A 56729-nucleotide genomic window follows, 5' to 3' on the forward strand; every position below is an offset into this window, starting at 1 on the left:
TTCCTGAATGAGCGCAACCGCGAACTCGTGCCCCGGGTGGAGGCCGTCATTCGGGATATGCGGGCAAGCGGGGAGTTGCAGGCGCTTCGATCGCAGATTACTCAACGCATGCTGAATGGAGCGCTTCAAGGTGCGCCTTCGGTAGATCGGTGATCAGCTGCGTTTCCAGATGAGTCATTGCCCGCTAGAGGCTTTGCTAGCCTGCTCCGAGCATCCACTCAATCAGTTGCATCCGGTTATTGACCCGTTGCACCTCAGGCTGAGAACCACCCGGCAGCCGCGCATCGTGGCTGGAGAACTTGCGGTGTCGCTCACGGCTAGTCTCCTGTGATAGCGCTGTCGCGCGGACGGTCGTGACGCTGGGGCGGGACGTTCAGGTATCTGAGACTGAGGAAAGCATAACAAATCACCGCGGCGGTAAGACCGAGCAGGATGTAAGAGGTTCTGGACAATAGCAGGGCAAACCCGGTCAACACGAAGACGATCAGGGTGTTGACGACCAGTTGGCGCCGCAACTCGGGACGCTCCATGAAATAGCCGTACTGCTTGCCAATGAAAAAGCAGACCGCGCCGATGACCGACAGCGCCCGGAAATCGGATACCACCATGTCGTCCAGGGTCGCGTGCCGGATCAGGCTCGCTTCAATCGACAGGCCGATGAAGACGAAAAAGTGCGAGTACAGGACCGAATGGCCGGTCGTGAGCTTCTGTTTGGTCAGCAGGTGAAAACTGTCAAAGTAGACCCACCAGATGCCCGATATCATCACGAAGCCGGTGGCGGCCGTCAGCAGCCTCTCCACAGTCCAGCTGATGTTGGCCAGTCCCGCGGACAGGCTGCTAACGGACTCTCCCAGCATGATGATCGTGAGCAGACCCACACGCTCGATCAGGTGCTCGGTATGCACTGGGATGACCTGGAGACGACGCGGCAAAAAAAAGATGAACACGATCAGATCGAACAGTATTCCAAGGTAAAACACGACATATTGCTGTGGTGCCGGGAACAGGATCGAAGCGAGGCTGATGGTGGTGCCGGCGACGATTACCCAGCCAACTGCCGTTGTGAGTGCCTCGCTTTCCTTATGCCGGTATTTGGACACGAAATACATCAAGGCGACGATGTATTTTGAACCGGCGTAGCAGACGATGATGGCCTCAACGCTGGCCATGAATCGTCGGTCGATCAGGCCTGAGATGATAATCAGCAGGAACATGATGAACAGGGTTGCCAGCCGATGCTTCCGGTCATCGGCATCGAACCGATTGGCATATATGGTGTGGCTGGCCCAAATCCACCACAAAGGTATGAAAATCAGGACGAATTTCCAGAACTGGACTGGGTCAAGATGACCCTCGTGCGTGTGGCTCAAGATATGCGTTACGTCACCGATCGTCACCGCAAAAATCAGGTCGAAGAACGCCTCGAGCCAAGTGGTACGGCGATTGGACTCGAAATACTTTATGTTGTGCATATAGCCTCATTGTCGTGCTTGCGCCGGGGGGGCACGTCCGCGGGTTGTGTCGCGATAAGAATGGCAGGACGAGGCGGCTTATAGATTATCTAGGATTGCTTACATAATGATCGAATAGTGGGCGCCGACGAGGTCATCGACTACCGCCAGGGCGACGTACTTGCCGAGGTCATGCGCCTGGCCAAGGGCCTCGGGGTCGATGAATGCCTGGTTTAGGGAGGACAAAGTTTTCCGAGCGGCGAAGTGACGCTCCTGGCCAGCTTCGTGACGCCTTTCATCGTCCACTATGGACGGCGCTACCCTGCTGTATGGGCGCTTGAGCTTTTGCCGCTCCATGATGGCATTGCTCGCATGAAATCGCACGCCCATTGGCAGACGGACGTTCTCGGTGGTTGGGCGCTCTGCACAGCCGTTGGCCACCTGACGACGACATGGGAGACGCCGGTATCTGTCATGATACTTCCTCACGGTTTGGCCATCGGATTGCGGATGCGGGAGATCTGCGTGTCCGGTTCGCTGAGCGGAATATGGAAACGGGGTTAAGGCGACGGTTACTCGGGCACCGCCAGACTTGGTACGACCCAGCGCGCTAACACGCCTCATGCATGCCCTCCACCGCCTCTATTTATGCAAGGCATGCCGCACCGCGGACACATCGTGGGTCGTGACCGGCTCGGCCGCATTACCCCACGTGTTGCGGATGAAAGTCAGAACGTGCGCGAGTTCACTATCGGTCAGTTTGTCCGCAAAGGCCGGCATCTTGCGCGGTTCAGGGCCGCCGTCCGTGCTCGGACTGCCTCCGCCCTCCACGAGCAGACGAACGAGCGAGGTCGTTTGTGGAGCGAGCACGGCCGGATTGCCCGCAAGGCGCGGATATTTTTGCGGCACGCCCGCGCCATCCGACTGATGGCAGCGCGCGCAATAGGTTGCGTAGATGCCGGCGCCGGGCCGCTCGACATCGCCCGTCTTCAGCGCCTGCGCGCTCAGTAGCGCACCGCGCGAACTTGCGTTGAAGTGCCCGCTCTGAGCGCGCGCTGGCAGGCTCTTCAGATAAGTGGCGATGGCCGCGAGGTCGGCATCGTCGAGATACTGCGTGCTGTCTTCCACCACTTGAACCATGCTGCCGAACGTCACCAGGCCGCCGCCGTGGCCGTGCTTCAGGAAAGCGGCGATGTCCGCTGCGGAGCTTCGGCCCAAGCCCGAACCGGGGTCGGCCGTCAGGTTCGGTGCGAACCAGTGATCGTTGATGCCGCCCGTCAGATACAGCGGACTCGCTTCGGTGTAGCCGCGTTCCTCATAAGCCGGCCCGCGTGGCGTGTGGCACGCGCCACAGTGACCCAGCGATTGCACGAGATACGCACCGCGATTCCATTGCGCGTCGCGCCCGGCTTCCGGCTTGAAGCGCTCGCGCGGCAGGAACGCCCAGTCCCAGAACATGAGCGCCCAGCGCTGGTTGAACGGGAACGGCAATCGGGTTGGCGGAGCGGGTGTGGCCACGGGCTGCACGCCATGCATGAAATACGCGTAGAGCGCGTGCATGTCGTCATCGTCGATCTTCGCGAACGATGGGTACGGCATCGCCGGATAAAGCCGCTTGCCGCCTCGCGCAACGCCGTCGCGCAACGCGCGTGCGAAGTCGTCGTAACTATAGAGACCGATACCTGCCTGCGGGTCCGGCGTGATGTTCGACGAATTGATCGTGCCGAACGGCGAGGCCATGCCGAGACCGCCGGCGAACGGCGTCGCCGGAATCGGCGCGGCGCCGGGCCGCACGACGCGCGGCGCGGCCGTATGACAGCCTGCGCAGTCGGCGGCCTTCGCGAGATACGCACCGCGCGCGATCTGCGCGGCGTCGGCCGGCGTCGCATCGGCGGGTGCGGAGTCGGCTGTGTAGCCGCAGGCAAGCGCGCCGAGCGTCATGGCGAGCATCGCAGCGGCAGCGCGTGGGCCATGCCGAAACCATCGCCCGTGCGGCCCTTTGCGGCTTGGTGAAACAAACGGATTAGGGGCGCGCATTGTCACCACCACTTGCACGGCGACACGAGCGCCAATGCGATATCAGTTGCAATCAACGCGAACAGAAACAGCCCACTGCACATCACCGCGATACGTGTCAGAAAAGCGTCGAGTCCGCTTCGCCTTTGGCCTGTGCCGCCCGGCGCGCCCTCTTTTGCCGCTCTGAAACGACGGACGTTTCGCCAGGCCGTCAGCGCACCGAACGCGCCGGCCGCGAGACATAACACGCTAATGACAACGAGCGCCGATCGCATCCACGGCAATGCCGGCGACGACAATGGCTGATCGAGTGGATAGCAGCTTTGCGCGGCCAGCGTCTCGGTGATCACCGTCTGCGCGAGCCATGCGCACGGCGCGACCAGCAGGCCGACCAACACGCGCCGCATGGGCAGGGTCGGCACGGCAGATGGTTCGGCGCGCAACGCCGGCTTCATGTTCCCGGCCATGACAGATTCCGAAACAGATACGGCGCCAGATAAAGCGTGCTGAAGATGAACAACCACACGACATCCACGAAATGCCAATACAGGCCGCCGATGGTCAGCGCCGCGCAGCGTTTTTCGTCGAAATAGCCTAGCGCGGTCCACAGCAGCAAGAACAGCAACACGATGATGCCCACCACGACGTGTGCCATATGGAACCCTGTGATCGTGAAATACAGCGAGCCATACAGATGCGTCGTCGGGCCGTATGGATGATCGTGCCATTCGAGCAGTTGAATGCCCACGAATACGATTCCGAGCAGGACGCCCACCGTCATCGAGGCCACGGCCCATTTCAAACGCTTGCGCCTCACGCAGCGCTCGCACAACCAGACGAACACGCTGCTCGACAGGAGAATGATCGTGTTTGCAATGCCGAGACCGAGCTTGGGCAAGCCTTCCGGCGGCCACCGCTGCGTACTCTGCGAGGCCAGATAGAGATACGAAAAGATCAGATAGCCGAACAACGCGCCTTCGGTCGCAATCAACGTGACGCAGCCCCACCAGCCGCCCGAGCGCTCGCCCGCACTGCCGATGGGCAAGGGCTCAGCCGGCTGGGCGGCGGTCTGACTCAAGTCCGCGGTATCGCTCACGTTAGCCTCCCGCGTCTTGAACGCTGGCCGGTTCGCGCTGGATCAACGCACGTTCCGGCCACAGCCACACGACGATCGACACCGCGCACCCCAGCAGCATCGCGCCGGCAAATGTCCATGCACTCATCGCGAGTCCCGCGAATACCAGCGTCGCGAACACCGCAAGCCAGAACGGCGCGTATGAATCTCCGGGCATCTTCAGGATCACGTCGGGATTTGCTTCGAGCGCGGTCGTGCCGAGCGCCTCGCGGCCTTGCGCAAGCAGATAGCCTTCACGCAGTCGCGAGCGCGCGTGAAGCGCGACACCCGGCTCTTCGATGCGGCCTTCCCATAACGGATGACGGCTCGCCAGCGTCGGCACCACGGCGAAGTTGTAAGGCGGTGGCGGCGAACTCACCGACCATTCGAGCGTCGGCGCGTCCCACGGGTTGTCGCCGGCCGGCTTGCCGCGCTTCAGGCTGACGAGCAGATCGATCATGAAAATCAGCACGCCCGCGGCGAACAGAAACGACCCCAGCGATGTAACGAGATTCACCGTGTTCCAGCCCATATCGGCTGGATACGTATAGATGCGCCTGGGCATACCGAGCAGACCTGCGATATGCATCGGGAAGAAAGCGATATTGAAGCCGGCGAACAGCACCCAGAAGCCGAACTTGCCGAGCCGTTCGCTCATCATCCGGCCGGTGAATTTCGGAAACCAGAAATAGATGCCGCCGATCACGGGAAACACGTTGATGCCGAGCAGCACGTAATGCAGATGCGCGACGACGAAGTACGTGTCGGTGAGCTGCCAGTCGAACGGCACGGCGGCAGTCATCACGCCGGACACACCGCCCACCACGAACAGAAACACGAAGCCCGCGAAAAACAGAAACGGTACGCGAAACACCGGCCGCCCCGTCCAGATCGTCGCGATCCACGCAAAGGTAGCGACCGCACTTGGAATCGCAATCACCATGCTCGCAGCGCCGAAAAACGATAGCGCGAGCGCCGGAATTCCGGTCGCGAACATATGGTGAATCCACACGACGAAACCGATCACCATCGTCGCGACGGTCGATAGCGCGACGGGCCCATAGCCGACCAAAGGACGCCGGCAAAACACCGGCAACGCATCGGAGACGATACCCATGGCCGGCAGCACGACCGCATAGACCCAGGGATGCGCGAAGATCCAGAACAGGTGTTGCCATAGCAACGGACGTCCGCCATTCAGCACGTCGAAGAAGTGCGTGCCGATACGCCGGTCGAGCCACAACAGAAAGAACGCCAGGCTCACCGACGGCACCGCCAACAGATTCCCGCCGGACGCCGTGAGCGTGCCCCACACCAGTACCGGCATGCGATCTAGCGACATGCCCGGCGCGCGCATCCGTAGCAGCGTGACCACGAAGTTCATCGAGCCGACCGTTGTCGAGATGCCGAGCAGCACCATGCCGAGCGCGTAGACGTCGATGTTCGGTCCGGTGCTGTACTCGAGACCGGAGAGCGGCGCGTAGTTGAACCAGCCGGCATCCGGCGCCTGACCAGTCGGAAAGCTCGCATACAAAAAAATGCCGGCAAACAGAAACACCCAGTACGAAAGCGCATTCAGGCGCGGAAACGCCATGTCGCGAGAACCGAGCACCAGCGGCCACAAATAGTTCGAGAAACCGGACAGCACCGGCAATGCGTACAGGAAGATCATCGTCACGCCGTGCATCGTAAAGAGCTGGTTGTATTGCTCGGGCGTGAGAACCGTCGCATTGGGCCGCGCCAGTTGAATGCGCATGATGAGCGCTTCGATGCCGCCCATCAGCAGGAAAATGAAAGCGGTCACCAGATAGCGCAGACCGATGGTTTTGTGATCGACCGTGGAGAGCCAGCCACGCCATCCCGGCGGCGCTTCCCATATCTCGTGCAGACGTTTTTCTTCGGCACTGCCGGGCATGACGCGGCCGTATTGCGGCGTGCGTTCGAGCGGCAGCGCTTCAGACGCGGCCTGCCGTGTGGGTGGCGTCAGAGCGGGCCTCGCGTTATCGGACATTAAAGGACGCTCCTCTGATTGCTGGCCGGGGTTTCAATGCAGCGTGGCCAGATAGGCCGACAGCGCCGCGGCTTCGCCGGCGTTGAGCGCGATGCTCGGCATCAACGACTCGGGTTTGATCGACTGCGCGTGTTGAATCCAGTCGAGCAGATGATCCGGCGTATTCGTCAGCACGCCCGCCGCGATCAGACGACGCGAGTTCAGATGCGTGAGATCGGGCGCTTGCCGACCGTCCGCGTCCGTGCCGCGAATCGTGTGGCAACCGGCGCAGCGCTCGGCGAATAGATGACGGCCCGCCGTGACGCTGCTGTCAGCCGCGGATACCGCCGTTTTTCCCTGCGCGTCGCGCCATGCGTTGAAATCCGCCGGACTCTGTGCGACCACTTCAAACGCCATGTGCGCATGCTGTGCGCCGCAGAACTGCGAGCATTGCCCGCGATAAATGCCCGCTCGATCGGCCTGGATCCATTGCTCGTTCGTCTGACCGGGGATCGTCTGCGTTTTGCCGGCAAGTCGCGGCACCCAGAAAGCGTGCACGACGTCCGCGCTTTTCAACGCTATCTTTACAGGTTCGCCGACGGGAATGTGGATCTCGTTGGCCGTGCTGAAGTTGCGTGCGGGATCGGGATCGTCGGCGTAGTCGACCTTCCACCACCAGTCGTAAGCAGTCACGCTGATGGTCAACTGAGGATGCGTGGCGGGCGTTGCGACCGCCTGCAGTGTGATGAGGATATAGACCAGCATCGCCAGCAAGGCCACCGACGAAACGCCCGTGCCGATATAAATCCAGCGCATGCCGCCGGATTCGGCGTTAAGCGAATCGCTGGCGGCGGCGGGACGTTTGCGAGCGATCGCGGCGATCAGCAAGCCTGCAATGACCGCTGTCACCGTGACTGAAACACCCGCCATGACCCAGCCTAAACGCATGGTCGGCGCGGCGGCGGGTCCAGCGGCGTGGAGGAAATAGTTGAGCGGCGCGATCGGACTGGCATGAGCTCTCGTGGCCGACAGAGTCAAAGCAACGAAACGAATGCCGACAAAAACGCGTTGGGCAACAGCCGTCGTCAATCGCATGCATGTCTCCTCGTGGCCCCCGCCGACGGATCCGAACTCAAACTGCCACGCGTAAAACGCTGCGCTGGAGTAAGGACGCACCAGCAAATATCGGGCCGCGCGCCGCGACGCGGTCACCTTCAGTTGGCGATGCGAACTGTCTCCAAACCGGTTTGAATGCGCCGTCTGCCATTTGCAAGGAACGTGCGCCGCAGTCTGTTGACGCGCACGAAAGCTCCCTGCTTGCTTGCTCGCTCGTGCAAAACAGCCGATCGAAGCAACGCCTGCCCCGAGCAATGTCTATGACGGCTTCACCGGCTCAGATAATCGGCGCCCCGCCCGTCACCGCGATCGTTGCGCCGGAGATATAGCTGGCTTCATCGGAGGCCAGCATCACATAGGCTGCGGCCAGTTCGGCCGGCTGACCCGGGCGTTTCATCGGCACCTGTTCGCCGAACTTCTGCACTTTCTCGGCCGGCATGGTCGACGGAATCAAAGGTGTCCAGATCGGACCCGGCGCGACACAGTTCGCCCGTATGCCCCTCTCCGCCAGCAATTGAGCCAGGCCGCCAGTGAAATTCTGAATCGCGCCCTTGGTAGTCGCGTAGGCGATCAACCCCGGATTCGGATGATCCGCGTTAATCGACGACGTATTCACGATCGAGGCGCCAGGCTTCATATACTTCAACGCGGCCCGCGTAATTCTGAACATCGCGCCGATGTTGGTATCGAAGGTCTTGTCCCATTCTTCGTCGCTAATATCTTCAAGCGATGGATAGCTCATCTGATAGGCCGCATTGTTGACCAGCACGTCGAGCCGCCCGAATGCCTCAAACGCCCGCTCGACGATCTCCATGCAATGCGCCGGGTTGGTGATGTCACCGCGCAGCAGCAACGCCTTGCGGCCAGCCTCCTCCACCCAGCGCGCGGTTTCACGCGCATCGTCGTCTTCATTGAGGTAGCTGATCAACACGTCCGCGCCCTCGCGCGCGAACGCGATGGCGACAGCGCGGCCAATGCCGCTGTCGCCACCGGTAATGATGGCCGCCTTGCCGGCAAGGCGGCCCGAACCCTTGTACGTCTGTTCACCGTGATCCGGTTGCGGCTTCATCGGCGCGGTTTGTCCGGGTGTCTGATCCTGCTGCTGATCGGGAAAGGGTGGCGTGGGACGATGCGTGTCGGTCATGACAATCTCCAGAAGCAGTAATGACATAAGCGGTGTGCCGTGGCAGGCCGCAGCTAGCTTGCTCACAGCAACGTTCGGGCCCGCGCGGGGGCGCCGAACCGAACCATCGTCAAACACGCGGCTATACGGACTCCGGACGCGATACGCCGGATGTGAATGCAGACGCCCACCGCCTACCGCAAGGAGAAATCGACATTTTCATTTCGCGGTGCGGCGGCGCCCCCCGCTCACGGCACAGGAATTGCGCGGGTGGACACGCGGACGTTGTGCCGATCCCGGCAACTGCTAGATGTTTGAGGAGACTCTTATGAAAGTCACAAAAGGTATTTTCATTTCGGCACTGTTTGTAGCCATCTCAGGAAGCGCCTATGCACAAGGCGCGGGCGGCGGGGCCGCCGCGGGTCAAGGCGGAACTGGCATGAGTAAGCCCAATGCCAACGGTTCAACTGACACGGTTTCGGGCGCCTCCGGGACAAACAGCATGGCAACTTCCGGAACCACCTCGAACAAGAAGACGATGCATAAGAAGCCCAGCGCCGCCACGCCGGCATCGGCTACAAACCCCGGTTCCGGCGGAAACTGATTAACCTACCGCCCGGCATGGCGCTTGGTCGCCTCATTTTTTTGATTCGCGCTAGTTTGATGCCGCCGCGATTGGACGTAAGAGGGCTCCGTCGAGGAGCCCTATTTGCCAGAATTTACCTCTGCTTGTACCGCGGGAATTGTTTTGCCCGCGGTACGCGCCCACGAATTCATCCAATTTAAAGCACTCGTCGTTTTCCTATCTGGAGCATCCGTGAATACACTAACCCCCCTACGTTTGGCCGACACACAAACATCCGCTATTACACGACTATTCGCGTTCTCGAGCAACGCGTTCGATGGCATCGAAAAGCTGACCGCGTTGAATCTGCAGGTGGTCAAAGCAACGCTCGCTGAAAACCAGGCGTTGATGGCCAAGGCGTTGTCCTCGAGGCCCGAAGAACTATTTGCGTTATCGGCAAGCCTCGCGAAGCCCACTGCGGAGAAAATCGCGGCATATAACCGTCACGTCTACGAAATCATGTCAGGCGTTCAGACTGCGTTGTCCGCATCCGCGCCGTCCCAGTACCAGCGATATCAGCGTGACGCACAGGAATTAGCCGAGAACATCGCGAAGAATGCTTCGCCCGGTACGAGCGTTGTAGAAGCGGAATAGATGCAGAGCGGGGAAGATAGAGCTGCGGCGCGGCGCATCAATGCGTTCGCAGCCGCACTAACTCTCACTCTATTGAAGTATCGGCAATTGATAGCGCAGCGCCCGTCGCGCCATGGGCATCGTCCCGAAGCGTGGCTCGCATGCGCCGGCTATCGCGCATCCGGATTTAGGCAGTAAGTGACCTGTCGCCGACCAGCCTGCTACCTGCCGCATCCAGCTTGCTCTGCAACTCCGCCTTACGCTTGGCCATTTTTTCACCCAGTGCGCGGAGATTGCAGCTAGTTTTGCGCAGTTCCGGAAAGAGTTCCTCCTCTTCTTCCTCGACGTGGTGGCCCACCATCTCGCTCATCACTTTGAAGGTCGCATCAAAGCCCTTGTCGCCGGCCTTCATGGTTTCAAATTTGGCGATCAAGCTCTTGACGAGGAAATGTTCGACATACGCTTCTTCGACGTCTATCGCGTCGCTGTCAGGTAACGCTTCCTGTGCGGCCGGATAAAGCAGTTCCTCTTCGAGCATCGTGTGAATGGAAAGCTCTTCGCAGGCACGCTGCGCGAGCGCCGACTTTGCTTCAAGATCGTCGTCGGCCGCTTTCTCGAATGCGTTGAAGAGTTTTTCCACAGCGCGATGTTCGGCCTCGAGAAAGGCCAGTGCGTCGATCGCGCCCGAGCCCGTTTCTGTTTTGTCCTGTTTCGTGGTTTCCATGTCGATCTCCTCGGCCATAGGGTTGACTGCAACGCGGCTGGTTGCAGCGGTTGAGCACGATCTCTCGCAACCCGCGTGCCTACACAGCGTGGGACTTAACGCGACGTGGGAGGTGACATGATGCTCAAGATTCGGTCAGGCGCCGGGCGACGGAGGTGTGGCGAGCGGAAAGGCTTCGGCCGGCTCTCGCCCGATCAATTCATAAAATCAGGTTTTCGGGCCGACCTAATTCCGCAGGCTTGTCACAGACTGCCGCGAATTCCACTTTTGTCATTTCCTGAAGACTTGAACGAATGCGTTCGCGAATGCGCCCGCAACGACCATTCCCGCTCCCTGCTCTGTTCAACCCACCAGAGATCGACGACGACGCGCCTTCATCTTTTGATCATCGGCCGGGATATAAACCGTCGGCGACCATACCGGCAACGACCGCTCAGCGCTCATCCATCTGGCTCGCAAACGACCATAAATCGGATAAGCGACGTCGGTCCGAACGTATTGCTGATCGCGACATCGGCGGCATCCCTGCCGCGTGCCATCAGGATGCGCCCCGTGCGCGGCGCATTATTCCGCGGATCGAAGGTTTCCCAGCTGTTTCCCAGATACGCCTCAAACCAGGCGCAGAAGTCCATGGGTGGATAGGGAGGCGGAAGACCCACATCGCTGATGTAGCCGGTGCAATAGCGCGCAGGAATGTTCATCGCACGGCACAGCGCGACCGCCAGATGCGCGTAGTCGCGGCAGACGCCGACACCGTCCTGCCACGTTTGCCATGCTGTTTTGGTGGGCCGCGCGCAGTTGTAGTCGAAGCGGATATGGCTGTGTACGAAGTCGCAAATCGCCTGGACGCGAGTTCCGCCGAGCGGCGTGTGGCCGAACATTTGCCACGCAACCTCCGAAAGCAAATCAGTCTCACAGTAACGGCTGCCGAGCAGAAACATCAAGCATTCGTCGGGTAACTCTTCAACTGCGTTCTGATAGTTGTTGGACCCGATTAGCTCGTGATGCGGCGGCACCTCGAATACGCCGCGCGCCGATAGCGTGAGCACCCCGGGCGGGGCGGTAAGACGCGTGCAAAGGTTGCCGAACGAGTCGTGATACTGCCGAAGCGAAACCCAGGGATGCGTAATGACGTGATCCGGAACGACCATGTCTGGAGCGCGGGAGCTGTGCGTATTCAGCATCAGAAGCATCGGCGTCGATTGCGCGCACTCGTACACCAACTCGTAACCCACGCGAAGTTTCATTCGATTACCTTTGGCGGCGCTGTGAATAAGGCGGCAACTAGAAAAGAAGCAACGCTCGTTCCCAGCGCGGGGTCGATCCTGCGGGACACTGTCCTTATGCGCGGGGAAAACCGCTCGGACACGATCAATTGGCGTTTGCTCTTCGGAGAAATGCCGGCATGGCACGACAACAAGTGCGGCACAAAAAGTGCGTCGAAGCAAAATGCTGCTGGCGCCGCAAGAGTCGAGGTTCGATAACAGCCGAGGCGTATGGCGCGACTAGCGGCAATCACCTGACTTAACGAACAGCACGAATGCGGCCGCCTGAATGGCATCCCGGCAACAATCGAAGATAAGCGTCAGCGAAGGTAAGCCGGTCGCGCGAGACGGCCAGGTTTCTGCCAGCGGCGGCGCAAGGAGAACCATGTCTGCAGTCGGCGAACATGAACGAGGTGTGAATGCGCGCGACGAGTTGCCTGCGCATTCGTGGGCCACCCATGTCGGCCCGGGACTGGTTTCAACCGCCACAGACAATGACCCGAGCGGTGTGGTGACGTATTCGCTAGCTGGGGCGCAATTCGGTTACGACATGCTGTGGATGTGTGCCCTGTCGTATCCATCGATGGTGGCGTTCCAGCTTGTCGCGGCACGAATCGCCGCGCAAACGGGTAAAGGGCTGACGCTGAACATGCGCGAGCATTATTCGCGGCTCCTGTTCTATCTCGCCGTGACGCGCTTTCTCGTTGCCAACATTCTCAATATCGCGGCTGACGTCGTCGCGATGGGGGTCGGCGCGCAATTCCTGTGGCACGGTTCAGTACCGCTATTCGCCGCGGTCTTCGGCATGCTGTCGATTGCGCTCCAGTGGTTCGTGCCCTACGCGCGCTATGCGCGGATTCTCAAGTGGCTAGCAGCGTGCCTGTTTGCATACGTCGGCGTTACGCTGACAAGCCATCCGTCATGGACAACGCTCGCTCTACACGCGGTCGTGCCGCGAATCACATGGAGCGTCGACTACTTCACAATGCTCTTGGCGGTGCTGGGTACGACAATCAGCCCGTATCTGCTGTTCGCCCAAGCCGAACAGCAGATCGAAGAACACTCCCCTAAAGCGGGCGTCGCGGACCGCGCAGGGAGCGACCTTCAGTTGAAGCAATTGCGCGGCGACACGCTCATCAGAACGATCCTCTCGAACGCCATTGGCTTATTCATCATGGCAGCGGCCGCGTTGACACTTCACATGAGCGGCCACGGTCTTGTCGACGTCCAGGATGCCGCGAGCGTACTGCGGCCACTAGCTGGTGGATATGCGACGCACGTGCTCGGGCTGGCGTTCATCGGTACCGGGCTGCTCGCGCTGCCACCCCTCGCCGGGTCCGCGGCCAACGCCGCGGTGAGTGCGCGGGACCGGCGCGCCGGCAGGCAACGCAACCGGCCGGTTGCACGGGCGCTGCTTGTCGTGATGGCGCTCGGCGTCCTGATTGGCGTGGCACTGACGCTCGTGCCGGTCGAGCCTGTGCGGGTGCTTTACTGGAGCGCCGTGCTCAACGGCTCTACAGCTACACCTGTCATGGTGATGCTTGTGCTGCTGAGCATGAAACGCTCGGCAGTGGGCGATCTCAGCGCGCACTGGACTTTGCGCGCGTTGTGCTGGCTTGCCACGGTATTTGCAGGCGCGGCACTGGTCGCTGAATTCGCATGCAAGTGGCTAGGCTGAGGCCGCAAACCGGCTTCAGCCGAGCGAGGCAGGTGTCGTTTGATCGCCTGCAGCCAAGGACAAGATCTGGCGTGACCGGCCGACTATTGCCCGTCACCTGGAACCGTCGAGATGACCCAACAGGAAAAGGACCGACTAACGGCGGACATTCTTGCCGAGATACGCAGTGACCGCCTTCGTCAGCGCGATCCCGTGCAGTTCCTCTGGCGATGCCAGATGCGCGGCGACAATTTCACGATTATCAAGCCGCAGCTCCGGCATGCGATCGAGGTGCAGTTCAAAGAAATGCACCTGGTCTTTTCGCCCGTCCCAAACGCCGCAAACACTGCCCGCGGCGACTAATGTGCCAGACGACAGGCCAATCTCCTCTTCCATTTCGCGCCGCGCTGCCGCATCAGGAGCCTCACCGGGCCGCACGCTTCCGCCGGGAAAATTCCACTCGGCCCGGTACGACGATTTAACGAGCAACAGCGAGCGCCCGACGTAGATTGCTACGAGCGCGCCTTCGTGACGAGGCCGCCGAACGTGCCACCAGACGCGAGCGAGCTGGAATCCGACGCGAAGCACCATGCGCCAGATAGAGTCGATAAGCGTAGCTGATCGTGCTCGTTCAACGCTCGGCATGCATTCTCTCCTTTGTTTTTCATATCAAGAGGGTGTCCCGGGGCGATGCGCGAGCGCGGCCTCAATCATTCGGCGTCCGTCACAGCACTGCCGGGAAAGCGTAGTTTAGCCACCCGAGCACTCATCGTCGCAGTCCGTCGAGCTTGGGCCGTGACCTCTGTCCAGACAGCGTAGCGGCGAATAGATTCAACGGAGCCTACGTCATCAGGCCCGGCTGGCGTCGTCTTGCGAGAGGTGCACTGGCAGCCGCAAAGAAATTCTTCGACCGCACGACGAAACCGATTGACATCCCAATATTCCCCCGTACAATGGGTTTTGTTGCAGCGCAGCAATTTACGTTTCCCCTCTTGGCGCGCGGTTTTGTTTTCATTCAGAGCCCCTCGCACTCTTGCCGCCTTACCTTTACGGAGCAGTGATGAGCACGCTTATTCCCCAACAATTGGTTGCCGCCCAACAGTCCAGCCTTGAGGCGCTTTTCGGCCTGACGAACAAAGCATTTGCAGGTTTCGAGCAGCTGGTCGCGTTGAATTTGCAAGTTGGCAAAGCGGTCCTCGCCGAAAACCAGGAAATCGTCACCAAAGCACTCTCCGCGGGCAACCCGGGCGCACTGTTCGCGCTGCAAGCAAGCCTCTCCCAGCCTGTGGCGGAAAAGGTGGTGGCATACGGCCGCCAAGTTCATGAAATCGTGTCCGGCGTTCAGAGCGAAATCTCCGCCGCAGCGACCGCGCAAGGCCAGCAGTTCCAACGGGACGCGCAAGGTTTCGTGGAGAGCCTCCAGAAGAACACGCCGGCGGGAAGCGAATCCGCTGTTGCCGCGTGGAACTCGGTTCTCTCTGCGGCGAATGCAACGTATGAATCGGCTAACAAGGCCGCCAAGCAGTTCGTGTCGAGCGTGTCCGCCGTTCACTAAGACCCTGCGTCTTTCCAGACTTTTTGCGTCTACCAATGCGAACTTCGGTTCGCATTTCTTTTTTCTGAACCGGATGTATCCAGACGCGACTAATGCTGCGTAGGGTTGCTTCAGAACAGCGCCACGAGACAGCGTACTTCAGCCAAGGACGAAATGACCGGACACTCTGCGATGGACGATCGATTTGATCGACGAGAACTGCTGCTTCACCTGGGCGACATTCTCGCCGCGTTGAACTGTTTAAACGACGCGAACGAACCGGGCGCCGCGGTGGCGCATCTTGTGCAGAAACATGCTTCATTGCAGGACTTCGCGTTCCTCAAAGCCTTGACGCCGACAATGACGGTGGCCGAATTCAGCACACGCGCCGGCCGCTCATTTTTCTTGTGGCCGAGTGAGTTGCTTGAAGCGGAACTCGACCGGGGCGCTCTTGCGTCGGCCGTTCAGCGGAACCTGTTTGATGGAAATCCCGACGGCTGGAATGCGTATGTTGGCTACCTCCGGAAGAAAGTGAAGTGGTTCGGCACCGGACTTTCGAATCATCGAAAAGCCGCTCCGGCTGAACCATCGCGCGATGTCTCCAATGAGGTGGGTCCGGTCGACGCACCGGCTAAGGTCGTGCCGGCCACGGAAGTCAATGCGCGCGATGAGAAGAGAGGTTGGCCTTGGCCCGAACCACGGTCGACGTCCTGACGCGTGCCGCTGCTGGCCCCAACCTCGAGATCAAGATTCCCGAGCAATCAAACTCGGAGCGCAAAGCGTTTTCCGCCGGCTCCTGAGGCCGGCGGACGCTTCGCCTATCCAAATACCTTTCATATCAGGACGCGCGCGGACCTCAACGGATGAAAGGGGAGCCGGCCAGCCCGCCCAAGGGGTGCCGGTCCCTTTTCCGACGCGAGCAAACAGGACCGTCTGCTGCCGACTCGCGCGCCGCCGGCTAGTTTTAGCTGCCCCCGAAAAAAACGTTGCATTGCGGGTCCACCCTGCACGACCTGGCATGTCTCGCGCCGCTTTGCATACGGGTATCCGGCGTGCCGCCGTAAGCCTCCATCCCTCTACTCGGCGAAGAATCAGCCTGAGTTGCGGCGCTTTGCTGGGGGGCGGGTTGTGCAGCATCGGGCGTGCTTTGCGCATACGCCAACCCCGCCACAATAAACAATCCGAAAGCAGCACCCATCGATCGTAATTTCATGTCGGCTCCTTAAGCTAGATTGAGTTCCATCCATGTGATTGGTTATTCGCGTGTCGCGCGGTTCAAATCTATACGGATGTACGGATGCGAAGACGTCTTCGAATCCGTGGGCCAATCGCCCGAGGCCAAAGTTTCAGGCAATTGGGAAGAAGCGAAGCGCAGTGCGCCAAGCGAAGGTCGTGGACGCGAGATGGCGTGCGAACAGGCAATGCCGATCGATTTCATGGACCCATCGACACGCAATAGTCGCCCCTGCAAATACGTTATAGGGCGCGGAAAGTCGAAACGAAAGCGAATGTTTTTTGACCCGATACCTCCACACAACACGGCAGCGATTTTCCGTGGCGTGTCGAGATCGGATCTGTCATCAAGGGGCGCAAAAGTTTTTTGCACTCTGCCTGCAACAGTGTTTTCAGAAATCGCACATCGACACCGACTTTCGTCGACACGATACTTCCCACATCCGAATTGTGTGGTGACGGGACGTGTCGGCAAGGCAAGACGACACGAGCCCGCTACGAGGCTGGAACTTCGAAGGGGAAACCGACATGGACGAGCAAAAACGCCTCAGCATGATCGCTTATCTGCGCCGCAAAATGACCACCGTGGGCATCAAGGTGGGCGACCTCAAGGCGGCAATCGCCGAAGACAGGGCGCGTCAAAAGTCGGCGCGATATCGCAGTGCTTTCGGCGACACCTGGGACGGCAAGGGGGACATGCCGCAGTGGCTTAAGCAAGCCACGAGCGCTGGGCAATCACTGGCGCACTTTGCGATCGACAAACCGTCGACATCGGCTAGTCGTCAACGGCCTGCCATCGACTGGAGTCGTGACCCGTTCGCGGGCACACGCCTCGCGACAGTTCGGGCGTGTTGATCTGACAGGGTGCGTCGCTCCGGGCGTTCAATGCGAACGACCGTGGCCTCCGCCACCGCCATAGTAGTGGCCGCCACCCATACCGTGGCCCGGATATCCGTTGCCACCCCAGCCGCCGTGACCGCCCCAACCGCCCGGATGTCCGTGCCCCCAGTAGCCGTGGTGACCCCAGTAGCCGTATCGGCCGCCTCCATAACAGCAGCCGCCCCAATAGCCGAAACTCAGTGACACTGAGGGGCCCCACCACGCGGGCGAGCCGTAATAGGGATACGCAACCGGGTAATACGCAGGCGCAACGTAGACGGGCACGGCCGGTGCGATATAGCTGTTCGTGGCCACCGTCGCATCTGACGCAACCGCACCATCTGCCGCTGTGCCGGCCGTCGAGAAAGGATATTGCTGCCCGGCGACCGTCGGCACACCGCCATAGGGAACGTAGCCGTAGGGCACGTAGTAGTAGCAACCGGACAAAGCGGCGGACGAGACCACCAACGCAACGACGCGGCCCGTGCGCGACGTTGCGGCCAGCGTTTTCATGGCGTGCTCCACAGTCTGATACGGCGCGGCATGGCGCGCCTCTAATACAGTTAGCTTACTCCAACGGCGACCTCGCAGCGGCACGTCGATGTGGCTTGAAAACGGCGTTCATCGTGCGCCCGGTCGAACACCGCTCAGGCCAAAGAGCAACCCGCATGCCGAACAGAGGTGGGATTTCCTCGGCTGCCCGACATAGCAGCTCGGCTTACATGCACCGGCATTTTGTCGTACAAATTGCTTTCAGCGGCAATCGAATTCTCGTCATCGAGCCTTCACATATTGACGGGACAATCGCGCCACTGAGAGAGCAGGGTGTCGCTACCCCCAAAAATTCAAATGCAAATTCTGCCGAACACACCGGCCACCAGAATCAGCTTTCATCGCGGGTATGGTCTCCGCGCAAGTACGACGCCGACCGGCGATGGTCTGCATTCCGCCGACTTGGTTATCGAACAGCCAGGACGGCCGCCGCAAGCTTTCGCCTCGTTGGACCTGTTCTACGACCACGAGCAGGCAATCCATTACGCCACTGTCTGGGGCCGTATTTGGGTCGACTCAAAGACCTGACACCAACCTGCTCCACTCAGGAACGCCGCTTGCGCGCCAATGGATTACCTTTTTTCGAAGGAGGTAAATCATGGGCTCAATCAACCCGCAAGGTGACACCGGCCGCGGAGCGGAAATAGTCGGTGGTGGTATCGGCGAAGGACCGGGGCCGGACATTATGGCTGCGGCAACGCTCGACGGGAACAAGGTCATGTCCTCTGACGGCGAACACGTCGGGAAAATTTCGGACATCATGCTGGACGTCAGGAACGGACGTATCGCCTACGCGGTACTTTCCGAGGGCGGCTTTCTCGGAATGGGTTCCACCCTGCACGCCATCCCATGGAGTGCGTTGACGCTCGACACGGACCAGAAGTGCTTCTTCGTCGACATTACCGCACAGCGTCTGAAAGACGACCCGGGTTTCGACAAAGACCACTGGCCGACCATGGCAGACGCGAAGTGGGGAGAGTCGACTTACAGCTACTACAACCGCCAGCCGTACTGGGCAGCGACCCATGACGTGGTGGAAGGCGACCCTGCCATCAGACCGAGCGAACACTAAATAACACCAACAGGTAAGCCGTACCAGGCGGACGGCTAGTCTGTCGCTTCAGTGCTTGCGCCCACCGCGCCTCATTGCGGTGGGCGCAAGCACATCAAACGATGCATAAGCCGTATTCGAATGGAGCAGGCCTGACAGATATTCGAGGAAGCGAACGTCAGACCGGATTCAAGGCAGGCCGCTCGTCCAGCACGGCGGCAACATTGTCCAGCGCCGTGAAACCCATCTGATCTCGAGTCTCCATCGTGGCGCTCGCCATGTGAGGCGTCAGGAACACATTGTCGAGTCCGGCGAACCGCTTATCGACCGTGGGCTCATTCCGGTACACGTCCAGCCCAGCGCCGAATAGATGCCCCGAAGTCAGCGCTTCGTAGAGCGCGTCTTCGTCCACCAGCGCACCACGCGCCGCGTTGACAAAAACCGCGCCGGTCGGCAGGAGCGCAAATTCTTTTTTCGTCATCAACGGGGCGCCTCCGCCCGGCACGTGCAGCGTCAGCACGTTGCAGTGCGGCAGCATGTCGTCGAGACTGCTGTAGAACGTCGCGCCATTTTCCAGCGACGCAGCTGCACGGTTGATGTCCGTGTAGATCACGCGCATGCCGAACCCCTGAGCACGCTTCGCGACCGCGCGTCCGATACGCCCGAATCCGACAATGCCGAGCGTCTTGCCATTCACGCGCATACCCAGCATCTCGGTCATCCCGAATGATTTGCCCCAGCCGTTGCGCATGATCCGTTCGTATTCCGACGCGCGTCGGCAGGCCGCCAACACGAGCAGCAGGGAAAAATCGGCCGTGCATTCGGTCAGCGCATCGGGTGCGTTCGTGACGACGATTTCCTTCTCGCGGGCGGCCGCCACGTCCATATGATCGAAACCGGCGCTGGCATTCGCAATGATCTTCACGGTCGAAGGCAGCGCGGCAATGTGCTCTGCCTGCAAACCGGACTTCTTCCCGATCAATACGGCCGGCGTTTCGTGCTTTTTGCAAAAGTCGACGACAGACCACGCGTCCATATCGGACTCGGTCACGAAGGCATGGAATTCGGTCTTCGCGCGATTCGCCACGGCTGTGGGCACCTTTCGCGCAATCAACAGCCTGGTGCGGTTATTTTCCGACATGATGTTTCCTTGGGTAGGCAGACGTCGAGAGACTACGAAACCGCGGACGGGACCGTCAATGTTGATTCGATGAATCAACTATCGAAAACGATTCACCCGTTTATTCGTTCGCAGCGCACTCTGCACGTTGCGATTCGTTTTATTCCCTGCCCGAACCCGCGTGCTGCCGGCAACACGCGCATCAGGAAAACCCTGGTGCGCGCCCCATCGGCAAGGCGCCCAGATGTTGATTCAATGAATCAAGATTGCTCGACGGATAGTGCGAATGCAACTCTGCTTCCCGTGTTCAACCGAACTGTCGAGAGGAAGTGAAATGCCTGCATCGAAGAAATTTGCCGCTGTGACCGGCGCCGGCTCCGGCATCGGCCGCGCCGCCGCCGTGGCGCTCGCCAATGCGGGATTCGCCGTTGCGCTGATCGGGCGCAGAGCCGAACCGCTGCTGGAAACGAAGGAAACCATCGGCATGGGCGGTGGAGAAGCGCAGGTATTCCAGGCCGACGTTGCCGACGCGGCATCGGTCGAGCACGCGTTTTCGCGCATAGCCGAGACCTTCGGCCGGCTCGACGTGCTCTTCAACAACGCAGGCCGCAACGCGGGCGCCGTGCCGCTGGAAGACTACGATGCCGATTTCTGGAACGATGTCGTGGCCACCAATCTGACCGGCGTCTTTCTGTGCGCTCGGGCCGCTTATCGCTTGATGAAAGCGCAGTCTCCTCAGGGCGGACGAATCATCAACAACGGATCGATCTCCGCTCACTCGCCGAGGCCGCATACCATCGCCTATACGGCGACAAAACATGCCGTCACCGGAATCACCCGCTCGGTCGCGCTGGACGGACGTGCGTTCAACATCGCCTGCGGCCAGATCGATATCGGTAATGCGGCCACATCGCTCACGGAACGCATGAACCGCGGCGTACTGCAAGCGGACGGACGCATGGCGCCTGAAGCAAGAATGGATGTGACGCACGTCGCGAACGCCGTCGTGCATATGGCCGGCCTTCCGCTCGAAGCCAATGTTCTCAACATGACGATCATGGCGAGCGCGATGCCGTTCGTCGGCCGCGGATAAACCGCCCTCACGCCACTATAAAAAGAACAACCGGCCAATGCACTGGAGACACCGATGAAAGTCGTAGACGAACAAACATTGTCGGCGCGAAACCCGGCTTACGCGGATACCACGAAGCGCTCCAGAGTGCGATACGTCGTGCTCTCGATGCTGCTCGCGGCAACCATCCTCAACTACGTGGACAGGTCGGCGCTCGGCATCGTCGCGCCGGGCCTCTCGAAAGGCCTGGCGCTGGACAAGATGCAGATGGGCGAGCTGTTTGCCGCATTCGGCCTCGCCTACTCTATCGGGCTGGTGCCCGGCGGCATACTGACCGACATTCTCGGCTCGCGTGTTGCTTATGCGCTGTCCCTCGTCGGCTGGTCGTTCGCCACGCTAACGCAAGGTCTCGCGAGCGGCTATCACATGCTGCTCGGCTCGCGGCTCGCCATCGGCGCGCTGGAGGCGCCGGCTTTCCCTTCGAACGCGCGCGCCGTGACGTTGTGGTTTCCCGCCCGCGAGCGCGGCTTCGCGACCAGCGTCTATGTCATGGGGCAATACATCGGCACGCCGTTGTTCACCGGTTTGTTGCTGTGGATTTCCGCCGCGTATGGGTGGCGCATGGTCTTCTACGTCACGGGCGGCGTCGGCATTCTGTTCAGTCTTGTCTGGTACCGGGTCTATCGCGACCCGCATCAGCACGCGGGTGTGAATGCCGCCGAACTTCAATACATCAACGACGGCTCGACGGCCGCGCGCAAGCCGCGCGAGAAGTTCGACTGGCGTATGGCGCTCAAACTGCTCGGTTACCGGCAGATTCTCGCCATCTGCATGGGCAAGTTCTGCAACAACACATTGCTTGTGTTCTTCACCACGTGGTTCATGACCTATCTGATCGAAGCGCGGCACATGTCGATGATAAAGGTCGGCATTTTCCAGGCACTCCCCTTTATCGGCGCGACGGCCGGCATTCTCCTCGCGGGCTCCCTCTCGGATTTTTTCATTCGACGCGGAGTATCGATTTCCACGGCACGCAAGACGCCGCTCATTATCGGCACGCTGCTGGGAGCATCGATCATGCTCGTCAATTTTGTCGAGTCGAACGAGGCGGTGATCGCCATCCTGACTATCGCGTTCTTCGCGCAGGGTGTCGGGTCGATGTCGTGGGCCGCCGTTTCCGAAATCGCGCCGCGCCAATACGTGGGACTCACCAGCAGCATCACCAGCCTCGCGGCCAATATTGCGGGCGTGACGACACCGCTCATGATCGGCTATATCACTCACCACACCGGCCACTTCTACTGGGCTCTCAACCTGATGGGCGCGATATGCCTGCTCGGCGCGTTCTCTTACTCCGTGCTGCTGGGGAAACTCTCCCGCATTGAACTGTGACGCTTTTGACTATCCGGTGAAACCGTATGATTGAATTCAAGTGGGATCATCTGCAACTGTGCTCGGCCGACGCCGAAGCCACCGCCGCATGGTTTGCGCGCTGTCTGAACGCCGAGATCGTGCGTCGTCCGGGGCGAGTGGATTTGCGCATCGGCAGCATCAACCTTTTCATCACGGCGTTGGCGAGCGCGCAAACCGGCCGCGCCGATGGCGAGCGAAAACAGGGCATCGATCATTTCGGTCTGGTCGTGGACGATCTCGATGCCGCGTTCGAGCATCTGTCGCGCTGCGACGCGGAAATCGTCGAGCCGATCAAGCAGGTTCGCCCCGGCGTCAGAGCCTGCTTCGTGCGATCGCCAGGGGACATTCTGGTCGAGATCCTTGAGCGGCGACCCGCCGAGATGACTTTTACCTGAAAAGACGTCAATATTGACGCTCGACCGGTTGCGCTCGAACGTACGGCGCGATCCGCCCGGCTACGGCTCTGCTACCCGTTCCGCTGCATCACCTTGCCTGCCATCCCATGCGAAACTGGATCACGCTGACTGAAGCGGCTCGACAACTCGGCGTGCAGGCGCAGACTATCTATGCGTACGTCAGTCGAGGCAACATCGCGGTCATGCCGGATCCGAATGACCCGCGCAAGAGCCTTTATCGTGCGGAAGACGTGGCCGGTCTGTGCCGAAAAAAACAGGTTGGACGCAAGCGCGAGGCGCTCGCCGCCGGGACCATATTCGGCACCGAGCCGTGCATTTACAGCGGCATCACCACCTTCTCGAAAGGGCGGGCGTATTACCGCGGACGGGATAGCATCCGGCTTTCTGACACGGCGACGCTCGAAGACGTGGCGGCGATACTCTGGAATGCGCGCGGACCTGTCTCCTTCGAACCCGGCGACCTGCCGCTACAGGGCGGCGAGCCCGGCCGGCAATGCGCGTTCACGTCGCTGGCGGCGCTCGCGGCCTGCGGTCATTCCACCCTCGGACGCACCGACAGCGCACTGCATGTCGAGGCAGGCCGGCTCGTGGCGCTGATCGCGCAGGCATTTGGCGCGCGCCGCAATACGAATGCACAACCCACCCATGAACGGCTCGCGCTGGGTTGGGGCCAGGACCGTGCAGGCGCCGAACTCATCCGCCGCGCCATGGTCCTCGTCGCCGACCACGAGACGACGAGTTCGGCGTTCGCCGCCAGAATTACCGCCTCCACCGGCGCATCCTTGCCGGGATGCCTGCTCACGGGGCTCGCGACGCTCTCAGGCCCGCTGCATGGCGATGCGTCAGGCCGCGTGAGAGCCGTGTTCGACGACGTCGGGAGACTCGGCGCGGAGCATGTCGTCGTGCATCATTTGCAGTCGGCTACGCCCATTCCAGGATTCGGGCATCACCTTTATCCGGACGGCGATGCGCGGGCGGCCGCATTGCTCGAGGTGCTCGATCCGCCTCGAGAACTCACGTCGTTCATCAACAAGGTGGTTGAACTGACCGGCCTCAGGCCGAACATCGACATTGCGCTTGCCGCATTGGCGGCGCAGTTGGCGTTGCCGCGCGACGCGTCGTTCGCGCTGTTCGCAACGGCGCGAAGCGTGGGTTTGCTGGCGCATTGCATCGAGCAACTCCGGGTCGGCAAGGTCATTCGGCCACGGGGCCGCTACACAGGCCGCGCATTGGAAGACGTCAGCCCCGCGCTGCCCGCTGAAGGCGGCGAGAAGGCGCTCGACCCGGCTACGCTCGACAAGAATCGGGTATTCAAGGTGGTTGAGCGCTGAGAAGCGCGTTTGCCCGATCTTGGGTAAAAACACAAAACTTTCGATGCGACTGTCGATTTCGCGCGCATTCGCTCGTCGTCGTATTGAAGGCACCGGACATCTTCCACATAATCCGGGGCCCAACTTTAGACAGGAGAATCCCATGCGCGTCATGGTCATGGTCAAGGCGACCGCCGAATCCGAAGCCGGTCAAATGCCCAGCACGGAACTTATCGAGGCGATGGGCCGATATAACGAGGAACTGGTCAAGGCCGGCATCATGCTCGGCGGCGACGGACTGAAGCCGAGCTCGAAGGGCGCGCGCGTGAGATTTTCCGGCCAGGACCGAACCGTCGTCGACGGTCCGTTTGCTGAAACGAAAGAATTGATCGCGGGCTACTGGATCTGGCAAGTGCAATCAATGGACGAAGCGATTGACTGGGTGCGCCGCTGCCCGAACCCGATGACAAGCGACTCGGAAATCGAAATTCGTCCGTTCTTCGAAGCTGCGGATTTTGGCGAGGCGTTCACGCCCGAGCTTCAGGAAAACGAAGAGCGGCTTCGGCAGCAGATCGAATCGAGGCAAAGTAAAGAGTAAGAGACCTCCGCACGCGCGATCGTTGCCGCCTCTCGTCACACGCCTTCGACGAGAACCGCGCGGTAACGCGCGCCCTTGAACCGGTGCTGAGCGACTTCCTGATACGCCGGGCTGTCATACCACGCACGCGCGGCTTCTGTTGACGGAAACTGCACGATCACCACACCCTCAGGCGCGTCGCCCTCAAGAACCTGCTGGGGTCCGTAGGCAGCGAGAATCGTGACGGGATGACCCTTGAAAGTCTCGCCCACCTTGCTTTGATAGATGTCGAGTTCAGCCTGATCCTGCGTGCTTTCCTTCGTGAAGACGATAAATGTCGCCATAACGTACGCTCCTGAAGTGTGGTGAAGATGCGCACGACGTTCCCCTGCGAGCGTATTGGACCTCGATACGCAGCGTCGGCGCATAGTCGAATCTTATTGCATCCTGCATTTTAGCGTCGCGACAGCTATCGAGTCGTCGTGGCGTGAATCGCTTTGACGAGCGTGTCGGTAAACCGTGTGTCGCCCCACTTTCCGCGGCGGCGCACCTGGGCATCAGATTTGCTGCACCATCATCTGGCGTGCGTGACGCGTGTTGCGACGCAGCGCTACCCGAATGCCCGATACCCGGCGAATCGTTCGCCAATGGGTCCAAATCCCGCTTCAGCCCGCCGCTCCGGCCGCGCCCATTGTCGCCGGATCGTGGCCTCTCTCGCCATGAGGAGAACGCATGATGCAACAGACCGCCTCCACCACCCCGCAACAGAGCGCCGATCCCGACGCCGCCCGAACCAGCCGCCAGCCTTCCGCGAACGCGACGATGCCTGTCGAGTTGACCGTCAACGGCAATCTCTACACGCTGTCGCTCGATCCGCGCACCACGCTGCTGGATGCGCTGCGCGAGCATTTGCACCTCACCGGCACCAAAAAGGGTTGCGACCACGGCCAATGCGGCGCCTGCACCGTGCACGTGAACGGACGGCGCGTGAACGCATGCCTCTCGCTCGCCGGCACGCACGCCGGCGACGAAATCACCACTATCGAAGGCATCGGTCAGCCCGAAGCGCTGCATCCGATGCAGGCCGCGTTTGTAGAATGCGACGGCTACCAGTGCGGCTACTGCACGTCGGGCCAGATCATGTCCGCGGTCGCGCTGCTCGATGAAGCAGTCGGGCCCGGCGACGCCGAAGTGCGCGAAGCGATGAGCGGCAATCTGTGCCGCTGCGGCGCCTATCAGAATATCGTCGCGGCGATCCAGCGCGTGCGCGGCCAGTCCTGAGGAGCGCCATCATGGAAATCTTCCAGTTGTCGCGCGCCAACGGCGTGCGTGACGCGATCGCGGCGGGCGCGACTTCGGCAACGGCCCAGCAAGGCGCACAAGTACGCTTTCTGGCGGGCGGCACGACCTTGCTCGACCTCATGAAGTTGAACGTGGAGCGGCCGACGCGGGTTATCGACATCAGCCGGCTGCCGCTAGACACTATCGAAGCGCTGCCCGACGGCGGCGTGAAGATCGGCGCGACGGCGCGCAATGCCGACCTCGCATTGCATCCGCTGATCCGCACGCCGTACGCCGTGCTATCGCAGGCGCTGCTCGCCGGAGCCTCGGCCCAATTGCGAAACATGGCGACGACCGGCGGCAATCTGCTGCAACGCACGCGCTGCGTCTACTTTCGCGATACCGCGATGCCATGCAACAAGCGCGAGCCGGGCTCGGGCTGTCCGGCCATCCAGGGATTCAATCGCACGCTGGCGATTCTCGGCGCCAGCGACGCCTGCATCGCCACCAACCCGTCGGATATGAACGTCGCCTTGACCGCGCTCGACGCCACCATTCACGTCGAAGGGACGAACGGCGCGCGCAGCATCGCGATCGACGACTTCTTCGTGTTGCCGGGCGCAACGCCACAGCGTGAGAACGTGCTCGACGCGGGCGACCTCATCACGCACGTGACACTACCGCCTCTTCCCGCGGGTGCCCGTTCCGTTTATCTGAAACTGCGCGATCGCGCGTCTTACGAGTTCGCGCTGGCGTCGGCCGCCGTGGTCATGACGCTCGACGGTGGACGCATCGGGCATGTGCGCGTCGCGCTCGGCGGCGTCGGCACGCGGCCGTGGCACGCGCTCGAAGCGGAAGCCGTGTTGCGCGGCGCAACGCCCGACGCCGCAACCTTCCGCAAAGCCGCGGATGCCGCGCTTGCAAATGCGAAGCCGCAAAGCCAGAACGGCTTCAAAGTCGAACTCGCGCGCCGCTGCATCATCCATGCGCTGACCCAGGCTACGGCCGCGACGCCCTGAACCGTCCATCGAAAGGAACGCACCATGTCCACCTTGCCCGACTCCGTGCTGTCCGTGATCGGACAGCCTCAAGCGCGCGTCGACGGACCGCTGAAGGTCAGCGGCGGCGCTATCTATACCTCCGACGTGGATCTGCCCGATCTGCTGGTTGCCGTGCCGGTGTGCAGCACGATCGCGAGCGGCCGGCTCGTGTCGCTCGATATCGCGGAGGCCGAGGCGATGCCCGGCGTGCACGCGGTGCTGCATCGAGACAATATCGGCCGCTTCTACCGGATCTCCGGCAACTCCATGGAGACCGGCTATGTCGACGAAGCGCGGCCGCCCTTCGAGGACGACATCATCCGCTACTACGGCCAGTACATCGCTGTCGTGATCGCCGATACCTTCGAAGCGGCGAGCGCGGCGTCGGCGGCGATCGGCGCCCGCTACGAAGTCACGCCGCACGACGTGCGCGACGAACTCGAGGCCGACGAGAAGCCCAAGGTCGAGAGCGAGCGCGGCGACCCGGACGGTGCGTTCGACGCTGCGCCGACGACGCTCGACGCAACCTACGTGACGCCGACGGAAACGCACAACCCGATCGAACTGCACGCGTCGATCGCGGACTGGGACGGAGAGAACTACACGTTTTACGAGACCACGCAGGCCATCACGGTCCATTTGGGCACGCTCTCGCAGATGCTCGGCGTGCCGAAGGAAAAGATCCGCGTGATCTCCCGCTATCTTGGATCAGGCTTCGGCGGCAAGCTCTGGATGTGGCCGCACACACTGCTCGCGGCGGCGGCAACGCGTCAGATGGGCCGTCCCGTGAAGCTGGTTGTGAGCCGCAAGATGATGTTTCAGAACGTCGGCCATCGCCCCGTCACGCAGCAGCGTGTGCGGATGTCAGCCGACCGCGACGGCAAACTCACGTCATTGCAGCACGACTACGTCAACCACACCGCGATCGCCGACGAGTACCAGGAAAGCTGTGGCGAAGTCACGCCGCTCATCTACAGCACGCCGAATCTGCGTGTGACCTCGGGCCTCGCGCGCCGCAACGTCGGCTCGCCGACGTCGATGCGCGGCCCGGGTGCCGTGCCCGGCCTGTACGCAATCGAATCGGCGATGAACGAACTGGCGCATGTGCTGAACCTCGATCCCGTCGAGTTGAGGCTGCGCAATGAACCGCGCGTGGACGAGAGCACGGGTTTGCCCTTCTCCTCACGGCATCTGGTCGAATGTTTGCGCACCGGCGCCGAGCGCTTCGGATGGTCGCAGCGGACGCCGGGTGTCGGCTCGATGCAGCGCGACGGCCTGACCTTGGGCTGGGGTGTCGGCGCCTGTGTCTGGCCAGGCTTGCGCTTCTCCGCTGCGGCGGACGTCGACCTTCGAGCCGACGGCAGCGCCCGGGTGGTATGCGGCACGCAGGACATCGGCACCGGCACGTACACGGTGCTCGCACAACTGGTCGCCGAAGAAACCGGCATTCCGCTCGCGCGCATCGAGGTCGGTCTCGGCGATTCCGTCTTGCCGCTGGGACCGATTTCGGGTGGCAGCGCGGCGACGGCATCGGTGATTCCCGCCGTGCTCGATGCGGTGCGCGCGGCCAGCAAGATTTTGCTGTCGCGTGCGGCGGCCGTCGACGGTTCGCCGTTCAAAGGTGCACGTGAGGATGAACTCGCGTTCAGCGCGGGACATGTGTATCGCAAGGGCGAAGCGCCAGAGCGCGGCGTGCCGTTCGGCCAGATTCTCGAAGCAGCGAAGATGCGCGCCGCGTCGGGCAGCGGCAGCGCCAAGGGCGGCTTCGACGATCCGCTGAAGAAACGCTTCTCCATCTATTCGTACGGCGCGCACTTCGTCGAAGTCACGTGGCAGCCGGAGATCGCGCGGTTGCGCGTGAGCCGCGTCGTCACGGTGATCGATGGAGGACGCATCGTCAACCCGCGCGCCGCGCGCAACCAGATCGAAGGCGCAGTCGTGATGGGCGTCGGCATGGCGCTGTTCGAGCACACCACGTACGACAAACAGACGGGCGCACCGATCAACAGCAACCTGGCCGATTACGTCGTTGCGACGAACGCGGACACGCCCGAACTCGACGTGACCTTTCTCGATCATCCGGATACCGTGTTCAACGAACTCGGCGCTCGCGGGATTGCGGAGATCGGGCTCGCGGGCATCGCGGCGGCGATCACCGACGCAACCTGTCATGCGACCGGCGTGCGCGTGCGCAAGCTGCCGATCATGATCGAAGATCTGCTGGCGGCGGAAACGACTTGAGGACCGATGTTCATTGGAAGTCGTGGCCGGGAAAGCTATCCTATTAGCTTGTCTTGCGATGATCGAAGACGAACCAGGCATCGCACGCCGATAGTCGAAGGGAATGGTTCCGCCCTCGCGCGTGCCGGAGAACGCCATGACTCCTTTGCTGCAAACCCTGAGGGCCGCCGCGCTGGTGGCCCTCGCACTATGTCTCGCTGTGCCGAAGACTTTTGCCCAGGCGGCGCCTGGCGTGGCGGGTTCATGGTCTCTAGTCTCGTTGACCGTCTCGAGAAGTGGCAGCGAAGTGGAAGTGCTCGGTCCGCATCCGTACGGGCAACTCATCTTCGGCAGCGATGGGCGCTACGTTCTGCTAGGCGTTCGCGGGGACTTGCCGAAGTTTGCATCGGGTAACCGCTTGTCCGGTACCTCCGAAGAGAACGAGCGCATCGTCCAGGGCAACTTCGCGCACTTTGGCACCTATACCGTCGATCCGGCCGGACAGGTGATCGTTTTCCACATTCAGAAAAGTACCTTTCCGAACTGGGACGGCGATGTGCAACGGCGCCCATTCACCCTCGATGGGGACCGGCTGACCTACCTCACGCCCGGGAGTTTCGGATATGGTGCATCGAAAGTCGTGTGGCAACGAATGAAGTAAGCAGCACAACGTGCGGTGCATAACTTCCATCGCCGGCGCCCAGTCCCGAATGCGGCGCATGTCGATTCGTCGACCAGGAATCACAAGGCGAATCTAAAGACCTTTCTTGTAAGCGAATTGTCGTCCATCATATTCAAGCCAGAACGATCATGCACTGTCATCGAAGTTTGATGGAGACGGTGGCGGCTTAACACGTCCCTCCGCCGCGGCCTCCGCTCAAAACAATAGTTATGCCTGGCGATATCAGGGATTTCCATGCTCGACGATTCGCCCCTACTCGGACAAGGCTCGATGACAGCGCACCAACGCTGGACCATCCTGGTCGCCAGCACGGGGGGAGCGCTCGAAGTGTTCGATTTCGTCATCTTCGGATTCTTTGCAAGAAGCATCGGCAGCGAGTTCTTTCCGACGGTAACCGGCGTACCGGTGGAGACGTTGTCGTTCACGGTGCTGGCCATCGGCTATCTTTCCCGACCGGTCGGCGGCATCCTCCTCGGGCGATTCGGCGACACGCACGGGCGGCGCCTCGTCTTCATCTCGTCGGCGATGATCGCCTCCGTTTCGACGCTTCTCATCGGAATACTTCCTTCATACGCGGCATGGGGCGCGGCCGCCCCGGCGCTCCTTCTCGTGCTGCGGCTCATGCAGGGCCTCTGCCTCGGCGGTGAATTGCCGGGCGCAGTCGTCTACGCGGTCGAAACCGCGCGCGGCAGGCCGGGGCTTTTGTGCGGCATCGTGTTCGTCGCGGTCAATCTTGCGTTGCTTCTGGCGACGAGCATGAATCTTGTCATGCAATGGGTGCTCACACCCGGGCAAGTCAACGCGTTCGGATGGCGGATCGGCTTCCTGCTGGGTGGAATGGTCGGGCTGTTGAGCTTTGCTTTGCGGCGTACGCTTGCGGAGACCGACGAGTACGCGCAGGCCATCGGCGCCCGCCATCGCGAGCCCCTTGCTGTCCTGTTACGCAACCATTTCGCTCCCCTGATGACAGGCGCTGCCGCGTCGCTGCTGGCGGGCGCGTCGGGCGGCATCTTTATCGGCTTCGCGCCGGGTCATCTGAAAAAGCTTCAATACGACACGCAACAGATCGCGAGTGCCCAGACGTGCTATCTGATCGCCCTAGCTGCCTGCATTCTCGTGACGGCGCACGCTGGCGACCTGTTGCCGCGTCGCTACGTGTTCAGGTTGGGAACCGTCCTGTCCGCGCTTTTCGCGCCCTTCTTCTTCATCGCGGCCGCCCGGCACTATGCGAGCCTGCCCGCGCTGTTCCTGATGGCCGGCGTCGTCAGTTCGATCGCCAACGGAACCTTCGCGTGCGCGATTGCAGAAATGTTTCCCGTCGACGTCCGCTTCAGCGGCGTTGCGACGGCCATGAATCTCGGTCTGTCCGCGTCGCTGGGACTGACGCCGCTCGCGGCAAATTTCCTTGTTTCCGGTCTGCACTGGATGCCCGCACCCGCGCTCGTCATGGTGTTGTGCTCGGCGATTGCATGCGCGGCTTCATTCGGAATGAAGCGCGAGCGGCGGCGCCCCGACATAGTCGCTGTGAGCAGGAACTCGCGATGGCAGGAGCGCAGATGAACACGCCAGAATCCATCCGGATTGCGGATGTCGAGCTGAACATTCAGCGCTACGAATTGCGCCGCGCGGGTGAGAAGGTCAGCCTCGAGCGTCTGCCGATGGAGCTGCTGATCCTGATGGCATCCCGCAACGGGCAACTCGTCACGCGTGCGGATATTGTAAGAGCACTGTGGGGCGCGAATGCGTATCGGGAAACGGACAACTGCATCAATACGGCAATCCGGAAAATCCGTGTGGCGCTGCACGACGACCCGGTCAATCCGCAGCACATCATCACGGTGAAGGGCAAAGGCTATCGACTGAATAACGTACGGCCGATGCCGGAGGAGCCGGTACCCGCTCCGCAGGAAGCCGCGCGAATACTGGTTCTGCCGTTCGAAAACCAGACTGGCGATTCCGGCCAGAACAGCTTCTGCGATGCACTGGCCGACGAAACTTCCGCCAGCATCGGCATGCTCGATCCGGAGCGCATCCTCGTCATTTCGAGGACGACTGCCGCCCACTGCAGACGGGTCAGCATGAGCATTGCGGAGATAGCGCGCGAGTTGTCGATCGACTATGTCCTGGAAGGCGAGCTCAAGCGCGACGGCGTGAGGATCCGCATTCTGGCGCAATTGATCCGTTGCTTCGATCAGGTGCAGATCTGGAGCCGCGCGTATGAGCCGATGTCGCGCGGCGCGCTGGAAATCCAGAAAGAGGTGGGAGCGGCGCTCGCCCGGGAGGTGTCACCCGCGCTCGCGGCACAGCGGCGGCACATGCTGACGAGACGTTTGCCGGTCGATCCGGCGGCACACGATGCGTATCTGCGCGGCCGTTACTACTGGACGCGCCGCGTGCACTTCGATGCGGGGTTTGCCGCGCATCACGCGCTGAGCGACGAGGACTTCGTGCGCGCGCGCGGCTACTTCGAGCGCGCGATAGAACGGGACCCGACTTACGCGCTCGGATATGTGGGGATGTCGAACGTTTTGGGTGCCACGGCGACGCATGGAGTCTGTGCGCCGTCGGAGGGCCATCCGCTAGCGCGGCAGGCGGCGTTGCAAGCACTGGAACTGGACGCCAGTCTTCCTGAAGCCCACCAGGCGCTAGCGGGCGTGCACTATTTCTATGACTGGGACTGGCGGCGTGCCGAAGAAGAGTTCCTCGAAGCGTTGCGGCTGAACCCAAGCCACGCTGAAACGTGCCGCCTATATGCACGCCTGCTGCTGGTGCTTGGGCGAGAAGCGGAAGGCAGAGCGCAGTTCGAGCGAGCCGAAAAGGTCGACCCGCTCGGGTTCGAAGGATCGCGCGTATTCGGACTCGTACAGGCAGGCAAATACGACGAAGTAATTCGCGAGTGCCTGCACGCCGGGCGTGGCAATCGCTCCCCGCTCGTCTATCAACTGCTGGCGACCGCGTATGAAGAGCAGGGTCAATACGAGGAGGCAGTCGACGCGACCATCGACGCGCTAACACGGTGCGGCGAATTCGCTCGCGCAGAGACTATTCGCACGATCTGGGAGGCCGGCGGCTATCAAAAAGTCCTTCAATGGTATTTGCAGGATTTGACGGCGAGGCGTCAAAGGCGCTACACGTCGCCGTTTCTATTTGCGGAAATTTACGCGCGGCTCGACCAGCCGGACGAGATGTTTCATTGGCTCGACCTCGCGCTTGCGGAGCATTCGCCGCGCCTGTGCGAGCTTCGTACCAACGCATGGTTTCATCGCTATCGGTCGATGGGGCGATTCCGCAACGTCGAAAAGCGTATCGGCTACTGATCCCGGAGCCCGGCTCCGTCAAGCCGGACGGTCCCGCTCCGAACTTTAGCGTGCCACCGTTACGCGCGACGAGTGTATTCACAGGCACTCACCGTGCGTAACGCGCGGTCGCGCAAAGCTGTTGCGCTGCAGTCAATGGTGGCGGAACGGATTGGCCGCCACACGGCTTTGCTCCGGGGATTGCAGGGTGTTGAGGTCCGGATAGGACTGCCGCGCCGGATTCATTGCCATTCCCGTCTCACCCCTCGACGCGTCGCTGACGCCGCCGACATCCTGAGCAGACGGCGCGGTTCCCGATGGTACGGGTTTGTCTTGCGCCCACGCTTGTCCCACGAACATGCCGATCGCGCAGACCGCCACGATTCGAAGCGTTTTCATGTCAATTTCTCCTTCCCAAAAGTGCGAGAACGGTCAGTGCATGACCGGCCGTAAGGCGATCCCGGACGGTCCCCGCGAAGATGCGGCGTCGCGTTGCTATCGCTTTGTCAATCCTGCGATCAGATCGTCCTTTGCACCATCGACTGAGTCTAAAGAAATTGTTAACGCGGACCCGATTGCGGATCGGCGGAACGTTGTCGCGCAGCCTGCTCGTTCAAGGCGAGCGTGAATCGGGCCGAATCCCAATCCTCGTCGAGTGCGCGATGCATGAGTTCCTGCTGGCTTTCCGGCGCCAACCCGCCGACCGGCGGGTCGCGGTCGAGGTCGGTAGGGAACGGGTATCCCTCAGCGCAGGATGCGATTGCCGCGGTAATTTCCGTGTCGCTTATCCGCCCCGAAGCGCGACGCTCGCGCAGTACCGGATACAACGCTTCGCACATTTGCGTGCGGTCGAGCACTTCCATCGCCCGGCCATAAGCCGATGAGACCTGCAAGAGGTTCGCCATGCGTTGTACGTCCGCGGTGCGATTTTCGCCGGCCGCATGGAATAACGCGGGACTGAAGAACACGGCATCGCCCTTGGAGAGCGGCAACTGGACGAAATGGTCCTCGAAATACTCGCGAAATTCGGCTCGGCGCCACGCCAGATATCCCTCGTCATAGCGCTGCGAATACGGCAGGAGCTTCGTCGGGCCGCTCTCGACCGGCATGTCGCTATGCGCCACCGCGCCCTGCAAGGTGAGGAAGGGTGACATCCGATGGACGTGCGCGGGATAGCGTTCGGCTTTTTCAGCCGTCTGGAAACCGAGGTGGTAATCGCGATGCGCTTGCTGAGCAGCGCCGCCCGGTCTAACTACGTTGACCTGGGACGTCATCTGGTAGCACGGTCCGAGCCACGCTTGCGACACAGTCATCAGCATTGGATTTGAAAAGTATTGCGCGAATACTTCGGGTGCTCTCAGGCAGAGCTTCTCCTGGGCGTTCCAGATCCGGTCATTCGCGCCTGCCTTTGCGAAATGGTCTGCCGCACTGGAGCCTTGCTCGCGCTCACTATGAATAATGGATTCAAAGACGGCCGTGGCATTGTCGACCGGTCTGGTATCGACAAATGCGCGCCGCAGCACCAGCACCCCTGCGCCATCGTGAAGGACGCGAGCCCATTCCGCCTGCAACCGCGCTCTGTGCGACGCATCGCGTGTCACGCCGTCGAGTTGTGGACAGTCGTAAATGGGAATCCGCTGCATGACTTCCGACGCATAGCGGGTCGGGCCGTGGTCATCGCCCTCCAACAGCGCGACAAATTCATCTAAAGCGCAATCGCGCTCGCGGTACCAACTCTGCTCGCGCTTTTCGATGCGATCCTGGCTGTGGCCCATGTCTCCCTCCTCTGTACGTCAAGGATAGCGCCACGTCGATGCACTCGCCAGGTGCATGACGCATCGACGCATGAGCCGCCCGCTGTCATTGCGCGGGCGCGGTCTGCCCCATCTGCTCGCCAAACTGCAACGCAGCAAGCTGAGCATAGAGCGGCGAGCTCAGGAGGAGTTCGGCGTGACGACCCTGCGCGACGATCCGCCCCTGTTCCAGCACGACAATGCGGTCGGCCTGCTGGACGGTCGCGAGGCGGTGTGCGATGACCAGCGTGGTGCGGTTCTGCGCGGCATTGTCCAGCGCCTTTTGCACCAGCCGTTCGCTGGCGGCATCGAGCGCACTGGTCGCTTCGTCCAGCAGCAGGATGGGCGGATTCTTCAGGATCGCGCGAGCGATCGCGATGCGCTGACGCTGCCCGCCGGACAGCCGCACGCCGCGCTCGCCGAGAAAGGTGTCGTAGCCCTGCGGTAGTTCTTCGATAAAGCCCGCCGCGGCCGCCATGTCGGCGGCCCGTTGTACTTGCGCGAGCGTGGCTCCCGGCGCGCCATAGCGGATATTGTCGAGCACGCTTCCAGAAAAAATCACCGATTCCTGCAGCACCACGCCGATCTCCTTGCGCAATTCGACAAGCGGCACGTCACGCGTGGGGACGCCGTTGATCAGAATGCGGCCGGCTTGCGGATCGTAAAAGCGCAGCAGCAACTGGAACAGCGTGGTCTTGCCCGCGCCGGACGGACCGACCAGTGCCACATGTTCACCGGGGCGGACCTCGAGCGAGAGTGCGGAAAGCGCCGCAATGCCCGGGCGCGATGGATACGAGAAGCTGACATCGTCGAAGCGGATGCCCTCGCCTCGCGCCGGCAGCGCGATCGTCGTCCCGGCCTCGACCACCGGCGAGCGCGCCGCCAGCAATTGCAGCAGACGTTCGGTGGCGCCGGCAGCGCGCTGCAAATCGCCCCATACTTCGGCGACCGCGCCCACGGCGCCGGCCGTGAACACTGCGTAGAGAATGAACTGGGACAATTGGCCCGCCGTCATGCGCCCGGCCAGCACCGCCTGCGCCCCGAGCCACAGCACGAATACGATGGCCGTGAACACCAGCACGATCACCACGGCGGTCAACCAGGCGCGCGCGCGAATGCGCGTGAGCGCGGTCTCGAAGGCCGCCTCCACCGCGCCCGCAAAGCGCTGCGTTTCAAAAGGCTCCTGCGTGTACGACTGAATGGTCGGCATGGCATTGAGCACCTCGCCCGCCAGCGCGCTCGTGTTCGCGATCTTGTCCTGGCTCGCGCGCGAGAGCCGTCGCACGCGGCGGCCGAAGATCACGATAGGCGCGACCACCACGACCAGCGTCGCGAGGATGTAGCCGCACAGCACCGGGCTCGTCACCGCCAGCATCGCCACGCCGCCGGTCAGCAGGAAGAAGTTGCGCAATCCCAGCGACAAGCTCGTGCCCACCACGGTCTGGATGAGGGTGGTGTCCGCAGTGAGCCGCGACAGCACCTCGCCGGTCTGCGTGGTTTCGAAGAATTGCGGGCTCATGCTCAGCACGTGATCGTAGACCGCGCGCCGCAAGTCGGCCGTGACCCGCTCGCCGAGCCATGACACGAGGTAGAAGCGCAGCGCCGTGGCGCCGGCCAGTACCAGCGATACGACCAATAGCGCGAGGAAATAGCGGTCGATGTGCCCCCGGTCGCCCGCGGCGAAGCCACGGTCGATCAGGTATTTGAACGCCACCGGCAAAACCAGCGTGGCGCCCGCCGAGCTCACCAGCGCGAGGAACGCGAGCGCCCAGCGGCCGGCGTAGGGGCGCAGGAAGGGAAACAGTGCGAAGAGCGGGCTGATACGGCGTGAAGGCGGCGACGTCTTGGAGACACTGGCGGCAGCGGACTGAGTCCGTGCAACCTCATCGGTTGGCTGAATCACGCGACATCCGCCAGCATCGACCGACGACAATCCGCCGCGGCGCACCGGCAAGCGTATTGGGCTCGAACGTCCTCGTCCGCGGGATCGTCGGTCGTGAGCAGGTATTCGATAAACAGTTCCTCGCCCGCATCGATCGGCCGGATCGTGTGAATGAAGATGCGGCCATCATCCTCGATGGTCTCGCAGTTCGGCGCGCAGGCGTGGTTCAGCCAACGCGCACTATTGCCTCCGCGGCTTCCGTCGATCACGCGCCCGTCCGACAGGCCGAAAAGAAACGTGTGCCCAGCGACGCCTTCGCGCCGATGCCGGCGCACCGCTTCCCGCCAGCTCGTCAATTCGCCCCGGTATTCAAGCACGCACTCACCCGCCGCGAGCGGCCGCATCGCGAACACACCCTTTCCGTGGACTGACGACCGCCGTACGATCACGCGCCGCATACTGGTTCCTTGACTGATTGACGCACCAGTATACGAGTGCAATTGCGCGCTTGCATGATTTTGTGCCGGCTTTCGGCACACATGGCCGTCCTGTCGAACGACAGTCGCCACATGGAGCTCGATATCGTTCCTGTACGGCTCGGAACCACTGCCGTACCCTTACCTCGTCCTTTAACTGAAATCGCTACCTCAGCCGGCGCGTGAGAATTTTCAGAGCCTGGCTCGCCGGGATGTTTGGCGAACTGGGCCAACGGGATTGATCCCAAGGGCCGCACACGGTGATAGATGAACATCGCAATAGATCATCCATTCCTTAAGGAAACCTGAAGTAATAGCCTCATTTCACGGATCTTTCTTCTCATCGCATCAATCGCCAATGAGTTATGGAATCGAAAGCGTCGCTTCATCCAGACGACTCAATTCCACTGCACATTCTTTCCCGGATTACCAAATATTCCGCAGCAACCTAAAGGACGGGAAATGAAGACGATCAGAATCTGGAAGCGAACGCAAATCGCCGTTGGCCTGGGCGCTGTCCTGCTTGCCGCGCTGCACCCGGCAGGCGCCACGGCGGCCGATGATCACGATCATCGTGATCATCACCATGAGTCGGTGAAGCATGTGCTGCTGATCAGCTTCGACGGTTTGCACGAACAGGATGTTGCGCGCTGCGTCGGATCGAATGCATGCCCGAATCTTGCGTTGCTGGCGAAGTCGGGGACGACCTACACCAATGCGCACACGCCTGGCCTTTCGGATTCGTTCCCGGGGCTCGCTGCGCTCGTCACCGGTGGCTCACCCAAATCCGCGGGCCTGTTCTACGACGTATCCTATGACCGCACGCTCTACGCGCCGTCCGATAGCAATTGCACCGGCAAGCAAGGCTGGAATGTCGTATTCGACGAGACTACCGGCATCGACGGCGAGAACGGCGGCGCACTGACGCATCTCGACGGTGGCGGCGCGTTCAATCCGCAGGCCATCCCGCACGCTTTGCTCAATGGCGTCTGTACGCCCGTCTATCCGCATAACTATGTGAAGACCAACACGGTCTTCGAAGTGGTCAAACGCAACGTGAAAGGCGCTCGCACTGCCTGGGCGGACAAACATGCGTGGGGCTACGACTGGCTCAATGGACCTTCCGGCAAAGGCGTCGACGATCTTTCCCGCACCGAGATCAATTCGATCGATCCCGCCACCAACACGAACTACACCGACGTCTACACGCACACGGAACAGTTCGACAATTTCCATGTGCAGTCGCTGATCGATGAAATTGACGGCAAGGATTCGACTGGCCGATCCGGCGCCGATGTGCCCACCCTGTTTGGGACCAACTTCCAGACTTTGAGCGTCGCCCAGAAGGCAACGGTCGCGAATGGAGGCGGCTATCTGGATGCGAGTTTCACGCCGGGTCCGCAGGTAACCAACGCGATTGCGTATCTGGACAACGCCTTGGGTCGCATCGTGGCCGAACTGAAGCAACGCGACCTGTATTCGTCGACGGCGATCATCGTCACGGCGAAGCACGGGCAATCCCCGACCGACCATTCGAAGCTGGTGAAGAACGGCGACACGCTCTCGAAACTGCTTGAAGCAAACAACTATCTGGATCCGAACGGCAACTTCGGGCAGAACAGCACGAAGAGCGGCAACCTCAATGACGGAACCGGGCTCGCCGGCACGGGGTTCGTGCAGACCGACGACGTCGGCCTGATCTGGTTGCGCGATCAACGCCAACTGCCGGCTGTCGTGAAGACCTTGAAGGACAACCTGAGCTGCAACGCACCCGGCATTTGTGCGGACGGCCCGCAAGCGTACATTCTGTATGGCCCGCAACTGGCCGGCCGGTTCGGCGATCCGGCACGTGGACGCACGCCTGACATCGTCGTTCAGCCGAACCCCGGGGTCATCTATACGTCGAGCGCGACCAAGGACGAAGAGCACGGCGGCAACGCTCCCGACGACAGCCATCTCGGTCTCGTGGTCTACGTGCCTCACGCCCGTCACGCGGGACAGGTGAACGACGAGCGCGTACTGACCACCCAGGTTGCGCCGACGATCCTGCAGTTGCTCGGTCTTGAGCCTGAACTGCTGCACTCGGTCGCTATTGAGGGAACGCGCGCGCTGCCGGAGTTCGATCGCGAGCGGTTTTAGGCGAATGGCGGCACTCTGCCGCTAATGGGCCACGGCAAATAAGCGAAGCGTCGCGATTCTTTTGGACCTTCAACGCTTCCATATCGTGTCGTCGGTGGCCTGTGGCCGGCCTGGAGAGTTCCAGGCCGGCCGCTCACTCGAACGCGGTCGTGCTAGAGTCGGGCATCTTTTTCGCTATCGCGTAGCCCTTATGCCGCCACGCCTTGAATCTGAACCCGCCGCTCCGGCAGATCATCAACAAGGCATGGAAGGCGCCGCCGCGACGCAGAGCCTTGACATGCGGATTCCACCGATCGTGCCCGCGCGAACCGCTCTGGTGGTCATGCATTATCAGACGGACATCATGCGGTTATTTCCATCGGTCGCACCTTCTCTGCTCGCCAACACGCGCAAGCTGTGTGACGCCGCGCGGGCCAAAAGTGTCAGCGTCTATTTCGCCAGGATCCACTTCAGTCCCGGCTATCCGGAAGTCAGTCCGTTGAACAGAAACGGGCAGGGAATCAAGCAACTGGGTCTCTTCGTCGACGACGAGATCGCGCCGGAACTCGGCCAGCTGGCCACTGAACCGCTCATCATTGCGCATCGTGCCAGCGTGTTCTTTGGTACCGACCTGCAGGCGCGGCTTTCCACGCAGGGGATCGATACGCTAATCATGGTTGGGATAGCGTCGACCGGCGTGGTGCTGTCGTCGGTTGCGTACGCGAGTGACGCGGACTTCCGCTTATTGACGGTCAAGGATTGCTGTTACGCCCCGGATCAGGTCGTGCACGATCATCTGTTTTCAACGGCCTTCGATTCGCGCACGACGGTATTGTCACTCGCTGATGCCTTGTTGTTGCTCGCCTAGCATGTGCTGGCGTTTTTTCGGCCTTCCATGCTAGTCAGCCGCTCCGCTGTGCGCTGTTCAGATCGATCTTTGGCGTTCAAGAAAACAGCGGTAAAGACTGCATTGCCATTTGGCGCGGGCGCGGGCGTCGGGAAGCCGTGGGTCGGCCGCTCCGTACGGAAGCTTGCTCGCCGGGGGAGCCAAGGCGCCTGTTGAGATCCGACAGTGCTTTGCAGACAGACGTGTGATCGGGCATGCCGGCCAATGCCAACTCGAGCCGGTTCAGCAGATCCGGCAGACTCGATTCTCCAGTCATCTTTCCTGCGAACTTCCGCTTCCGCATAAGACCGCTCCTGATTCGACAGACACTGCGCGCACAGCATCGCATGCTACCAGGTCGACAGGGGCGCGTCCAGGCGGGTTCCTTTCGACGTTCATGCTCCTTTCATCCCGGCTGCGCATGCAGCATCTCTCCGTGCTCGCCGAACATTGGGACGTGCTGCCGGACGAGGCAACCGAGGCCGAATCGAATAGCGGCCTGCCCATGTTCGGGATTCGCTTTCCGCGCTAGTGAGCGCATCCTTCGCGCTCGAGCCATGCGCGGAACAGCACGACCAGTTCATCCGCCGACTTCGCATCGGGAACGTAAGTGCAATAGCTTCGCGACGGCAAGCGAGGACCGGCGAACGGCGCGACGAGCCGGCCGGCCGCGAGGTCATCGGCGATCAGAGCGGTCGGTCCCATCGCGACGCCGATCCCGTCAATGGCCGCTTGCAATGTCAGAAAGAAGTGGTCGAAGGTCAGCGCGGCGGCTGGCCTGAGTGCTGGAACCTCCGCGCTCGCCAGCCAGTCCGGCCAAACCCGCGGAAGACTCGACGTATGCAGCAACGTGTGCTGCCGCATATCATCCGGCGTTCGGAGCGGCAGGCGCTGCAAGAGCGCCGGGCTACACACAGGCACTCGCTCCTCGGACAGGAAAGGCCGCATCGAATAGCCATAGAAGGTGTCCGGGCCGCCCCGGACGATCGCGTCGTATGTCTCCTTCAGACTCTCCAACGACTCGTTCGATGTGTACACACTGACGTCCACGTCGGGATGCGCGGCGCGGAAGGTCGCCAGTCTCGGCACCAGCCAGCGCAAGGTGAAGGTCGCGGGCGCATTCACGGACAGTGTCCGGGAGAGCGTTTCAGGGAATCCGTATCGGGCCGTGGCCTGCGAGAGCCCCTCGAACAAAGGACCGATTTCCGCCAGATAAGCCTTCGCTGCCGGCGTCAGTGCGACGCGCCGGTTGTGCCGTTCGAACAACGATGCACCAAGCCACTCTTCGAGCGCGCGCACATGCTGGCTCACTGCACCGTGTGTCACGTGCAGTTCGGCGGCGGCTTCCTTGAAGCTGCCGAGACGGCCGGCGGCCTCGAAGGCGCGCAGGGCATTGAGCGGCGGCAGTGTTCGCTTCATTCGCAAGAGTTTATCTAACGCGAATCCCCAATTTAACTGGTTTGTGGCGCCGCTACAAGATAGATAAGCTTCTTATTGCGCCGCTGATTTCGGCTCTCCCACTCTTTTCCTGTCCTGAACCCGCATGCTCAGTTACACCGGCGGTCTCGTCCTCATTGCCGCTTTGCTTCACGCGAGCTGGAACGCGATGCTGCACGGCAACCGCGACCGCTTCCTCTCCATGACGTGGATGAGTATCGCCATCGCCGCGGTCGCCACGCTCGTGATCGTGTTCACGCCTCGGCCCGCCGACGCGGCCTGGCCGTACGTCGCCGCATCGGGGCTCGTGCATATCGTCTACAACGTCTGCCTCGTGCGAGCCTATCGTCGCGGCGATCTGGCGCAGGCCTATCCGATCGCACGCGGCTCGTCGCCGCTGCTCGTCACACTCGGCGCGGCGCTCTTCGCGCATGAGGCGATCGGCCCCTTGCACGCGCTCGGGGTCGCGCTGATCTCCGGCGGCATCATGGCACTCGCGCTGCAGGGCGGGCGCGTGTCGAGCGCGGGTGCATTGGCCGCGCTGGCGACCGGTGCGTCGATCGCGCTCTATACCGTGATCGACGGCATCGGCGTGCGCTTATCCGGCGGCGAGGCGCTCGCTTATACCGCCTGGATGTTCCTGTTCTACTGGCTGATGCCGGTGCTGTTCGTCGCGATGCGCGGGCACGAGGCGCTGTGGACACCCGTGAGAGCGGAGCCCGTCGCCGTCGGGTTGTCGCTCGCTGGCGGCCTGGTGTCGATCACCGCGTATGGCATCGTGATCTGGGCCATGCAGTCGGGCGCGATGGGTACGGTATCCGCGTTGCGAGAGACCAGCGTGGTGTTCGCGGTGCTGATCGGACGCGTGATTTTGCGGGAAGCGGTAAGCGCCAGGCGCTGGCTCGCGTGCCTGATCGTCGCGGCCGGGGCGGTCTGTTTAGGGCTTTGATCAGACAGGATCGCGCCCCGCCCAAATTGAAGCAGCCGCTCTTTTTCTTCGGAGTACAAGCAACTTCGCTGCCACGACGGCGGATTCGCCCTACAGTCCGCTAACTACAAAAGTCTTTTTTGTTCTACGCTATAGGTGCGGTTCGCGGCGCGTCTCGATGTCTGTCCCGTATCACGGCTATCCGGGGAAGCCACAGACTCCGCTGCACGCCGTAGACGCTATTCCGGCGCGGTACGGTGCAACCGGCCGGAAGTAATCTCGAGACAGTCCTATCGCCACTCAATACTCCGGCAGCCCGGCGGACCTCGCTCCGACCGTGGCACTCGAACCCTGCACCCGACCTATGGAGACTAATGATGTCGATTCGATTAGGAGAAGACGCTCCCGATTTCACCGCGGAAACCACCGAAGGAACGATCCATTTTCACGAATGGATCGGCGACCATTGGGCAGTCCTGTTTTCGCATCCGAAGGATTTCACACCCGTTTGCACCACGGAACTCGGATACCTTGCAGGCCTCAAGCCGGAATTCGATAAGCGCAACACGAAAATTATCGGGCTCAGCGTCGATCCGGTCAGCGACCATACGGAGTGGGTCAAGGACATCGCCGAGACACAGGGCCACGCAATCAATTACCCGCTGATCGGCGACTCGGACCTGAAAGTCGCGAAGCTCTACGACATGATCCATCCCGAGGCGAGCGGCGGGGGCCCGCGCACCGCGGTCGACAACGCTACCGTACGCTCGGTGTTTCTCATCGGCCCGGACAAGAAGGTCAAGGCCATGCTCGTCTATCCGATGAGCGCGGGCCGCAATTTCGACGAAGTATTGCGCCTGCTCGATGCGCTGCAACTCAACGCGAAACACACGGTGGCGACACCGGTGAACTGGAAGCCGGGTGAAGACGTCATCATTCCAACATCTGTTTCCAACGACGCCGCGAAGCAAAAATATCCGCAGGGTTTCAAAACCGTGAAGCCTTATCTGCGGTACGTCGAGCAACCGAAGTAACACGCGCGGATTGGAGCGACGCGCGCCGGACAGTGCAAAGTCCGGCGCGCGAGGTGAGTCCGGGTGCAGTCATGCGCCCGGACTTCTGAGCGGGGCAGCGCCCAACCGGGCTACCTGTGGGGTAATCGGCGGCACCGCATGGGCCGCCATCTTAAGCGCTCGCAGGAGCGGGCCGCGGAGCGAAAACGTGTTGATCTTCCGGCAGCTATTCGATCAGCAATCGTCTACCTACACCTATCTTCTTGCCGATAGCACGACGCGAGAGGCGGTGCTGGTCGATCCGGTATTCGAACAGGTGCGCAGGGATGCCGCGCTGATCGAAGAACTCGGCTTGCATCTGCTTTATACCATCGACACCCACGTCCACGCCGATCACGTGAGCGGTGCGTGGATGCTGAATCGCCGCATAGGCAGCCGCATTGCGATTTCTGCGGCGAGCGGCGCCGAAGGCGCGGACCGCTATCTGAGCCACGGCGACAAAGTCGAGTTCGGTTCAAGATACCTGACGGTACGCGCGACACCGGGCCATACCGATGGATGCATCACGCTCGTACTCGACAACGAAACCATGGCGTTCACCGGCGATTGCCTGTTGATCCGAGGCACGGGCCGCACGGATTTCCAGCGCGGCGACGCGCACACCCTGTTTCGCGCGGTGCATGCGCAGATTTTCACGCTGCCCGCCGCCTGCCTGCTCTACCCGGCTCACGACTATCGCGGTTTGACGGTCACGAGCGTGGGCGAAGAGCGGCGCTTCAATCCACGCCTCGGCGGCGAACTGTGTGAAGACGATTTCACCGGATACATGACGAACCTGCACCTGCCGCATCCGAAGCAAATCGACGTAGCGGTGCCCGCGAACCTGAAATGCGGCCTCGCGGCGAGCGTCCCCACGCAGATGAGCGAGCCCGATTGGGCGCCGCTGACCTGCAGCTTTGCCGGCATCTGGGAAATTAGCGCTCAGTGGCTGGAGGAAAATCTGCCTGCGGTCGAAATCGTCGATGTGCGGGAACCTGAAGAGTTCGACGGACCGTTGGGACGCATTCCCGCAGCCAGGCTCATTTCATTGGGTGAGCTGGCCGGGCGGACCGCGGAACTGACGAAGGAACGCCCGATCGTGACGGTTTGCCGGGCCGGTGGACGCTCGGCACAAGCTACGGTCATGCTGCGCCAGGCCGGATTCGAACGGGTGGCCAACCTTCCCGGCGGCATGCTGCGCTGGCGCGCGGAAGGCCGCGTCGTGGAGAACGGCAGCGCATAGCGGTGTAGTCAATGCAGGCCTTCCATGCCGGCGACGCGTCAAGTTATCGAACAAGGGGGCGAGCGCCGTCTCACCTCTTCCACGCCGCCCCCTCCGGAAAGTGAAATTCATCGAGCGACGCCGCATGCATTTCGATGCTGTAACCCGGACGCTGCGGCGGCATATAACGGCCATTGCGGATCACGACCGGATCGACGAAATGCTCATGCAGATGATCCACATATTCGAGCACTCGGTTTTCCAGCGAGGCCGACACGCAGATATAGTCGAACAGCGAAATATGCTGGACGTACTCGCACAATCCGACACCACCCGCATGCGGGCACACCGGCACGCCGAATTTCGCCGCCATCAGCAGAACGACGATGACCTCGTTCAAACCGCCCAGCCGGCAGCTATCGACCTGGCAGAAGTCGATGGCCTGCGCCTGTAGCAACTGTTTGAACATCACCCGGTTATGACAGTGCTCGCCGGTCGCGACGCCGATCGGCCGAAGCCGTTGACGGATGGCCGCGTGGCCGAGAATGTCGTCGGGACTCGTGGGCTCTTCGATCCACCACGGATCGAATTCCGCGAGGCGCCGCATGTTCGCTACCGCTTCGTCAACATCCCACACCTGGTTGGCGTCCATCATCAGCTTGCGGCCTTCGCCAATTTCTTCGCGCAGAATGCGCGCGCGGCGCATGTCCTCGTCGAGATTGCCGCCCACCTTCTGCTTGAAGTGCGTCCAGCCCTGCGCGACGCCTTCGCGCGCGAGCCGGCGGATCTTCTCGTCGTCGTAGCCGAGCCAGCCCGCCGATGTCGTATAGGCCGGATAGCCTTGCGCGAGCATTTCCTTTTCGCGTTCGCCCCGCGTCTTCGCATGGCGATGCAGCATCGCAATGGCTTCCTCCGGCGTGATCGCATCGGTCACGTAGCGGAAATCGAGGCAACGCACGAGTTCTTCGGGGCTCATGTCGACGAGCAACTTCCACACAGGCTTGCCTTCCGCCTTGGCCCACAGATCCCAGGCCGCGTTGACGACCGCCGCCGTCGCCAGATGAATCGCGCCCTTGTCCGGGCCGATCCAGCGCAACTGACTATCCGACGTCAACACGCGCCAGAAAGCGCCCATGTTCGCGGCGATATCCTGAAGCCTTTTACCGACGACCAACGGAGCCAGCGCCTCGACCGCGGCCACGCAAATCTCGTTGCCGCGTCCGATCGTGAAGGTGAGGCCGTGGCCGGTGAGCGCGTCGGGCGAATCGGTTTCGAGCGTGACATAGGCGGCCGAGTAATCCGGCGCGGCGTTCATCGCATCGGAGCCGTCCAGCGAACGCGAGGTGGGAAACCGAATGTCACGGACGGACAGCCTGGTGATCGTGGGCATCTGAACACACTCCTCTGCGACAGCCATCGACTTCGGTCTAATAGCCAAGAGGGCCGTGGCATCGAAAAGACGCCGCGACCCCTCCCTCTCGCCGCATCAGGCGGCGGCGATCAATCGTAGAGCACGGCTGCGATCTTCGGATCGGTCATATTCGTCTTGTCGTACCAGTAGAAGCCCGTGTCGACTTTCTTCGGCAACTTCTCGCCCTTCAGCGCCTTCACCGCGGAGTCGACCACGCACTTGCCGATGCCGACCGGGTTCTGCGTGATGGCGCCGGCCATCAAGCCCGAATTGATATCGTCCTTCTGCTCCTTGCCCGAGTCGTAGCCGATCAGCACCAGCTTCTTGCCCGATTCCTTGACGCCGATTGCAGCACCTTCCGCCGAGCCTTCATTCGCGCCGAAAATGCCCTTGAGATTGGGGTTGGCCTGAATCATCGTCTTGGCGATTTCCGCCGACTTCAAATGGTCGCCGCCGCCATATTGGACCGAGACGATCTTGATGTTCGGGTGCTTCGATTTCATTTCATTGAGGAAGCCGTCGCGGCGATCGATGCCGGTGCGGCTCGTCTGGTCGTGCACGATCACGCCGACTTCGCCGGTATTGCCGATCGCCTCGGCCATCTTGTCGGCAGCGAGGGCCGCCGCCGCGAGGTTATCCGTTGCACACGTTGTCAGCGGAATATCGCTGTCCACGCCGGAGTCGAAAGCGATCACGGGTATCTTGCCGGCCTGGGCGCGCTTTAACAGTGGAATGGCCGCCTTGCTATCGAGCGCGGCGATGCCGAGTGCCTGCGGCTTCTTGGCGAGCGCGGCCGAGAGCATGTCGATCTGTTTGTCCACCATGGCTTCGGTTTCCGGCCCCTCGAATGTGATCCTGACGTTGTGCTCCTTCGCCGACTGTTCGGCGCCGGATTTGACGGCCTGCCAGAACTGATGCTGGAACCCTTTCGAAATAAGCGGGATATAGGTGTCCGCGTATGTCACGCTCGTCCCGCCAATGAGAGCGCCAACGCCGACCACGACACCGATTAGTTTTCTTTTCAACATGGTGTTTCTCCTCCTAAGATGGGCTATCAACTTCAGCCGTTGGGGAGCTTATGGCGCTCCATTCCTTATCCTGTCCCGTGCCGCGTCAGCTTTTCTTGCGCCGCAAAATGTCGCCATAGACCGCGAGAATGATGATGAGACCGGTCACCACGATCTGCCATTCCTGCGCGACCGACATGATGCGCAGACCGTTGGTCAGCACACTCATGATGAACGCGCCGATGATCGTGCCGAGAATCGTGCCCGCGCCGCCGCTCAGCGACGTCCCGCCGATCACCACGGCCGCGATCGCTTCGAGTTCGTAACCCTGGCCTAGGGCCGGTTGCGCCGAATTCAGGCGCGAGGCGATCAATAGCCCGGCAATGCCGCAAATCGCTCCGCTCAGGCCGTAAATGGCGATCTTCCACCTGTCGACATTCACACCGGACAAACGCACGGCTTCTTCATTGCTGCCGAGCGCAAAGGTATAGCGGCCAAGCGCCGTGCGATTGAGCGTGATCGAACTCAGCACCGCGAGGAAAAATAGAATCAGGACCGCGTTCGGCACGGGCAGGCTCGGCAACAGGTCGCCGATCAGCGAATCCTGCGAGATCATGTAGAAGTTTTCGGTGTCGGTGAAATAGATCGGCTTGTCGGCCGAGACAACCAGCGACAGCCCTTTCAGCAGCATCATCATGCCGAGCGTGGCGATGAACGGCGGTATTTTCATTTTCGCCGTGAGCGTGCCCGAAACGGTCCCGCAGATCGCCCCGGTGCCGATCGCGGCCAGCACGCCGGTCCACATCGGCAGATGCCAGTAGGTCAGGAACACGCCGCAAATGACCGCGGTGAAGGTCATCAGCGTGCCCACGGACAAGTCGATGCCTCCGGTAATGATGACGAACGTGCAGGCAATCGCCAGCACGCCGTTTACCGCCGTTGCCTGCAGAATCCCGAGCATGTTGTCCATCTGCATGAACGCGGGAGACGCGAAGCTGAAAAACACCAGCAGCAGGATCAGGCTCCCGAAGGCCAGCAGCTTTTGCAAAGCGGTCGGCGTGAAAACGCGGGCTCTCAGGCCCGAAAACGTCTTTTTATTACCCAGCGCCGATGCATCCGATGGCAATGTCATGAAAGACCTCTCGAGGCTCACGCCGCGTTTAGGGGTTCGCGCTGCGTCGCCAGTTGCATGATGCGCTCCTGGGTCGCCCCAGCCGCTGAAAGTTCACCGGTAATGCGGCCCTCGCACATCACGACGATGCGGTCGCTCATGCGCAGGATCTCCGGCAGTTCCGACGAAATCATTATGATTGCCTTGCCCTGGTCGGCGAGCGCGCGCAGCAGCTTGTAGATTTCGCTTTTGGCGCCGACGTCGATGCCGCGCGTCGGTTCGTCGAAGAAGAGCACGTCGCAGTCGCGCTCGAGCCATTTGGCAATGACGATTTTCTGTTGATTGCCGCCCGACAGCAGCCGCACTTCCTGCGTCGCGGAAGGCGTGCGAATGCCGAGCAGATTGATGAAATGGGCAGCGGTCTTGCGTATCTGCGCGCGGCGCAGGAAAAAATTCAGCGACAGGAATTTGCGCAAGTTGGACATCACGATGTTCGATTCGACACTCATGCCGGTAGCGAGGCCGAAACGCTTGCGGTCTTCCGAGAGATAGCCGATGCCGCGCGCCACCGCATCGCTCGGATTCCTGATCGATGCCTTCACGCCTTTCACGACGATCTCGCCCGACTCGATCGGATCGGCGCCGAACACCGCGCGGGCGACTTCGGTGCGGCCGGCGCCCATCAAGCCCGCGAAACCCAGTATCTCGCCCTTGCGCAGCGCGAAACTCACGTCTCTCACCAGCGGGCCGGCATTCAGATTGGTGACTTCGAGTGCGACCTCGCCCTCGTTGGGGATGTGCTGGGAAGGCGCGGCGTCGGTCAAGGTTCGCCCGACCATCATGCCGATGATCGCTTGCACGGTAGTGTCTTTCGCCGCGACCGTGGCCACATATTCCCCGTCGCGCAACACGGTGACGCGGTCGGCAATCTGCTTCAGCTCATCCATCTTGTGCGAGATATAGATGATTCCGACGCCCCGGTTCTTCAGCTCGCGAATGATGCGGAACAGCTCGGCGATTTCGGCGTCGTTCAGCGCCGAGGTCGGTTCGTCCATGATCAGCACGCGCGAATCGAACGACAAGGCCTTGGCGATCTCGACCATCTGCTGCCGCGCGACAGTGAGCGTGCTGACCACCGCGCGCGGGTCGAGAGTCACGTGCATGCGGGCGAGTATGTCGTGAGCTTGTGAGTTGAGCTTGTCTTCGTCGAGGAACAGGCCGAGGCGTCCGCGCGGCTCACGGCCGATGAACATGTTCTGCGCGACGCTCAGATGGTTCATCAGCTGGAGTTCCTGATGAATGATGCCGACGCCCACGGCCTGCGCCTCGCGCGGGCTCTGGAAATCGACCGGCTGTCCGTCATAGAGAATTTCGCCGGTATCCCGTGTGTACACGCCGGCGAGGATTTTCATCAGCGTCGACTTGCCGGCGCCGTTCTCACCCATTAGCGCGTGGACTTCGCCGGCCATGAGTTCGAACTGGACTTCGTGAAGCGCCCTCACGCCAGGAAAGCGCTTGCTGAGCCGTTTGACGGAAATGAGCGGGGTCATGGTGCGGATCGAACGACAAATCCGCGAACGCCGCCAGCCTCATTGCGAGGAGCGGATTGAAACAGCATGGAACGCCGCCGGGCCGGGCGCCGCCGGGTATCGGACTGCAAAGACGGGCGGTGCAAGGCGCGGTTAAAATCGCAACGAGAAGCCAGACGCATTGCTGGGCCCTCAAATCGATGTGCGACGATTTTACGACGCTGGACGCCGCCGGCTCAAGCTTAGGCATTCCCTAATATCACGAGGCCAATGCGCCGCACGCCTGCTTCCCACTATTTGATTTGCCGCTTATTTCAGGCCGATTCGTCGGCCTTTGCTATCAGAACAGTTGGGCGCCGAGTTCGCGCAGGCTGTTCCATTTCACGGTGCTGACAAACGTGCGGCCCGTGGTGTCGAGCGATTCGATCATCGCGCGTTGGCCGCGCGCTTCGGCCACGACGCGTACGATGCGCGCCTGATAGCGCAGCAGCGCGCCAATCGGCGGGCACAGCGCTTCCCGGCGAATCCGCGAGCGTTTCTTTTCCATACCCAATCTATCCAGATGTCCAGCGAGTTGCAGGGCCGCCGACTAGCCACGGCGTCTCTGCGCGTGATGCTACCAGGTCGGCCGGCAATGGTCCAGGCCGTCTGGCGACGCACGGCCTGGCTCGCGGTATCGCGCTCGTCAGGCGCGAAGCATACGTTAGCCCGACGCCGTGCTAATTCGCCACTAATTCAAGCCCGATACGATCATCGCCATGGTAACGAAGGGGACGACCCATGGCCGACTTCCTTGAATGGCTCATAGATATCTCGGTGGCGAGCGCGAGTGCCGCGGCCACCGGTTCGATCTTTCTGTTGCTGGTCGGCGTGGCCGGCGAGACACACCGGCATGTCGTCAAACATCGCGATGCCGGCCGGATCTTACCGCTGTAACTCTATCTTGCCCGACTGGAACAACATGGCCCGCGACGTGATGCGCTCGCTCGTCTTTGACTTTTCCGTATCAGCCGGCCACTATATCTTTTCATTGGAAAAATACTGCTCGCGACCAGCAACCATGAAAGAAGCAACGTCACGCCGCAAGACGTCCACCTCACCTAAAGCCGCAGCCCCCGCTAAAACCTCAGCCGACCACGCGTCACGCGAGAAACCCTATCATCACGGCGCGCTGCCCCATGCGCTGCTTGAAGCGGCGGAGATCGTGCTACGGCGCGACGGCATTCGCGGCTTGACGTTGCGCGCCATTGCGCGTGAAGCCGGCGTATCGCATACGGCGCCCCAGCATCATTTCGGCGACACCGCCGGCGTGTTGAGCGAACTCGCCGCCAGCGGACACCGGCGGCTCGCCGCGACGATGGCGGCGCAGGCACACGGTATCGAAGCGGGCCAGGCGCGGCGCAAAGCCATCGCCCGCGGCTACGTGAGCTTTGCGGTAGTCAATCCAGATTTGCTGCACCTCATGTCGCGCAGCGAAATGCTCGACGCGGCGCGCCCTGCCCTCGTGCAGGCGCGGCTAGCGTCCGCGCGCGCCCTGGCCGGCGTAGTCAGCGCGCCCACCGACCGCGCCGAGGAAGATAGATTCTCGCCAGGCCGAATCACTGCGGCTCAGGCCATTGCCATGACCGCGGCGTGGGCGTACGTTCACGGGCTGGCTTTGCTTCTCATCGACGGCCGCCTGAATGCGCTGGCCGCATCCGCCGACGGAATACGCAGCGCCGAAGATCTGGTGGAAGCCGCGATCGAGCACGTCCAGATCGTTCCCGCCGACCCCGCAGGCAAAGGCCGAAAATGAGCGGGAGCCCTCACGTCGCAATGCCGGAGCGCCCACCCTGACGTTAATGCCGCAATGGCGCGCGCTCTCGCGTTTTGGTCACTCGTTCCTCTTGTCGCCCACCTACATGCTCAAATCGCTCCGCAACCAGCTCGTTATCGCAATTGGCGCCGTGGTGAGCCTGTTCGCCATTCTGCAGGGCGTCAGCTCCTACCAGTTCTGCGTGGCCGGCATGAGCGCGGTGCTCGACCTGCGCATGGAACAGGTCGCATCGCGTTTGCGAATCGGTTTCGGCGAAGGCATTCCGAAGGTTCCGGCGCGCGGATCGCAAGACGCGCGCGATATTTTCATCGTCATCTGGAAAGATGGCGAGACGCAGCCGGTGCGAACCACTGAGCCATCGCTGCTCCTGCCGCGCGATGCGGCCGCGGGCTTCACGTCGCCGGTAGTGAATGGCGAAGGGTGGCGGATCTATACGGCTCGCGACGGCGCTCAGACCGTGCAGGTCGCGCAACGCCTCTCAGTACGTCAAGAGATCGAGGAGACCGCCGCGACGAAGACGCTCTGGCCGATCGTCGTGTTCATTCCGCTCGTGTGGGCCGCTGTTATCCTCGTCGTGAGTCATTCGTTGCGGGAACTGAACCGGCTTGGCAACGAAGTCCGCGTTATCGATGTGAACCATCTGCAGGCGCTGCCGCTCGCACGCGTACCCACCGAATTGCTGCCCTTCATCCGCTCGATCAATCTGATGATAGAGCGGCTTGCCCGCTCTATCGAGAGTGAACGCAAATTCATTTCCGACGCCGCGCACGAGTTGCGCACGCCGCTCACGGCGCTGCAATTGCAGGCCGATAATCTGCAACGCGACATTGTGCCCAGTAATCAGGAACGGTTTCGCGCGCTCCAGGGCGGTATCACCCGAAGCAGCAATCTGATTTCGCAGTTGCTGCGGCTCGCGCGCGCGGACGCGCCGCCGGTCGGTCAATCGCTGACACGGGCCATGGTCAGCGTCGATGTCGCGGCCGCCGTCGTCAACGCTATTTCCGACGTGCTGCCGATTGCCATGCAGCGTGGCATCGATATCGGCGCGAACGAAATGGTCAGCGCCAACGTGCGCGCAATCGAACTCGACATCGGCACCGTGATCAAGAACCTCGTCAGCAATGCGGTTCGCTATACGCCCGACGGCGGCACGATCGATTTGTCGACTCGCGTGCACGACGGCATGGTCTCTGTCGAAGTGAAGGACACCGGCTTCGGTATCGACGAAACCCTGCTGCCCCGCGTGTTCGATCGGTTCTTTCGCGCCAATACGGACATTGAAGGCAGTGGGCTCGGGCTATCGATTGTGAAAGCGATTGTCACGCGGTACGGCGGGACGGTCACGCTGCGCAATCGGGATGACGGGCAGTCCGGCATCGTTGCGACGGTCAGTTTACCGATCGAGCCGGATGGTGCCGGTTGATGCGTTTCATATCCGGTTTCAGTGACGCAAGTAAATCGACTTCAGGCCTACGTCATAGCCAGGATGCAACCATTGAGCGGGGGTTGTACTCGCATGCGTGCCGTCGCTGCCGAGAGCCGCAGCCGTATGCGCCGACATCTGCGGCGAATCGATACCGATCACTTCATAGGCCACCGTTTCGACCTGCATTTCGTCGATCGGCGCGGCGGACTGTGCGAACGCCGCAGTCGGCAAAGCGATCATGCCGGCGATCAGTGTGTTACGCAAAAACTTGTTCATGGTCCTTCTCCTTCGAAATTCCCACTTCATTCTGGGTATGGAATACGGCTCGCGCTATCGCGAAGTTGTTGGCCGGTTATTCGCGACTCCGTTGCCAATTGAACGGCGGTTCTTTACGAAGTACCCCGGCCAGCCACGAATACATATTGCGCGCCCAGAATTAGCGCTGAATGAGGAAGTTCGAGTGACCCGCTTTGCCCTGCTTCGCACGCCGCCAGGGAACTGGCTACGCGGTGTGGACTGGCATCGGAGCGGCGGGCACCGCGATGCCGGGAATGATCGCGCCAGGAGACTGCGCTGCGCCGACGAAGGTATCGAGCGACAAACCCATTCGCCCCCTCACTTCGGCAACAGCCCCTTAGCCTGGTCCAGCATCTTGTCGAACGCCTTACTGAACCCACCGGCCTGATCGTCGCTCTTCTTCTGCGCGGGCGCCTGCGAAGCGGCGACGCAGGCAGCACGCATTTCCGGATGCTCTGTCCAACAAGTGGTAGCCAACTGTTTGGCGCGGTTCATATCGCCATGCTCGCGATACCACGAGATCACGTTAGGCCAGGTCACCGACGTCCGGCCGAAGTAATCGAATTGTTGCAGCAAGAATGCCTCGCCCTGCTTTGGGTCTTTTTGTCCGATGCGGCTGGCAAGGTTGGTCTGCACCGCCCACGACCGGTCGCGTGAAGCCAGGTTGCGCCGCAGCACCTGCGCCTGCGTATCCGGCGGCGCCGACCGCGAAAGTGTCATCAGATTCGACAACAGGAACACGGGATAGGCATGGTCCGCCGTGGGACCGGATGCGACCGTCAGAGCCACCTGCAGCGCCTGCGAGTAGTTGCCCGCCGCCTGCAGATCCTGCATGTCGGATATGGCCTTGTAGTGGGCCAGAATGAGCGGCGTGGAGCCACGCTTGCGCGCTGCATTCCAAGGCCCTGTCCGTGCATCGGGCAGTTTGTCGCCAAGCATCGGGCGCACGAGTGCGGTCAGGTTATCCTCGCGAGCGGCCGGATCGCCGTGATCGTCATGCAAAGTTTCGAGTTGCGCCGCGATCTGATCGTCGATGACCGCACGCGCGTCGAAGAGATTTTCCGCGACGCTCGCCTGCGCGCCCGCACGCGCGGACGTGTACTGTGCGACCGCGTCGCGCAGTTCGCCAATGCTGCTGAGCTGATTCACCGTTTGCGCTGCACCGCCGCCGACAGCCGGCGCGATAGGCTGAGTACGCGCCTGCGCCGCGGCCTGCTGTCCGGCCTTCTCTCGCCCTGCTTGCAGTTGCTTTTCGTGCAGCTTCTTCCGGCGTGCTTTGGCATCCTGATCGTATGCAATGACGCGTTCGAAGAAAGCCTTGAAACCGTCGACGTAGGAATAGCCGCAACGCAGGCTGATCGTCGCACCGAACCGGTCTGCCTGTTCTTCGACGTTGCGTTGCCAGGCAGGGAACAACACGCGTGTGCCGAGCGTCTGCACCACAGCGATATTGTCCACACCGGTCCACGCGTTCGACGTCGGCGATTTGTTCGTCACTGTCCAGGCGAGCGACACGATGGCAAGCGATGTGTCACCGGCTGTGCGCGCGTCAAAAATCGCGTGATGGTTGAGATAGATATGCCCGAACTCGTGAGAGAGGATCGCAAATATCTCGTCCTCCGATTCGGCTGACTGCAACCAGCCGATCGACACGAAGATATTGCCGCCCGCGCTCGAGTTTGCGTTGAGTCCGGTCTCGGAGATGATATGCACGGAGCCCGGATAAGTCGGCGTGCCCGCGGTTTTCTTGATCGTGGCGAGCAGGCCGTTGAGATATGCCTCCATCTCGGGCATGGGAACGAGACCCCAGCCGTCGGCTCGCGCGTTCATCAGGTCGAGTTTGATGTCGGGCCAATCGCGCGCGGGTGGCGGCGGAATCGACCCGACGGTGTCGAGGGTGGGTCCTTTCGCGGAGCCGCCGCCGATGTTCAGGTTCGATATTGCGCCTGGCATTTTGACGTCCGCGCATGCGCCGAGTAGAAGACTCGCGCATGCACCACAGAAGTAGCGCCGTCCGGTGGGCATGATTATTGGCACCGGTTGGTGGCGGCGCCAAGAGTCGCGGCCGACTGAACACCCGCCGACTCACTGCATTGCGCCTGCGCTTTACGACCGACCTTGACATCCATGCCGTTCACCCAATAGGGCCGGCCATTGACTGTCACAGGATAGAACTGATGTTGCGAAGGGCCCGTTGCGTGAAGAGGCAAACTCGGGGCGTCCATTGCACTGTCCTTGTCGCCGGGCGAGTTGTACAGCTTCACCGTCGCGCCAGGTTGCGGCGCATAGATATAAGGCTGATCATCGGCAGCGGCAACGTCGCCGAGGGTTGCCGCGATCACCGCGAGCGACGTCGCGGCCAGGGAAGCGTGTCTGCGCAGCGGCTTGATATCTCGAACTTTATTCACGATCAATCCTCCTTGCTGTCGGTGATCCAATTGAACAAATGCTCGCTCCACTCGAGCCATTCGACTGCGATAGTGCAAGCGAGGACATGCGAAATAAGAAGGAACGGGACTAGCATCCAGTTGCCGAGCAAGATCATCAGGACGCCAAATGCCACGAGCACGATAAAACTGGTAACGAACAACGTGATATTGAAGGCAGCGGTCACGCCCTTCGCGGCCCACCAGTGCAAATGCAGAGGTTTTCTCCAATGCGTGCGCTCGCGGTGGAACCTTGTAAACCTCTTCCTCGCCTCTTTCTTGAGAAACACGGTGAAGAAGATCAGGCCGAAGCCGACCACGCCCAGCATCAAAACCTTGCACCACCTCCGGGCGGACGTTTGACGATCAAGCTCCCAGGTTTCGATTTTCTCCAGTTCGTCGCCCCGGCTCAGGAGATTGTCGAGCGCGACGGCATGCAGGAATACGCCGGGTATCCGCTCCTGCAGCGGCGAGAGGATAAGGTCGTTGGAATAAGCGAACGATGTGCCGATCATCACCAAGTGTTTGTTGAACGCTTCCTTCCGCTCGTCGGGTGTCATGCGCGCCAACTGGCTCGCGTGG

At 61.5% G+C, this 56729-nt stretch carries 56 protein-coding genes (1 of these 56 running past the window's edge); 28 read left to right on the top strand and 28 right to left on the bottom strand.

Features of this window, described 5'->3' with window-relative positions; translation table 11 throughout:
* Positions 1–317 precede the first annotated feature (317 nt).
* Together B0G73_RS04795 and B0G73_RS41085 are read right to left on the bottom strand one after the other, a co-directional pair.
* Positions 318–1472: a low temperature requirement protein A gene (locus tag B0G73_RS04795; protein ID WP_106278429.1), complete on the bottom strand. Its 1155-nt coding sequence runs from the start codon at positions 1470–1472 to the stop codon at positions 318–320.
* Between the two features lie 99 nt (positions 1473–1571).
* Positions 1572–1808, bottom strand: coding sequence for a hypothetical protein (locus tag B0G73_RS41085; protein ID WP_258193211.1), 237 nt, complete (start codon positions 1806–1808; stop codon positions 1572–1574).
* Between B0G73_RS41085 and B0G73_RS04800 the strand changes: the two genes are divergently transcribed.
* Positions 1737–2015, top strand: a complete 279-nt coding sequence (locus B0G73_RS04800) for a hypothetical protein (protein WP_258193205.1) — start codon at positions 1737–1739, stop codon at positions 2013–2015. The two genes, B0G73_RS41085 and B0G73_RS04800, sit on opposite strands and share 72 nt — an antisense overlap.
* 78 nt (positions 2016–2093) lie before the next feature.
* Here the strand turns inward: B0G73_RS04800 and B0G73_RS04805 are convergent, their stop codons facing one another.
* From B0G73_RS04805 to B0G73_RS04830, 6 genes are all read right to left on the bottom strand, one after another.
* Positions 2094–3392, bottom strand: coding sequence for a cytochrome c (locus B0G73_RS04805; RefSeq protein WP_106279124.1), 1299 nt, complete (start codon positions 3390–3392; stop codon positions 2094–2096).
* A 98-nt stretch (positions 3393–3490) separates the two neighbouring features.
* Positions 3491–3934, bottom strand: coding sequence for a hypothetical protein (locus B0G73_RS04810; RefSeq protein ID WP_106278431.1), 444 nt, complete (start codon positions 3932–3934; stop codon positions 3491–3493).
* Complete coding sequence (locus tag B0G73_RS04815) at positions 3919–4563, bottom strand: cytochrome c oxidase subunit 3 (protein ID WP_106278433.1); 645 nt, start codon at positions 4561–4563, stop codon at positions 3919–3921. Before B0G73_RS04815 ends, B0G73_RS04810 begins: the two co-directional genes overlap by 16 nt.
* Before the next feature lies 1 nt (position 4564).
* Complete coding sequence (gene ctaD / locus B0G73_RS04820; protein ID WP_106278435.1) at positions 4565–6592, bottom strand: cytochrome c oxidase subunit I; 2028 nt, start codon at positions 6590–6592, stop codon at positions 4565–4567.
* Between the two features lie 33 nt (positions 6593–6625).
* Positions 6626–7666 carry a cytochrome c oxidase subunit II gene (gene coxB / locus B0G73_RS04825; RefSeq protein ID WP_106278437.1) on the bottom strand — a complete coding sequence of 347 codons (1041 nt, stop codon included), beginning with the start codon at positions 7664–7666 and terminating at the stop codon, positions 6626–6628.
* A 298-nt stretch (positions 7667–7964) separates the two neighbouring features.
* Entirely contained in the window at positions 7965–8831 is an 867-nt protein-coding gene (locus tag B0G73_RS04830; RefSeq protein ID WP_106278439.1) for an SDR family oxidoreductase, read from the bottom strand.
* Between the two features lie 307 nt (positions 8832–9138).
* On the opposite strand from B0G73_RS04830, the gene B0G73_RS04835 reads away from it, so the two are divergent.
* Together B0G73_RS04835 and B0G73_RS04840 are read left to right on the top strand one after the other, a co-directional pair.
* Positions 9139–9414: a hypothetical protein gene (locus B0G73_RS04835; RefSeq protein ID WP_106279125.1), complete on the top strand. Its 276-nt coding sequence runs from the start codon at positions 9139–9141 to the stop codon at positions 9412–9414.
* Between the two features lie 105 nt (positions 9415–9519).
* Entirely contained in the window at positions 9520–10029 is a 510-nt protein-coding gene (locus B0G73_RS04840) for a phasin family protein (protein ID WP_106278441.1), read from the top strand.
* Between the two features lie 166 nt (positions 10030–10195).
* Here B0G73_RS04840 and B0G73_RS04845 read toward each other — a convergent pair whose 3' ends face one another.
* Together B0G73_RS04845 and B0G73_RS04850 are read right to left on the bottom strand one after the other, a co-directional pair.
* Positions 10196–10732, bottom strand: coding sequence for a hemerythrin domain-containing protein (locus B0G73_RS04845; RefSeq protein WP_106279127.1), 537 nt, complete (start codon positions 10730–10732; stop codon positions 10196–10198).
* 440 nt (positions 10733–11172) lie between these two features.
* Positions 11173–11979, bottom strand: a complete 807-nt coding sequence (locus B0G73_RS04850; protein WP_106278443.1) for a transglutaminase family protein — start codon at positions 11977–11979, stop codon at positions 11173–11175.
* Positions 11980–12382: 403 nt separating this feature from the next.
* Here B0G73_RS04850 and B0G73_RS04855 point away from each other — a divergent pair, with 403 nt between their 5' ends.
* The gene (locus B0G73_RS04855) at positions 12383–13675 is read left to right on the top strand and encodes an NRAMP family divalent metal transporter (RefSeq protein ID WP_106278445.1); all 1293 of its coding nucleotides are present in this window, start codon (positions 12383–12385) and stop codon (positions 13673–13675) included.
* Between the two features lie 135 nt (positions 13676–13810).
* On the opposite strand, the gene B0G73_RS04860 is transcribed toward B0G73_RS04855, so the two are convergent.
* Positions 13811–14299: an NUDIX domain-containing protein gene (locus B0G73_RS04860; RefSeq protein WP_106278447.1), complete on the bottom strand. Its 489-nt coding sequence runs from the start codon at positions 14297–14299 to the stop codon at positions 13811–13813.
* Between the two features lie 415 nt (positions 14300–14714).
* On the opposite strand from B0G73_RS04860, the gene phaP reads away from it, so the two are divergent.
* From phaP to B0G73_RS04880, 3 genes are all read left to right on the top strand, one after another.
* Entirely contained in the window at positions 14715–15209 is a 495-nt protein-coding gene (phaP, locus tag B0G73_RS04865) for a TIGR01841 family phasin (RefSeq protein ID WP_106278449.1), read from the top strand.
* Between the two features lie 171 nt (positions 15210–15380).
* Positions 15381–15902 carry a hypothetical protein gene (locus B0G73_RS04870; RefSeq protein WP_106278450.1) on the top strand — a complete coding sequence of 174 codons (522 nt, stop codon included), beginning with the start codon at positions 15381–15383 and terminating at the stop codon, positions 15900–15902.
* A 1047-nt stretch (positions 15903–16949) separates the two neighbouring features.
* Entirely contained in the window at positions 16950–17276 is a 327-nt protein-coding gene (locus tag B0G73_RS04880; RefSeq protein WP_106278453.1) for an H-NS family nucleoid-associated regulatory protein, read from the top strand.
* Positions 17277–17303: 27 nt separating this feature from the next.
* Here B0G73_RS04880 and B0G73_RS04885 read toward each other — a convergent pair whose 3' ends face one another.
* Entirely contained in the window at positions 17304–17813 is a 510-nt protein-coding gene (locus tag B0G73_RS04885; protein ID WP_106278455.1) for a hypothetical protein, read from the bottom strand.
* 637 nt (positions 17814–18450) lie between these two features.
* On the opposite strand from B0G73_RS04885, the gene B0G73_RS04900 reads away from it, so the two are divergent.
* Positions 18451–18924: a PRC-barrel domain-containing protein gene (locus tag B0G73_RS04900; protein ID WP_106278459.1), complete on the top strand. Its 474-nt coding sequence runs from the start codon at positions 18451–18453 to the stop codon at positions 18922–18924.
* A gap of 157 nt (positions 18925–19081) precedes the next feature.
* Here the strand turns inward: B0G73_RS04900 and B0G73_RS04905 are convergent, their stop codons facing one another.
* Positions 19082–20044, bottom strand: a complete 963-nt coding sequence (locus tag B0G73_RS04905) for a D-glycerate dehydrogenase (RefSeq protein ID WP_106278461.1) — start codon at positions 20042–20044, stop codon at positions 19082–19084.
* A 313-nt stretch (positions 20045–20357) separates the two neighbouring features.
* Here B0G73_RS04905 and B0G73_RS04910 point away from each other — a divergent pair, with 313 nt between their 5' ends.
* From B0G73_RS04910 to B0G73_RS04930, 5 genes are all read left to right on the top strand, one after another.
* The gene (locus tag B0G73_RS04910; protein WP_106278463.1) at positions 20358–21116 is read left to right on the top strand and encodes an SDR family oxidoreductase; all 759 of its coding nucleotides are present in this window, start codon (positions 20358–20360) and stop codon (positions 21114–21116) included.
* 54 nt (positions 21117–21170) lie between these two features.
* Positions 21171–22487 (top strand): MFS transporter, encoded by a 1317-nt coding sequence (locus tag B0G73_RS04915; RefSeq protein ID WP_106278465.1) that lies wholly within the window; start codon positions 21171–21173, stop codon positions 22485–22487.
* A 26-nt stretch (positions 22488–22513) separates the two neighbouring features.
* Positions 22514–22903, top strand: coding sequence for a VOC family protein (locus B0G73_RS04920; protein WP_106278467.1), 390 nt, complete (start codon positions 22514–22516; stop codon positions 22901–22903).
* Positions 22904–23010: 107 nt separating this feature from the next.
* A complete protein-coding gene (locus tag B0G73_RS04925) occupies positions 23011–24255 on the top strand; it encodes a citrate synthase (RefSeq protein ID WP_106278469.1) in 1245 nt (414 codons plus the stop codon).
* 142 nt (positions 24256–24397) lie between these two features.
* Positions 24398–24832, top strand: coding sequence for a YciI family protein (locus B0G73_RS04930; RefSeq protein WP_106278471.1), 435 nt, complete (start codon positions 24398–24400; stop codon positions 24830–24832).
* Positions 24833–24867: 35 nt separating this feature from the next.
* Here B0G73_RS04930 and B0G73_RS04935 read toward each other — a convergent pair whose 3' ends face one another.
* Positions 24868–25155, bottom strand: coding sequence for a DUF1330 domain-containing protein (locus B0G73_RS04935; RefSeq protein WP_106278473.1), 288 nt, complete (start codon positions 25153–25155; stop codon positions 24868–24870).
* A 388-nt stretch (positions 25156–25543) separates the two neighbouring features.
* Between B0G73_RS04935 and B0G73_RS04940 the strand changes: the two genes are divergently transcribed.
* From B0G73_RS04940 to B0G73_RS04965, 6 genes are all read left to right on the top strand, one after another.
* The gene (locus B0G73_RS04940) at positions 25544–26092 is read left to right on the top strand and encodes a (2Fe-2S)-binding protein (RefSeq protein WP_106278475.1); all 549 of its coding nucleotides are present in this window, start codon (positions 25544–25546) and stop codon (positions 26090–26092) included.
* Between the two features lie 11 nt (positions 26093–26103).
* The gene (locus B0G73_RS04945; protein WP_106278477.1) at positions 26104–27111 is read left to right on the top strand and encodes a xanthine dehydrogenase family protein subunit M; all 1008 of its coding nucleotides are present in this window, start codon (positions 26104–26106) and stop codon (positions 27109–27111) included.
* A gap of 24 nt (positions 27112–27135) precedes the next feature.
* Positions 27136–29373, top strand: a complete 2238-nt coding sequence (locus tag B0G73_RS04950) for a xanthine dehydrogenase family protein molybdopterin-binding subunit (protein ID WP_106278478.1) — start codon at positions 27136–27138, stop codon at positions 29371–29373.
* A 136-nt stretch (positions 29374–29509) separates the two neighbouring features.
* Positions 29510–30013, top strand: a complete 504-nt coding sequence (locus B0G73_RS04955; RefSeq protein WP_258193175.1) for a lipocalin-like domain-containing protein — start codon at positions 29510–29512, stop codon at positions 30011–30013.
* A 291-nt stretch (positions 30014–30304) separates the two neighbouring features.
* A complete protein-coding gene (locus B0G73_RS04960) occupies positions 30305–31594 on the top strand; it encodes an MFS transporter (RefSeq protein ID WP_258193176.1) in 1290 nt (429 codons plus the stop codon).
* On the top strand, positions 31591–33351 hold the full coding sequence (locus B0G73_RS04965; protein WP_106279129.1) for a winged helix-turn-helix domain-containing protein: 1761 nt from the start codon (positions 31591–31593) through the stop codon (positions 33349–33351). The genes B0G73_RS04960 and B0G73_RS04965 overlap by 4 nt, the downstream gene beginning before the upstream one ends.
* A 132-nt stretch (positions 33352–33483) precedes the next feature.
* Here the strand turns inward: B0G73_RS04965 and B0G73_RS04970 are convergent, their stop codons facing one another.
* The 4 genes from B0G73_RS04970 to B0G73_RS04985 form a co-directional block, all read right to left on the bottom strand.
* Positions 33484–33729: a hypothetical protein gene (locus tag B0G73_RS04970; RefSeq protein WP_106278485.1), complete on the bottom strand. Its 246-nt coding sequence runs from the start codon at positions 33727–33729 to the stop codon at positions 33484–33486.
* A gap of 161 nt (positions 33730–33890) precedes the next feature.
* Positions 33891–35105, bottom strand: a complete 1215-nt coding sequence (locus tag B0G73_RS04975; protein WP_106278487.1) for a phytanoyl-CoA dioxygenase family protein — start codon at positions 35103–35105, stop codon at positions 33891–33893.
* Positions 35106–35190: 85 nt separating this feature from the next.
* The gene (locus tag B0G73_RS04980) at positions 35191–36945 is read right to left on the bottom strand and encodes an ABC transporter transmembrane domain-containing protein (RefSeq protein WP_106279131.1); all 1755 of its coding nucleotides are present in this window, start codon (positions 36943–36945) and stop codon (positions 35191–35193) included.
* A 77-nt stretch (positions 36946–37022) separates the two neighbouring features.
* The gene (locus B0G73_RS04985; RefSeq protein WP_106278489.1) at positions 37023–37463 is read right to left on the bottom strand and encodes an SET domain-containing protein; all 441 of its coding nucleotides are present in this window, start codon (positions 37461–37463) and stop codon (positions 37023–37025) included.
* A gap of 480 nt (positions 37464–37943) precedes the next feature.
* Between B0G73_RS04985 and B0G73_RS04990 the strand changes: the two genes are divergently transcribed.
* The 3 genes from B0G73_RS04990 (at position 37944) to B0G73_RS41090 (ending at position 41017) form a co-directional block, all read left to right on the top strand.
* Positions 37944–39620: an alkaline phosphatase family protein gene (locus tag B0G73_RS04990; protein WP_106278491.1), complete on the top strand. Its 1677-nt coding sequence runs from the start codon at positions 37944–37946 to the stop codon at positions 39618–39620.
* A gap of 244 nt (positions 39621–39864) precedes the next feature.
* The gene (locus tag B0G73_RS04995) at positions 39865–40467 is read left to right on the top strand and encodes an isochorismatase family cysteine hydrolase (RefSeq protein WP_106278493.1); all 603 of its coding nucleotides are present in this window, start codon (positions 39865–39867) and stop codon (positions 40465–40467) included.
* Between the two features lie 415 nt (positions 40468–40882).
* Positions 40883–41017: a hypothetical protein gene (locus tag B0G73_RS41090; RefSeq protein ID WP_258193177.1), complete on the top strand. Its 135-nt coding sequence runs from the start codon at positions 40883–40885 to the stop codon at positions 41015–41017.
* Here the strand turns inward: B0G73_RS41090 and gcvA are convergent.
* On the bottom strand, positions 41014–41904 hold the full coding sequence (gene gcvA, locus B0G73_RS05000; protein WP_106278495.1) for a transcriptional regulator GcvA: 891 nt from the start codon (positions 41902–41904) through the stop codon (positions 41014–41016). The genes B0G73_RS41090 and gcvA overlap by 4 nt on opposite strands.
* A 124-nt stretch (positions 41905–42028) precedes the next feature.
* On the opposite strand from gcvA, the gene B0G73_RS05005 reads away from it, so the two are divergent.
* From B0G73_RS05005 to B0G73_RS05015, 3 genes are all read left to right on the top strand, one after another.
* Positions 42029–42871 (top strand): DMT family transporter, encoded by an 843-nt coding sequence (locus B0G73_RS05005; RefSeq protein WP_106278497.1) that lies wholly within the window; start codon positions 42029–42031, stop codon positions 42869–42871.
* Positions 42872–43227: 356 nt separating this feature from the next.
* Positions 43228–43884: a peroxiredoxin gene (locus B0G73_RS05010; RefSeq protein WP_106279132.1), complete on the top strand. Its 657-nt coding sequence runs from the start codon at positions 43228–43230 to the stop codon at positions 43882–43884.
* Positions 43885–44074: 190 nt separating this feature from the next.
* Complete coding sequence (locus tag B0G73_RS05015; protein ID WP_106279134.1) at positions 44075–45145, top strand: rhodanese-like domain-containing protein; 1071 nt, start codon at positions 44075–44077, stop codon at positions 45143–45145.
* Between the two features lie 70 nt (positions 45146–45215).
* Here B0G73_RS05015 and B0G73_RS05020 read toward each other — a convergent pair whose 3' ends face one another.
* The 5 genes from B0G73_RS05020 to B0G73_RS05040 form a co-directional block, all read right to left on the bottom strand.
* Positions 45216–46514: an L-fuconate dehydratase gene (locus B0G73_RS05020; protein WP_106278499.1), complete on the bottom strand. Its 1299-nt coding sequence runs from the start codon at positions 46512–46514 to the stop codon at positions 45216–45218.
* A gap of 110 nt (positions 46515–46624) precedes the next feature.
* The gene (locus tag B0G73_RS05025) at positions 46625–47563 is read right to left on the bottom strand and encodes an ABC transporter substrate-binding protein (protein WP_106278501.1); all 939 of its coding nucleotides are present in this window, start codon (positions 47561–47563) and stop codon (positions 46625–46627) included.
* Positions 47564–47648: 85 nt separating this feature from the next.
* Positions 47649–48674 (bottom strand): ABC transporter permease, encoded by a 1026-nt coding sequence (locus B0G73_RS05030; RefSeq protein ID WP_106278503.1) that lies wholly within the window; start codon positions 48672–48674, stop codon positions 47649–47651.
* A 17-nt stretch (positions 48675–48691) separates the two neighbouring features.
* The gene (locus B0G73_RS05035) at positions 48692–50203 is read right to left on the bottom strand and encodes a sugar ABC transporter ATP-binding protein (RefSeq protein WP_106278505.1); all 1512 of its coding nucleotides are present in this window, start codon (positions 50201–50203) and stop codon (positions 48692–48694) included.
* A 319-nt stretch (positions 50204–50522) separates the two neighbouring features.
* On the bottom strand, positions 50523–50729 hold the full coding sequence (locus B0G73_RS05040) for a hypothetical protein (RefSeq protein WP_106278507.1): 207 nt from the start codon (positions 50727–50729) through the stop codon (positions 50523–50525).
* A 233-nt stretch (positions 50730–50962) separates the two neighbouring features.
* Between B0G73_RS05040 and B0G73_RS40395 the strand changes: the two genes are divergently transcribed.
* The 3 genes from B0G73_RS40395 to B0G73_RS05050 all read left to right on the top strand — a co-directional run bounded on the left by B0G73_RS40395 (position 50963) and on the right by B0G73_RS05050 (position 53421).
* Positions 50963–51118 carry a hypothetical protein gene (locus B0G73_RS40395; RefSeq protein WP_181196497.1) on the top strand — a complete coding sequence of 52 codons (156 nt, stop codon included), beginning with the start codon at positions 50963–50965 and terminating at the stop codon, positions 51116–51118.
* Between the two features lie 124 nt (positions 51119–51242).
* Complete coding sequence (locus B0G73_RS05045) at positions 51243–51977, top strand: TetR/AcrR family transcriptional regulator (RefSeq protein ID WP_106279136.1); 735 nt, start codon at positions 51243–51245, stop codon at positions 51975–51977.
* Between the two features lie 106 nt (positions 51978–52083).
* Positions 52084–53421, top strand: a complete 1338-nt coding sequence (locus B0G73_RS05050; protein WP_106279138.1) for a HAMP domain-containing sensor histidine kinase — start codon at positions 52084–52086, stop codon at positions 53419–53421.
* Positions 53422–53439: 18 nt separating this feature from the next.
* Here B0G73_RS05050 and B0G73_RS05055 read toward each other — a convergent pair whose 3' ends face one another.
* The 4 genes from B0G73_RS05055 to B0G73_RS05070 all read right to left on the bottom strand — a co-directional run.
* On the bottom strand, positions 53440–53700 hold the full coding sequence (locus B0G73_RS05055; RefSeq protein ID WP_106278509.1) for a hypothetical protein: 261 nt from the start codon (positions 53698–53700) through the stop codon (positions 53440–53442).
* A 339-nt stretch (positions 53701–54039) separates the two neighbouring features.
* The gene (locus B0G73_RS05060) at positions 54040–55674 is read right to left on the bottom strand and encodes a M48 family metalloprotease (RefSeq protein WP_258193179.1); all 1635 of its coding nucleotides are present in this window, start codon (positions 55672–55674) and stop codon (positions 54040–54042) included.
* Positions 55675–55748: 74 nt separating this feature from the next.
* The gene (locus B0G73_RS05065; protein WP_106279140.1) at positions 55749–56129 is read right to left on the bottom strand and encodes a hypothetical protein; all 381 of its coding nucleotides are present in this window, start codon (positions 56127–56129) and stop codon (positions 55749–55751) included.
* A 2-nt stretch (positions 56130–56131) separates the two neighbouring features.
* Positions 56132–56729: the final stretch of a CHASE2 domain-containing protein gene (locus B0G73_RS05070; RefSeq protein WP_106279142.1), read on the bottom strand. The gene runs 1073 nt beyond the window's last position; only the last 598 of its 1671 coding nucleotides appear in the window; the start codon falls outside the window, past its right edge; it ends in the stop codon at positions 56132–56134.

This window comes from Paraburkholderia sp. BL25I1N1 (genome assembly GCF_003002025.1).
Taxonomy (GTDB): domain Bacteria; phylum Pseudomonadota; class Gammaproteobacteria; order Burkholderiales; family Burkholderiaceae; genus Paraburkholderia.

What these genes read in the sequence shown, in the direction of transcription:
- B0G73_RS04795 (WP_106278429.1), bottom strand. Translation starts at nt 1,472, where the DNA reads ATGCACAACATAAAGTATTTCGAGTCCAATCGCCGTACCACTTGGCTC.
- B0G73_RS41085 (WP_258193211.1), bottom strand. Translation starts at nt 1,808, where the DNA reads ATGGAGCGGCAAAAGCTCAAGCGCCCATACAGCAGGGTAGCGCCGTCC.
- B0G73_RS04805 (WP_106279124.1), bottom strand. Translation starts at nt 3,392, where the DNA reads ATGACGCTCGGCGCGCTTGCCTGCGGCTACACAGCCGACTCCGCACCC.
- B0G73_RS04810 (WP_106278431.1), bottom strand. Translation starts at nt 3,934, where the DNA reads ATGGCCGGGAACATGAAGCCGGCGTTGCGCGCCGAACCATCTGCCGTG.
- ctaD (WP_106278435.1), bottom strand. Translation starts at nt 6,592, where the DNA reads ATGTCCGATAACGCGAGGCCCGCTCTGACGCCACCCACACGGCAGGCC.
- coxB (WP_106278437.1), bottom strand. Translation starts at nt 7,666, where the DNA reads ATGCGATTGACGACGGCTGTTGCCCAACGCGTTTTTGTCGGCATTCGT.
- B0G73_RS04830 (WP_106278439.1), bottom strand. Translation starts at nt 8,831, where the DNA reads ATGACCGACACGCATCGTCCCACGCCACCCTTTCCCGATCAGCAGCAG.
- B0G73_RS04835 (WP_106279125.1), top strand. Translation starts at nt 9,139, where the DNA reads ATGAAAGTCACAAAAGGTATTTTCATTTCGGCACTGTTTGTAGCCATC.
- B0G73_RS04845 (WP_106279127.1), bottom strand. Translation starts at nt 10,732, where the DNA reads ATGGAAACCACGAAACAGGACAAAACAGAAACGGGCTCGGGCGCGATC.
- B0G73_RS04850 (WP_106278443.1), bottom strand. Translation starts at nt 11,979, where the DNA reads ATGAAACTTCGCGTGGGTTACGAGTTGGTGTACGAGTGCGCGCAATCG.
- B0G73_RS04855 (WP_106278445.1), top strand. Translation starts at nt 12,383, where the DNA reads ATGTCTGCAGTCGGCGAACATGAACGAGGTGTGAATGCGCGCGACGAG.
- B0G73_RS04860 (WP_106278447.1), bottom strand. Translation starts at nt 14,299, where the DNA reads ATGCCGAGCGTTGAACGAGCACGATCAGCTACGCTTATCGACTCTATC.
- phaP (WP_106278449.1), top strand. Translation starts at nt 14,715, where the DNA reads ATGAGCACGCTTATTCCCCAACAATTGGTTGCCGCCCAACAGTCCAGC.
- B0G73_RS04870 (WP_106278450.1), top strand. Translation starts at nt 15,381, where the DNA reads ATGGACGATCGATTTGATCGACGAGAACTGCTGCTTCACCTGGGCGAC.
- B0G73_RS04880 (WP_106278453.1), top strand. Translation starts at nt 16,950, where the DNA reads ATGGACGAGCAAAAACGCCTCAGCATGATCGCTTATCTGCGCCGCAAA.
- B0G73_RS04885 (WP_106278455.1), bottom strand. Translation starts at nt 17,813, where the DNA reads ATGAAAACGCTGGCCGCAACGTCGCGCACGGGCCGCGTCGTTGCGTTG.
- B0G73_RS04900 (WP_106278459.1), top strand. Translation starts at nt 18,451, where the DNA reads ATGGGCTCAATCAACCCGCAAGGTGACACCGGCCGCGGAGCGGAAATA.
- B0G73_RS04905 (WP_106278461.1), bottom strand. Translation starts at nt 20,044, where the DNA reads ATGTCGGAAAATAACCGCACCAGGCTGTTGATTGCGCGAAAGGTGCCC.
- B0G73_RS04910 (WP_106278463.1), top strand. Translation starts at nt 20,358, where the DNA reads ATGCCTGCATCGAAGAAATTTGCCGCTGTGACCGGCGCCGGCTCCGGC.
- B0G73_RS04915 (WP_106278465.1), top strand. Translation starts at nt 21,171, where the DNA reads ATGAAAGTCGTAGACGAACAAACATTGTCGGCGCGAAACCCGGCTTAC.
- B0G73_RS04920 (WP_106278467.1), top strand. Translation starts at nt 22,514, where the DNA reads ATGATTGAATTCAAGTGGGATCATCTGCAACTGTGCTCGGCCGACGCC.
- B0G73_RS04925 (WP_106278469.1), top strand. Translation starts at nt 23,011, where the DNA reads ATGCGAAACTGGATCACGCTGACTGAAGCGGCTCGACAACTCGGCGTG.
- B0G73_RS04930 (WP_106278471.1), top strand. Translation starts at nt 24,398, where the DNA reads ATGCGCGTCATGGTCATGGTCAAGGCGACCGCCGAATCCGAAGCCGGT.
- B0G73_RS04935 (WP_106278473.1), bottom strand. Translation starts at nt 25,155, where the DNA reads ATGGCGACATTTATCGTCTTCACGAAGGAAAGCACGCAGGATCAGGCT.
- B0G73_RS04940 (WP_106278475.1), top strand. Translation starts at nt 25,544, where the DNA reads ATGATGCAACAGACCGCCTCCACCACCCCGCAACAGAGCGCCGATCCC.
- B0G73_RS04945 (WP_106278477.1), top strand. Translation starts at nt 26,104, where the DNA reads ATGGAAATCTTCCAGTTGTCGCGCGCCAACGGCGTGCGTGACGCGATC.
- B0G73_RS04950 (WP_106278478.1), top strand. Translation starts at nt 27,136, where the DNA reads ATGTCCACCTTGCCCGACTCCGTGCTGTCCGTGATCGGACAGCCTCAA.
- B0G73_RS04955 (WP_258193175.1), top strand. Translation starts at nt 29,510, where the DNA reads ATGACTCCTTTGCTGCAAACCCTGAGGGCCGCCGCGCTGGTGGCCCTC.
- B0G73_RS04960 (WP_258193176.1), top strand. Translation starts at nt 30,305, where the DNA reads ATGACAGCGCACCAACGCTGGACCATCCTGGTCGCCAGCACGGGGGGA.
- B0G73_RS04965 (WP_106279129.1), top strand. Translation starts at nt 31,591, where the DNA reads ATGAACACGCCAGAATCCATCCGGATTGCGGATGTCGAGCTGAACATT.
- B0G73_RS04970 (WP_106278485.1), bottom strand. Translation starts at nt 33,729, where the DNA reads ATGAAAACGCTTCGAATCGTGGCGGTCTGCGCGATCGGCATGTTCGTG.
- B0G73_RS04975 (WP_106278487.1), bottom strand. Translation starts at nt 35,105, where the DNA reads ATGGGCCACAGCCAGGATCGCATCGAAAAGCGCGAGCAGAGTTGGTAC.
- B0G73_RS04985 (WP_106278489.1), bottom strand. Translation starts at nt 37,463, where the DNA reads ATGCGGCGCGTGATCGTACGGCGGTCGTCAGTCCACGGAAAGGGTGTG.
- B0G73_RS04990 (WP_106278491.1), top strand. Translation starts at nt 37,944, where the DNA reads ATGAAGACGATCAGAATCTGGAAGCGAACGCAAATCGCCGTTGGCCTG.
- B0G73_RS04995 (WP_106278493.1), top strand. Translation starts at nt 39,865, where the DNA reads ATGGAAGGCGCCGCCGCGACGCAGAGCCTTGACATGCGGATTCCACCG.
- B0G73_RS41090 (WP_258193177.1), top strand. Translation starts at nt 40,883, where the DNA reads ATGCTCCTTTCATCCCGGCTGCGCATGCAGCATCTCTCCGTGCTCGCC.
- gcvA (WP_106278495.1), bottom strand. Translation starts at nt 41,904, where the DNA reads ATGAAGCGAACACTGCCGCCGCTCAATGCCCTGCGCGCCTTCGAGGCC.
- B0G73_RS05005 (WP_106278497.1), top strand. Translation starts at nt 42,029, where the DNA reads ATGCTCAGTTACACCGGCGGTCTCGTCCTCATTGCCGCTTTGCTTCAC.
- B0G73_RS05010 (WP_106279132.1), top strand. Translation starts at nt 43,228, where the DNA reads ATGTCGATTCGATTAGGAGAAGACGCTCCCGATTTCACCGCGGAAACC.
- B0G73_RS05020 (WP_106278499.1), bottom strand. Translation starts at nt 46,514, where the DNA reads ATGCCCACGATCACCAGGCTGTCCGTCCGTGACATTCGGTTTCCCACC.
- B0G73_RS05025 (WP_106278501.1), bottom strand. Translation starts at nt 47,563, where the DNA reads ATGTTGAAAAGAAAACTAATCGGTGTCGTGGTCGGCGTTGGCGCTCTC.
- B0G73_RS05030 (WP_106278503.1), bottom strand. Translation starts at nt 48,674, where the DNA reads ATGACATTGCCATCGGATGCATCGGCGCTGGGTAATAAAAAGACGTTT.
- B0G73_RS05035 (WP_106278505.1), bottom strand. Translation starts at nt 50,203, where the DNA reads ATGACCCCGCTCATTTCCGTCAAACGGCTCAGCAAGCGCTTTCCTGGC.
- B0G73_RS05040 (WP_106278507.1), bottom strand. Translation starts at nt 50,729, where the DNA reads ATGGAAAAGAAACGCTCGCGGATTCGCCGGGAAGCGCTGTGCCCGCCG.
- B0G73_RS40395 (WP_181196497.1), top strand. Translation starts at nt 50,963, where the DNA reads ATGGCCGACTTCCTTGAATGGCTCATAGATATCTCGGTGGCGAGCGCG.
- B0G73_RS05045 (WP_106279136.1), top strand. Translation starts at nt 51,243, where the DNA reads ATGAAAGAAGCAACGTCACGCCGCAAGACGTCCACCTCACCTAAAGCC.
- B0G73_RS05050 (WP_106279138.1), top strand. Translation starts at nt 52,084, where the DNA reads ATGCTCAAATCGCTCCGCAACCAGCTCGTTATCGCAATTGGCGCCGTG.
- B0G73_RS05055 (WP_106278509.1), bottom strand. Translation starts at nt 53,700, where the DNA reads ATGAACAAGTTTTTGCGTAACACACTGATCGCCGGCATGATCGCTTTG.
- B0G73_RS05060 (WP_258193179.1), bottom strand. Translation starts at nt 55,674, where the DNA reads ATGCCAGGCGCAATATCGAACCTGAACATCGGCGGCGGCTCCGCGAAA.